The following is a 55190-nucleotide window of genomic DNA, read 5'->3' on the forward strand; positions in this document are numbered from 1 at the left end:
GTCTCACTCCGCTGGAACACCCCTCATCCGTCTCGGCGCTATCGCGCCGATCCACCTTCTCCCACAAGGGGAGAAGGTAAGAGCGCTCATTCCTCGTCTTCGTTCTTGTCCTTCGACTTGAGCGCCGAAAGCTTGGCGAAGACGGCGTTGGCATCGAGCTCCTGGTCCTCGTCCTTCGGCTTCTCCGGCGCGGGCACCAGCCGTTCGGTGAGCGCGGCGGGCAGCAGTGTGTCGCCGACGGGCTGCGCCGGCTCGCGGCCGCGCGAGGCGCGGTTGACTTCGAGGTCCAGGTCGATCTGCGAGGTGAGGCCGAGCGTCACCGGATCCATCGGCTGCAGATTGGCCGAGTTCCAGTGCTTGCGCTCGCGGATCTGCTCGATCGTCGACTTGGTGGTGCCTACGAGACGGGCAATCTGCGCATCCTTGAGCTCGGGATGGTTGCGCACCAGCCACAAGATGGCGTTCGGCCGGTCCTGGCGCTTCGACAAAGGCGTGTAGCGCGGGCCCTTGCGCTTCGATTCCGGCACCCGCACCTTCGGCTCCGACAGCTTCAGCCGGTGGTTGATGTCCTTCTCGCCGCGCGCGATCTCGTCGCGCGTCAACTGGCCGGTAATGATCGGGTCCATGCCCTTGATGCCCTGGGCCGACTCGCCGTCGGCGATCGCCTTGACCTCCAGCGGATGCAGCCCGCAGAACTGCGCGATCTGCTCGAAGGAAAGCGCGGTGTTGTCGACCAGCCAGACGGCGGTCGCCTTGGGCATCAGCAGCGAATTGGCCATATCAAAAATCCTTCTCGTTCGCCCGCGTTCCCGCGCGGGCGGTGGTTTTAGAGCCACCAAAATGGGAAATTCGCGGCCTGTATAAACGCTCCCTCCAATTTTCGCAATGTTTTTGGGAAGGGCCGATTCAAGGCCCTAAAAAGACAAAACCCGCTGGACGAGGTCCAGCGGGCTTGGAACCGGAAACAAAGCAAGCGTCTCGACGGCTCTGGCTTGCATGTCGCAGCCCGACCGCGAGGCCGGGCTGCGTCTGATTACACCGCCTGGCGGGCGATACGCTCGATGTCGGCCCGGTTGATGCCGAGGTCGCTCAGCTGGCGGGCATTGAGCTTGTTCAATTCGCGCACGGTCTCGTTGTACATGCGCCACTTACGGAAAGCACTGATCGGGTTCATGATGGTTTCTCCAGTCGTTGGTTAAATCGTTTGATGCCGCGTAAATAGGCATGTCTGCCCACAAATTGAACGGACGCTTTTGCATGGCCGCAATGCGTTTTGTGCATTGCACCATTAAGCCTTTATTCAGCTACCCAAAAGGCACGCGGGCGCCGCAGGATGTGCGGAGATTCAGGTCAGGCCGAGACGAAAATGGCAGCTTCCGAGAACCGGAGCGGAGCGTACTTGAGTACGTGAGCACCGGAAGCTCAGGAAGCTGCCATTTGCAGGCCGGCCTCACCTGAATGTGCGCACATCCTAGCCGACGTCGAGGACGATCTTGCCGATATGCTCGCCCTCTTCCATCCGCTCGTGCGCCCGCCAGGCTTCGGTCAGCGGAAAGATCATGTCCATCACAGGAGCCACCTTGCGCGTGCCGAGCAGTGGCCACACCTGGGCCTCGAGCACGGCTGCGATCGCCGCCTTGAACTCGACGGTACGCGGGCGAAGCGTCGAGCCGGTATGGGTCAGCCGCTTCACCATGATCTTGGAGAAGTCGGCGCTGGCCACGGCCCCGGCCTGCACCGCGATCTGTACGATGCGCCCTTCGACGGCCGCGGCATCGTAATTGTGCCCGACATAATCGCCGCCGACCATGTCGAGGATGACGTCGGCGCCCTTGCCATCGGTCGCATCCTTCACGGCGGCGACGAAATCCTCCTCGCGGTAGTTGACTGCCCGGTCGGCGCCGAGCTTCAGGCAGGCGTCGCATTTCTCCTTGCTGCCGGCGGTGGTGATCACAGTGGCGCCGAAGGCCGAGGCGAGCTGGATGGCGGTGGTGCCAATGCCGGACGAACCGCCATGGACAAGCAGCGTCTCGCCTTTCTTCAGGCCGCCGCGCTCGAATACATTGTGCCAGACGGTGAAGTAGTTTTCCGGAACCGCGGCGGCTTCCGAATGCGTGAAACCCGCCGGCAGCGGCAGCACGCTGCCGGTATGAACCTTGACATATTCGGCATAGCCGCCGCCCGGCGTCAGCGCGCAGACCCGGTCGCCGATGCGCCAGCGCGATATCTCGTCGCCGAGCGCCGCGATTTCGCCCGACGCTTCGAGGCCCGGCAAGTCGGATGCACCGGGCGGCGGCGGATAGGCGCCCTTGCGCTGCTGGACGTCCGGCCGGTTGACGCCGGCCGCGTGCACCCGGATCAGCACTTCGCCGGGGCCGGGCACCGGCACGTCGCGCGTTTCCGGCTTGAGCACCTTTGGCCCACCCGGTTGCGAGATCGCGATGGCCGTCATCTTCGCCGGAATCTTCTGTCCGTTTGCCATGATATCGTGTTCTCCCTGTATCCCGGTCTATCGCCGCCCGTTTGCATCGGCGCCCCCGCCTGGAGCAGTTCGGCGCTTGAAGAAGCGCCAACCTGCTCCAACTCTTTGTTCCTACGCTATTCCGGGCGGAAAATCGCTACGCATTTTTCCCGGAATTGCTCTATGTATGCCGATTGCCAAATCAGGCAAATGGCCGAGTAAGAGAGGAGCGACGGATGGCGATCTTCGACGACGAACCCAGGAAAAAGCAGCGCCCGCACGAGATCGGCCAGGACCTGTCTTTGTTGTCCGTCGACGAATTGTCCGAGCGCATCGCATTGCTGCGCGACGAGATCGCCAGGCTGGAAGCCGAGCGCACCGCCAAAGGCGCCACCAAATCTGCCGCCGAGTCGCTGTTCCGCCGCGGATAAATTGTTCGGCGTGCTCTCTCGCCGCCGAAAAGCCCGAATACATCTGTCTTCAGGCCCTGCGTCTCGAACCCGGATCAAGCGATGTTTGCAACCTACAGACCGATCCTCTCGCTGCTGCGCGGCACCGCGTTCCTGCTCGCCGCATCCGGCCTGCACGGGCTGCTCCTGCCGCTGCGCGGCCAGGTGGAAGGCTTTTCGACCGCATCGCTCGGCCTGATGGGCACGGCCTGGGCCGGCGGCTTCGTCGCCGGCTGCTTCTTCGCGCCGCGTCTCGTGCGCCGCGCCGGCCATGTCAGGGCTTTCGGCGCCTTCGCCGCGTCGGGCGCGATCATCGCGCTGCTCACCGGCCTCATCATCGACGAATATTTCTGGATCCTTTTGCGCGCCTTCACCGGCTTCACCATGGCCGGGGCTTTCATGGTGATCGAGAGCTGGCTGAACGAGAAGGCCACCAACGAGAACCGCGGCACCGTCTTCGGCCTCTATATGATGGTCACCTATGCCTCGATCATGGGCGGCCAGATGATCGTCGCCGGCGGCGATGTTCGGTCGGCCTCGCTGTTCATGATCACCGGCATCCTGTTTTGCCTATCGCTCATTCCGACGGCCGTGTCGACGCAGTCGCATCCCAAGCCCCTGCAGGACGTCAAGCTCGACGTCAAAGGCCTTTACGCCAACTCGCCGGTGTCGGCGGTGGCCTGCCTCCTGATCGGCATCGCCAACGGTGCCTGGGGCACGCTGGGCGCCGTCTATGGCGCGCGCGTCGGCATATCGACCGCCGAGATCGCACTGATGATGAGCCTGGTCGTCATTTCCGGTGCCGCCATGCAGCTACCGGCCGGGCGGCTGTCGGATACAACCGACCGGCGCTTCGTACTGGCCGGCGCAGCCTTCGGCGCAGCCCTGGTCGCGATGCTGATCTTCCTGATCGCGCCGCGTTCGGGCGTTTTCATCATCGTGATGACCGCCGCCTATGGCGCCTTCGCCTATACGCTCTACTCGATCGCCGTCGCTCATGCCAACGACCACGCCCGCTCCGAGGACTTCGTCAAGGTTTCGGGCGGTCTGCTCTTGCTCTACGGCTTTGGCACGATGATCGGCCCGCTTTTGGCCGCGGCCTTGATGGGCTCGGTGCGTCCGGAGGGGCTTTTCCTGGCAACCGCGCTCGCCCATCTCAGCCTCGCCGGCTACACGCTGCTGCGCATCCGCGCCCGCGCGCCGGTGCCGATCGAAGACCGCGATGCCTTCAAGACGCAGCCCGCGGACCGCGCCGTCACGCCCGAGGCCACGCGGCTCGATCCGCGCAGAAAGGTTGAAACCGATAGTTGAGATTCGCGAGACTTTGCCTCACAAATAAAGGCATGATGTTTTCTGACGCCTTTATGGCGATAGCCGATCCCAACCGGCGCTATCTCTTGGAAGAACTCCGGCGCGGCCCAAAGACGGTGAACGAATTGGCCGCCGGATTGCCCGTCTCACGCCCGGCGGTTTCCCAGCATTTGAAGGTCCTGCTGGACGCCGGCCTGGTCAACGCCAAGCCCGAAGGCACGAGGCGCGTCTATACCGTCAGCAGCGCCGGCTTCCTCAGGCTCAACATCTGGCTCGACCAGTTCTGGGAAACGGCGCCTGGGGAATAGTCTTTGGCGTTTGATGCATGTCGCTCAGAAGTGTGCAGCGGTTCTGAGACAATGACAGGCGTCAAGACCCAAAGCGCGATGCGCTTTGGCCGGAGCCCTCAGCTCCCAGTGCCGTCCCGAGCGCGTCGAGCAATTCGCCGGTGCCGTGCTCGCGGGTGGCCGGTGAGTCGATGCCGTCGAAAAAGGCGCCCTGTTCCGTCAGGATGAGCCGCGTTCCCTTGCCTTCGGCGATGAGCTCGATCGTCGCAAGCGACACGGAGACTCGGGTTTCGCCGAACAGAAGCTCATAGCTGTAGACGATGCGCCGGTTGGGCACGATATCGTGATAGATCGCGTTGTAGCAATGCATCTGTCCGTCGCTGGGACAGCCGGCATTCACTTCCTTGCCGCCGACCCGAAAATCCATCTCATGCCGGCTGGGCATGGGGTTGTCGGGGTCAAAGAACCAGCGCTTCTTCGCCGTCGGATCGCTCAGCGCGAAATAGACCTTCTCCGGCGCCGCCGGATAGACGCGCTCGATGACGAAGGTGGAATGGACGACGGATCGTTCGCTCATGACGGGACCCTTCAGGTTTCATCTTTCGTTTCAGCGAGGAAATCGCCGAGGCGGTCGAGCCGACGCTCCCAGGCAAGCCGCCGCTCGTTGATCCAGTGCTCGGCGGCCCGAAGCGCCTGCGGCTCGATCCGGCAGGTCCGCACCCGGCCAAGCTTTTCGGTCCGCACCAGGCCGCTTGCCTCAAGCACGTTGAGATGCTGGACGACGGCCGACAACGACATCGCTAACGGTTCAGCAAGCTGGCTGACCGAAGCCGGCCCGCGCGACAGACGGTCCACCATCTGCCGCCGCGCCGGGTCGGCGAGCGCCTGGAACATCAGGTCGAGCTGGGCGGGATCGTGGAGCATCTAGCCGTTATTGTACGGAAAGAGCTTGAAGTAAGGTCCCGCTTCCTCGATCACCCGGGCGAAGGACGGGCGCGCGAGCAGCCGGTCGTGGTAGCGTTTCAAGGCCGGGAATTTTTCGCCGAAGGGCTCGACCTTGTTGGCGTAGAACAGCGCCGGCGAGGCGGCGCAGTCGGCCATGGTGAAGCTTTCGCCTACGGCCCAGGTCCTTGCCGCCATCTCCTCGTCGACAATGGCGTAGGAGTTGCGCAGCTGCGCGCGGGCCTCCTCGACCCCGAACGGATCGGTCTTGTCCGTCGGCCGCAGCCTGTCGCCGACGATCTTCTGCATCGGATGCTGCACGTAGAAATCGTAGAAGCGGTCTGCCTGGCGGACCTGCAGGGCGAGATCGATATCGGCGGGAATGAGCTCGACCGGCCCGGGGTAATGCGCGGCGAGATATTCGACGACGATGGTCGATTCCAGCACCGTGCGGTCCCGCGCATCGTCACGCAGCGCCGGCATCTTGCCGGTCGGCGACACTTTCAGGAATGCGGCGCGGGAAGCCTCGTCGCCGAGGTCGACAATGACCGGCTCGAATGGCGTGTCGTTCTCGTAAAGCGCGATTAGCGGCTTCCAGCAGAACGAGGCCAGCGGGTGGAAATGCAGCGTCAGGGACATTCCGGCTCTCTTTCGCTTTCGGATAATCGATACTGAAGTAATTACTTCACTATTGTCGCGGACGGCTCGAGTCAAGCCGGCGTCTTGCCGGCGCTAGCCGTGTGCGGCGATGGCCTCGATGATCTGCGACCAGTCGTTGCGATGCAGTTCGTGGCCGCCCCCTTCGACCTTGACCAGCTTTGCGCCGAGAACCGCCTTGGCGAGCGCCTCGCCATGCTCGACAGGGAAGAGCGGGTCGGCGGTGCCGTGGATGACGAGCAGCGGCACGCGAAGATCCCGCACCGTGCGTTGCGGGCCTCCGCCCTTGAGCAGGAAATGATTGGTCGCGCTGGCCAGCCCGCCGGAACGGCCGTAATCCTCCTCGATCATCTTGCGCGTCTGCCCCTCGTCGAACGGATGGCGAGTGCTGGCAATCGCACGGGCGTCCTTGACCATGAAGTCGATCACCTGCTCCCGCTTCGACCAGTCGACATTGCCGCCTTCGGCCGAGTGCTGCTTGTAGGCTTCGGTCGTTCCGGGCAGGCCGGATGTATCGACGCCGAGCGGCGAACAGGAGATCACGGTGAGCACGCTGACGCGTTCGGGATATTTCAGCGCCATGCTCTGCGCGAGCATGCCGCCCATCGACATGCCGGCGACATGCGCCTTGGCGACGCCATGGTCGTCGAGCACGCGCATGGCGTCGTCCACCATATCCTCGAATGTGTAGGGCGGCGCGCCCGGCGGAAATTTGGTCGACAGGCCCGTGTCGCGGTTGTCGTAGCGGATGACGAAGCGGCCGCGCCCGGCAAGTTGCCGGCAGAAGGCTTCCGGCCACCACAGCATCGAAGCCATGGCGCCCATGACCAAAAGGATCGGCGGATCTTTCGGACTGCCGAAGCTTTCCGAAATGATGTCGGGAAGCTGCGCCGCGTTGGTCATCTGCTCCTCCTATCCGATTGCAATTTGCAATCAGTTGCACGATAATCAAACCGATATCATAATGCAACTGGTTTTCTGGAGAGTGCCATGAGCATCGACCGTCGGTCCGGCTGCCCGATCAATCTGTCGCTCGAGGTCTTTGGCGACCGCTGGAGTCTGATCATCCTACGCGACATGATCTTCGGCGGCAGGCGCCATTTTCGCGAGTTGCTCAACGGCTCGCTGGAAGGCATCGCCTCCAACATCCTGGCCGACCGGCTGAAGCGGCTGATGGAGCTCGGTCTGCTGACCAAGGCCGACGACCCCAGCCACAAGCAGAAGGCGATCTACAGCCTCACGGAGATGGCGATCACGCTGGTGCCGATCATGGCGCAGCTCGGGGCCTGGGGACGCGTCTGGCTGCCGGTCACGGAAGAATTGTCGATCCGAGCCGAGCTGCTCGAAAAGGGCGGCCCGCCGCTATGGGCCCAATTCATGGACGAACTGCGTCACGAGCATCTCGGAGCGCCATCGAAGACGCCGCCGGGCACGCCAACCGTGCGCCAGCAACTGCGCGCTGCCTATGAGGCAGTGGTCGCGCGAAAGGCTGAGGCAACATCAATTTAAGTTTATATCCCGGCTGGCCGACCGCATCGACACCGAGAAGCCGGCCAGCACGTCGAACAGCGCGATGACCATCAGCGTGAAGAACACCGAATGCGCCGCGCCTTTCACCAGCAGGAATTCGACCAGGAAGGCGATGAAGACCAGCGTCGACAAAAGGTGATCGAGGATCGAGGCATTGGTGGTGCGCACTGATTTTGAGATCTCGACGAACAGGAAGATCAGCCCGATCAGCACCATCAGACCACCGAGCGTCATCGAGAACACGCCGCCCGACATCATGCGGAAGGAGAACATCTCGGTCGTCCAGGGATCGTCGCCGCCGCCGAACAATCCCAGCAGGCCGAGATTGTAGAGGACGAAGGGCACGATCAGCAGCGGGATGGCACCGAACATCTGGGCGACTCCATGGGCACCCCTTTTGTAAAATCCGCGGCAGGCGCGCCGTCAAGGCTTTTCGCCGGCGGCGGCGAACACGCTCTAAGACCTAATGAAATAACAATGTCAGCCGGTTGACCGGCTTTTCTGCAGCCTGCGAGGCCCAGGTCTCCCTCAACCAAGGGCCGCACGCAAAAAGACCGGCCAGAGGCCGGTCTTTTGAAACGTCACGAACCGCGGAAGCTTCTCAGCTTTCCTTCGGCTCAAGAACCTGGCGGCCGCGATACATGCCGGTCTTCAGGTCGATGTGATGCGGGCGGCGCATTTCGCCGGAATTCTTGTCCTCGACATAGGTCGGGGCCTTGAGCGCGTCGGCCGAGCGGCGCATGCCGCGCTTCGACGGAGAGGTTTTTCTTTTTGGAACGGCCATGGATATGCTCCACTACATGGTCAAAATGCCCCGGCAACCCTCGCGAAAGGGCCGCATCGAGGCCATAATCTGAGAAAGTCGGGTGCCTATACACGCCTTGCGCCGTTTTGGCCAGCGCCGGCGCGAATTTTTTTGCCGCAGGAGGACAGGAACTAGGTGTGTCGAGATTCAAATCAGGCCGAGCCGAGAACGGTGGCCACCGAGAACCGGAGCGGAGCGTACTTAAAGTACGTGAGCACCGGAAGCGCAGGTAGCCGCCGTTCGCAGGCCGGGCCCACTTGAATATCGATGCACCTAGTCAAGGCAGCCGACATAGGCGCCTGACCTGCTCGCGCGCCGCTCGATCAGCGAGGCCAGCCGCCGCAGGCCCGGCCCCGGCCTGGCGGGATTGCGCGCGATCGGGTTGGGCAGGCTGACGGCAAGCAGCGCCGCCTGCCGGCGCGACAATTGCTTGGCAGAGACGCCGAAATGATGCCTGGCGGCGGCCTCGATGCCGTAGATGCCCGGCCCCCATTCGGCGATGTTGAGATAGATTTCCATGATCCGCCGCTTCGACATCACAGCATCGAAATAGACGGCCAGGGGCAGCTCGACCACCTTGCGCACGCTGCCCAATGGGCGCGACCACAGAAAAAGGTTCTTCACCGTCTGCATGGTGATGGTGGAGGCGCCGCGCGTCGCCTCGCCGGCCAGCGCGTCGTCGACCACGCCGCGCAACTCGCCCAGATCGACGCCGCGATGAAAGCAGAACTGCCCGTCCTCCGACATGATCACCGAATGCGCCAGCACCGGCGCCACGTCGTCGATCGACACCCAGCGCCGGTCGTAGCCGGAAAAAGTCACGAGGTCCTTCAGCATTAGCGTCGAGACCGGATGCACGAAAGATGGCAGATAAAGGAAGGTGAGCACGACCGGTATGACTGCCAGCACGAGCGCCACGACCAGGCAACGCCGACCTAGCCGCTTGAGACCGGCGCGGTTCAGGCGCCGACGTCGCGCCATGTCCAGCCCTTCGCTTTCATAGTCGACGATCGGTTCCGTCAAGCCGTCCACCCGTGCCTCGCCTCCTCCGGCATAAAGGCGCGAGCCTGCTTGCGCAATGTCTGAGTGTCGGCTACCGGTCCCGGCCATGGGCAAAGACGACCAGATCGCCTTCGAATCCGCGCTTTTCATGCGCGCCGCCGCGGTCGAGACCGAGCTGCGGCGGATCCTCGACGCGCGTCCGCTCACCAGTGAGATCGTGCGGCCGGAGCGCCTGATGGCGGCCATGCGCCATGGCGTGCTCAATGGCGGCAAGCGGCTGCGGCCATTTCTGGTCATGGAAAGTGCCGCGCTGTTTTCGGCCGATAGCGAGGCGGCGCTGCGCGTCGCCGCGGCGCTCGAATGCGTGCATTGCTACTCGCTCATCCATGACGACCTGCCTTCCATGGACGACGACGATTTGAGGCGCGGCCAGCCGACGGTGCACAGGGCCTTCGACGAGGCGACCGCGGTCCTCGCCGGCGACGCGTTGCTGACCTTGGCCTTCGACGTCGTCGCCGACGACGCGACGTTGCTGGCGGCGGAGCGCCGCGCCACCCTGGTCCTCGCCCTTGCCCGTGCGGCCGGTGCCGGCGGCATGGTCGGCGGCCAGATGCTGGACCTGGAAGCGGAGCGCGAACGGCCGGACGAGGCGGGGATCATCACGCTGCAGGCGATGAAGACCGGCGCGCTGATCCGCTTCGCCTGCGAGGCCGGCGCGATCGTCGCCGGCGCGCCTCCTGCCGAGCGCGAGCGGCTGGCGGAGTTCGGCTCGGCGATCGGCCTTGCCTTCCAGCTCGCCGACGACCTGCTCGACCTGACCGCCGACGCAAAGCAGATGGGCAAAGCGACGAACAAGGATGCGGCCGCCGGCAAGGCGACGCTCGCAGCACTGCACGGACCAGACTGGGCGCGCGGCCAGCTCCACGGCCTCATCGACCAGGCGCATGCCCTGCTTGAGCCCTATGGCGAGCGGGCTGAGCTGCTCAAGCAAGCGGCGACCTTCGTGGCGACGCGCAGCAGCTGAACGGTGGCGCGGCGGGCGGCAATTGCCGAAGCCGACAACAGCTCCGATTGTTCGCTATGTTCGAATACTGCTGTCGATGGCCGGGTGATTATCCGGCATCCGCAGCAGTCTATATCCGCTCCAGGACAACGAACGGACATCATCGATCCGGTCGCTGACGCCTCCCCGGCCCTCCATCCAGAGCCGTGAAATCCACCGGAAGGAACCTGGAAATGCCCTTTGCCAACTTCAAGATGCCCGAGGCCGCCCTCACAAAGGCGCAGAAGGAAGACCTCGTCCACAAGACCACGCAGATGTTCGTCGACTATTTCGGCGAAGGTGTACGCCCCCACACCATGGTGCTGATCGAGGAAGTTCCCGACGGAGGCTATGGCCGCGCCGACGAGGTCTTCATTCTTCCCGACGCCCACCGGGCCGAGGATGGTGCCTGACTTGAGCCGGGCGAGTCGCTTGCCGAGCGACACGCCCAACTTTCCGTGTCGGAGCCGACACTCGCTTTCCCTTGGATCAGCCCCGGTTCGGCAAGCTCCGCAGGAAATCGATCATCGCGGCGTTGACCTCGTCCGGGCGCTCCTGCTGGGTCCAATGCCCGCAGCCGGGCAGCATCAGCGTATCGCGGATTTGCGGGACGAAGTTCCTGAGATTGGCCAACAGTTGATCCATGCCGGGGAAGGCGACCACAAGGTCACGGTCGCCCGCTGCGTAGAGAGCGGGAACCTTGATCCGCGCGCCGGCAAAGGGCGCCATCAGTTCCCAGTTCCGGTCGATGTTGCGGTACCAGTTGAGACCTCCGGCAAAGCCGGTGCGCTGGAACTCGCCGGCGTAGAAATCGCTGTCGCTTTCGCTGAGCCAGTGCGGCAGACTTGCAGGAACCTCGGCGGCTTGCAGGAGACCTCCGCCGTGCGGGACCATGGCAATTCTGGCGCCGCCGTCCGAAGCGTCTCCCGACACCGCGTAAAGCATGGCGCGCACCGTGGCCCGCGGGTCCCGTTCCAGCTCCGCCTCGGCAATACCGGGTTGCTGGAAATAGAGCTGGTAGAACTGGGACTCCGCCGTTCGCGGCATGAGGCTGGTCGGACGCGCATTGCCGCGCGGCCGGAACGGCACGCTGAGGCCGACGACGGCATGGAAGCGGTCCGGCCGTAGCAGCGCGGCATGCCAGGCCACCACCGCACCCCAGTCGTGGCCGACGATGACGGCACTGGGGACCTCGAGGGCGTCGAGAAGACCCACCATGTCGCCGACCAGATGAAAGAGCGTGTATTGGTCGATCGCTTCCGGCCGGTCGCTCTTGCCGTAGCCTCGCATGTCGGGGGCGACGGCACGGAAGCCCGCCGCTGCGAGCGCGCCCAGCTGATGCCGCCAGGAATACCAGGATTCAGGGAAGCCATGGCACAAAAGCACCACCGGCCCTTCGCCCTGCTCCGCGACATTGAGGCGGATGCCGTTGGTCTCAACTATCCGCTGTATAGGTTCGCTCACGGCCGCCTCTCATGCTCGCGTTCCACCTCTGATCAATGGCGAAAGGCCAGACGCCGCAACGGGTGGCCGAGCCAGCGGAGTGCCAAGTTTTTGGAGGCGCGCATCTTCCATTGACTGTCTCAGGGGCGGTCGCGGCAGTCAATATCCGACATGGTCACGTAGCGCCACGGCGTCCACGCACTTGAATAGTTCTGGCGATGCGCGTCCATTCGTGCAGGATCGCTGACTGGGGAGGCGGGGAACCAATGCTTAAGCTGCAAGCCTGGCTGGCCGATTATTGGGTCATCGGTGCAGGGTTCATGGCAGCATCGCTCATAGCGGCCGCGCCGGTCTTATCGCTTCCGCTGCCGGTGTTCCTGATCTTCCTGCACAGCCCGTTTTACATGATCCATCAGGTCGAAGAGCACGCCGGCGACCGATTCCGCAAATTCGCGAACGAAAATGTTTTCGGCGGCCGTGACGCCCTTACCGTCGCCTCGGTTCTCGTCATCAACCTGCCGTTTGTCTGGGGCATCAACCTGCTGGCTCTTTATGCGGCATTCCTGTGGGGACCCGCCTGGGGCCTGGTTGCCCCGTATGTCATGATCGTGAACGCGCTCGCGCACCTCGTCACATCGGCGCGGCTCGGCAAATACAATCCCGGCCTCGTCACCAGCGTCATTTTGTTTTTGCCGCTGAGCGTCGTCACGATCTGGATGATCGGCCGGACGGGAGGTCTTGTCCCGCAATTGATCGGCGCAGCTCTCGCGATCCTGCTTCACCTGGCGATCATTGCGGTCGTGGCCGCCCGATACCGCTCTCTCGTCGTCACCTCACAGCATCGGCGGCGACGTCATCAGTCTTGATCATCGGCAAAACGGCCCTTTGTCCTCAACGGCACCACATTCGCGCTGGCCGGCTGTTCCGGCTCGGCGCTCTGCGCGGCGACTGCCATATCGGCCCGGGGCAGATAGATCGTCACCGTCGTGCCCTTGCCGACTTCGCTGTCAATTGTGACCGCGCCGCCGGACTGCTGCGCCAAGCCGTAGACCTGGGCGAGGCCGAGACCTGTACCCTTCTCGGGCCCTTTGGTCGTGAAGAACGGTTCGAAAACCTGCGGAAGCACGTCTGCCGCAATGCCGATGCCTGTGTCGGTCACCCGCAACGCGACGAATTCACCTTGCAGGCCGGCTGCGTTATCCTCGCTCGACAACAGCGCGTTCTCCGCCGTTATCGTTACCAGGCCACCGTCTGGCATGGCGTCCCGCGCGTTAAAGGCAATGTTGACGAGACCAAGCTCCAGTTCGCCGGGGTCGACCTTGACTGGCCAGGTTTCGGGTCCGACAGCGGCGACCAATTTCACCGATTTGCGCATGGAGCCCGCTATCATTGCGCGGACGGCTTCCACGCGCTCTGCCAGCGAGACGACCTCGGCGCGGGCAGCCTGCTTGCGCGAGAAGGCCAGCAGCTGGCGTGTCAATGCGGCGCCGCGCTGGAGCGCAAGCTCCACGGATTCGGTCGCCCGCTTCATTTCGGGATCGGCGCCGACTTTCTTGCCCAGGCGAACATAGCTTTCGACCACCGTCAGGAGGTTGTTGAAATCATGCACGATGCTGCCGGTCAGTTGGCCGAGCGCATCCATTTTCTGCGTATGAACGCGTTGCGCTTGCGCCTGCCGCAGTGCGATCTCAGCGTCGCGTCGGTCGGTGATGTCGCGCGTAATCTTGGCGAAACCGATCAGCTCTCCTCGCTCGTCGCGGATCGGATCGATCACGACATTCGCCCAGAACAGCGTCCCGTCCTTACGGACGCGATGGCCCTCGGTCTCGAAGCGTCCATCCCGTGTTGCCGTATAGAGCGCGCGGCCAGGTAAACCGGCGGCACGGTCATGCTCGGTATAAAAACGTGAGAAGTGCTGACCGATGATTTCTTCGGCCGCATAGCCCTTGATGCGCTCCGCGCCGGCGTTCCAACTGGTCACCAGCCCGTTGGGGTCAAGCATGAAGAGCGCATAGTCGGTCACGCCGCTCACCAGAAGGCGGAACTGGCGCTCGCTTTGGCGCAAAGCTTCGTGCGCCGCACGGCGTTCGGTGATGTCGCGCGTGACCTTGGCGAATCCTTCGAGTCGGCCTGCGTCGTTGTGGATCGGGGTAACGACAACCGATGCCCAGAAACGGCTGCCATCCTTGCGTACGCGCCAACCCTCGCCTTCATATCGCCCGTTCTGCACGGCTGCTTCGAGAACCCGGAGCGGCGCGCCTTTTGCGCGTTCTTCACGAGTATAGAATTTGGAAAAATGCTGGCCCACGATTTCCTCGGCAGCGTAGCCTTTCAGCCGCTCGGCGCCGGCGTTCCAATTGGTGATCACGCCGCTTGGATCGAGCATGTAGATGGCATAGTCGGTCACGCCGTCGACAAGGATGCGGAAGCGCCGCTCGCTCTGCAGCAGCGACTCATGCGCGGCGACGCGCTCCGTGATGTCTCGCGTGATCTTCGCGTAACCCAAAAGAACGCCGTTGCGGTCCAGTACCCGTTGAACAAGGCCGCTCGACCAGAACCTGGTTCCGTCCTTGCGCACCCGCCATCCTTCGGCCTCGTATCTTCCCTCCGCCTTTGCCGCGGCAAGCATCCTGCTCGGAACCCCATTCGCCTGATCTTCGACTGTGAAAAATCGGGAAAAATGCTGCCCCAGGATTTCCGAAGCCGCGTAGCCCTTTATCTTCTCGGCGCCGGCATTCCAGCTGGTGATGAAGCCATCTGCATCAAGGGTGTAGATCGCGTAGTCGGCGACAGCGTCGATGAAGAGTTCGAGGCGGCGGCTGTCGGAAAGGTGTTGCGCGTCGGCTGTGGTCAATGGCATTGTCGAACCCGCATTACGCTCGCATCAGGCAGTTCGTCCGGTGACGCGTCTGCGACATAAGCGTGCCTATCCTGCATAGCAACGAGCTTGGATCAATGGCGACATATTCATCCGCTCTCGCAGCCAATCTCAGAAACCCAGGTTATTTGTACAGCTTTGCTCCGGAAAACGAGCCTGGAGATGACGAGGAAAATCCCGTCTCTCACGAACTCGGCTCTGCCGAGCACGACGAACTCCCGTATAGGGTCGAGTTGTGGAACGCCACCAAGAACGGTGTCGAACAAGTCCTCGCCGTCACGGCAAATGCCAGCATCGGCTACGCTGCCTATTACGCAGCGACGCGTGAGCACCCGGACCGCTACGTCACCTTGCGGCACAAGAACAATTTCGTTTCGAGATGGAACGGTCCGGCGAATTAGGCAGGGGCCTGTCTATGACACGGAGCGCCAACTCTACCCGTTCGGCCGAAGCGCTGCCCTATCGTATCGAACTCTGGCACGCCGACAGCCATGAGGTCATCGAACGGGTTCTCGCACGCGCCGTTACAGCCCAGCTTGCCCGCGCCATTTTTCAAGCCGCAAGGGACGAGCATCCTCGACGGCGGATCACGCTGCGCAAGGGAAACCGTATCCTCTCCGATACGACGGATTGACGATCTGCCGTCCGGTTTCAAAGCGCTGTCCGGAGGTCCAGTGCGCTAGGCCTGTCTGTCGCGGACAGCGATACGTCGCCCCTGCATCAAAAGCAGCGACAAGACCACCCTCCCTCCAACGAAATCTTAATGTAAATCAAGCGTAATCCCGACCATTAAAATTGTGCGTATGTGTTGGGGTTGCGCATGCCGGAATATTCTTCCTTCCTCCGGTCGATCCGGATCCGCTACATTTCGGGATTGCTTGTCTTCGCACTGGCCTCGGCCGCCGTCATGTTCGCGCTCAACCGTGTGAATTCGTACCGCCACGAGGTCGATGCTCTCAGCGGCAATTTCGTCATCTTCGCCCGCGACCTGCGCAACGCCACCAATTTCGCCGAGACCACCGGCACCGCCTGGCGCAGCGAGACGCGCGATGCGTTGGCGACCGCCGCGCGCGGCCATTCCGAACGCCTGATGGGCGAGATCGGGATCCTGAACGCCCAGCTTGCCGCGATCAGGCCGCGCCTGTCGAACAACACCGTCAACGCGCTGGACGCCGCTTCGGTCAATGACGACCTGTTCTGGTCGGCGCGCGATATGGTGCGCAACTTCAACTTGATGGCAGTCGCCCAGAAGGTCGACGAGTGGAGCTATCGCGAGATCCGTAACCAGAATGACCTTTTCGCCCAGCCGATGCTGGTGAAGGTGCGCACCGCGCTCGACGAGGAGCGCCGCCTCGCCGATGCTTCCAGCGACCGGCTGCTCCTGTGGGCGAGCGGCCTGCTGTTCGCCGTGCTCGCCATCGCGGCGTTTCTGATATTCCGGCCGATGGAGAATGCGATCCGCCGCGCCTTCGCCGAGACCGCCGCATCTTTGTTCAAGGCCGAGGCCGCCGACCGCGCCAAATCCGAATTCCTTGCCAATATGAGCCATGAGATCCGCACGCCGATGAACGGCGTTCTCGGCATGGCCGAGTTGCTTGCCAAGACGGAGCTGACGCCGCGCCAGAAGACCTTCACCGACGTCATCGTCAAATCCGGCAACGCGCTGCTCACCATCATCAACGACATCCTCGATTTCTCGAAGATCAATGCCGGCCAGCTGACGCTCGACCCCGCCCCTTTCCGCCTCGCGGAGGCGGTCGAGGATGTGGCGACGCTGGTGTCGGCGCGCGTTGCCGAAAAGAACCTCGAGCTCATCGTGCGCGTCGACCCGCGCCTGCCGGCCTTCGTCGTCGGCGATGCCGGGCGCTTCCGCCAGATCGTCACCAACCTGCTCGGCAACGCCGTGAAGTTTACCGAGAAGGGCCATGTCCTGATCGATGTCGGCGGCGATGTCGTCGACGGTGTGGTCCAGCTCAAGGTCCGCGTCGAGGACACCGGCATCGGCATTCCAGCCGAAAAACTGCAAAGCGTGTTCGAGAAATTCGCCCAGGTCGACGGCTCCTCGACCCGCCGCCATGAAGGCACCGGCCTTGGCCTCGCGATCGGCGCGCGGCTTGTCGACCTGATGGGCGGCAAGATCGGCGTCGAAAGCGAGATCGGCCGCGGCTCCGTGTTCTGGTTCGCCGTGCCGCTGCCGGCGCATAGCCAGCAGGCGCGTGACGAGCTGGTGCCGGTCGATGTCACCGGCGCCCGTGTGCTGGTCATCGACGACAATCCGGTCAACCGCGAGATCCTGCTGGAGCAGCTCAGAAGCTGGAGCTTCGACTGCGCGGCCGCCGAAAGCGGCGCGGTCGGCCTCGCTTTCCTCGACCGCGCCTGCCAGCTCGGCGCCTCGGTCGACTGCATCATCCTCGATTACCAGATGCCCGGCATGAACGGCGCCGATGTCGCCAGAGCCATCGCCGCCGACAGCCGCCTCTCTTCCATCCCCGTCGTGCTGCTCACCTCGGTAGACCAGGTCGATTTCGGCCGCATGGTGATCGATTTCGGCATCGTCGCGCATCTTACCAAGCCGGCGCGTTCGGCGGTGCTGCTGGGCACCGTGATTGCCGCCATCCAGAAGGCGCGCACGCAAGGCGCCAAGGCGCATTTCGTGCGCGAGCCGGTCGCGGCCCAGGCGGCCCCGCCGGCCTTCACCGTCATCCGCGGCCCGTCGGTGTCCGTGCCGGCGGCGCCGGAATCGACGGCAGCGCCGAGCGGCCCGATCGATATCCTGATCGCCGAGGACAATGACGTGAATCAGCTGGTCTTCGGCCAGATCCTCAACGGTTTCGGTCTCAGCTACCGCATTGCCGGCAATGGTCGGACGGCTGTCGAGATGTACCGCTCGCTGCGCCCGCGCCTGGTGCTGATGGACGTCTCCATGCCGGAGATGAACGGCTATGAGGCGACGCGCGCCATCCGCGCCATCGAAGCGCAGAACGGCGATCACACGCCGGTCATCGGCGTCACCGCGCATGCGCTAAAGGGCGACCGTGAAAAATGCATCGAGGCCGGCATGGACGACTATCTGCCGAAGCCGGTCTCGCCCGACCGCCTCGGCGCCAAGATCGGCACCTGGCTCAGCGAGACCGTGGCGGCGAAGACGGCTTAAGCGTCAGGCGCCAGGTGCGTTCGGCGGCCACCGCCGAGTTCCTTCGCGCCCCCCTCTGCCCTGCCGGGCATCTCCCTCACTTGGGGGAGATCGGCAGTTCCGGCGCTTCGCCCATCCCTTGGAGATTGGCGAAAGCAAACGTGGCGGCCAATCTCCCCCCTTGTGGGGCAGATGTCCGGCAGGACAGAGGGGGCGCTGTCCCGCCGACTCTGAACCAGCTCTTTTCGAGCCTTCAGCCCCGCCGGAACGGATACAGGAATTGCCGCCAATATCCTTTCGGCACCGGATGGCCGTGAATGCCATAGCCCTTCGGCCAGCGTCCCTCGGGCAGATGATAGGTGCCGAATAGCCGGTCGAGCAGCGGGAAATGGATGGCGAAGTTGACGTCGATCGCCTCTTTCTCGAGGCCGTGATGCCAATGATGGAAGCGCGGTGACACCAGCACCTTTTCCGCCGGACCGAAGCTCGTTCCGATGTTGGAATGGATGAAGGACGAATAAACGTAGACGATCAGGATATAGGCTTGGATCGCCGATTCATCGAAGCCGAGCACGAACATCGGCGTCGCCGTCAGGCTGCGAAGAACGATGATTTCCAGGAAATGCATCCGCGCGCCGGCAATCCAGTCCATCGACTTGGCCGAATGATGCACGGCATGAAAATTCCACAGGAACGGGATGCGATGGAAGGCCCGGTGTACCCAATATTGGGCAAGATCGGTCAGGAACATCACCGCCAGCAGTTGCACGACCCAGGGCAGATCGTGGACCCAGGCGCGCACCGAACCGAGGCCGGCTTGCGCGTTGACGAAATTGGACGGCGCGAGCGTCAGGTAGGTCAATATCTGAACCAGCAGCGACGAGACCAGGTAATAGAACAGGTCCTCGCGCCATTCGTCGCGGAACACGGTCTGGCTCTTGTTGCGGGCAAAGATGCGTTCGAGCGGGACGAACAGCACGCCCATGAACAGGACATTGAGAATGAAGAAATCAAGGCCGAAGAACACGCCGTCGACATGCAACTCGTGACGCACCGGGAGCATGCCGATGAGCGAGGCCAACAGCACGGTGACCATAGCCGCCACGCCGAGCGTCTTTTCCCGGCGCAGCATCATGCTCAGGATGGCCAGGACGTAGCCCGAGATAAGCACGAAATAGAGGACCGGCTTGAAGAACAGCATCTGGTGGATCGGAGCAAGGTCCGGCATCGAGGTCAGCGTCGGATAGCGCAATACGATGACCATCAGGAGGCCGGTGATCCCGGCAAGCAATGCGATCGAGCCGGACAGCCAGCCGGACCCGAACGGCCGCTTGGTGCGCGGTGTTTCGAGCTCACCGATCACCCTTTTAAGGAAATTCCCCTCCGGCATGATGCTCCCCCCTATGTGATCCGAATAAAAACGCGCCCTGGAAAACACTGTGCCCGCTCTTACTATGGCAAAGCGCAATAAGATTTGAACGCCACCGCCCTGACAAGCGGATTCTCGTCGCAACATTAGCAATTGGCTATCGGCGTTGTTGACGGCCGGGAAGCTCGCGTCCCCGCCAGGAATGCAAGTCGCTACAATTTAAATCGCTGCTGGATGAGGCGGGCGCATTCGCCGGCATCAGCCGGCTGGTGTCGAGCTCAAGGTCGTAGGCGACACCCCGGTGCACGCGTTCGAATTGCCAGCGTGCAAGTCCGGGCAGTCGGTCTGCACGCCGGCTTTCGCGCGTTTCGAGCACCTCTTGCGGCCCACTGTCCTGGCGTTGCGTCACCGATTGCGCAGCACCACGCAGGCGCCGCCGACGCTTTGCAGCTTGTCGCAGATGCCGTTGGCCTCGCCGCGCGTATCGGCGCCGATCCTGACCGCGTAGATGCCGCGCCGGCCGATCGGCGTGCGAACCCGGCTCACCACCGGGTCACGGCTGGCGAGCAAAGCCGGGAACCGGCCCCTGACCCGCAGCCACTGGCCGATCGCCGCCGAGCGGCGGAAATTGCCCGCCACCTGCACGCCCCACGGCTTCACGTTGATCGAAGCCATGGCGACGGTCCGCGACATGATCACCGGCAGCCTGCGGCAGGCAACCGCGAAGCTCATCTTCGGGTCGAGCGGCTGGACGGTGCCGGCATAGGACTTGTCCGAGAACTTGTCGACGGGCTCGCCCATGACGTCGAAGACATAGCTTTCCGTTTCCATCGGCAGGAAGCCGCCCGAGGCGAGCCAGCGCGACACGCGGTTCTCGCCGGCATTGTAGGCCGCGGCCGCGAGCCCGAGATTGCCATAGCTGACCTTCATCTCGGCGAGATATTTCGCCGAGGCCGGGATGGCCTGCCCGATGTCGAAGGGATCGGCGAGCCCGCGCATCTTCGCGGTGCCCGGCATGAATTGCGCGATGCCTTCGGCGCCGACCGGGCTCACCGCGCCCGGATCGAAGCGGCTCTCCTTCCAGATCAGCCGGGCGAAGAAATCCTTGGGCAGCCCGTTCTGTTGGGCCTGGGTCTCGATCAGATCGCAGACGCGGGAAATCAGGCGCTTGGCGGCCGACTTCGACTGCGGCGGATCGGCGAATGCGTGTGTCGCCGGGATCAGCACGAAAAACAAGAGCAGCGTTGCCTTCAGGAAACGCCGCATCGGTTCATTCCGCGGCGGCTTTGCCGTGCCCGTACCGCTGCTCGATATAGTCGCCGACCATCTTCTCGAAATCCTGCGCGATCGAGGGCCCGCGCAGCGTAGCAGCCTTCTTGCCGTCGATGAAGACAGGCGCCGTCGGCGTCTCGCCAGTGCCGGGCAGCGATATGCCGATATCGGCGTGCTTGGATTCGCCGGGACCGTTGACGATGCAGCCCATCACCGCGACCTTGAGATTCTCGACGCCGGGATATTTCTCGCGCCACACTGGCATGTTCTTGCGGATATCGGCCTGGATGCTCTGGGCAAGTTCCTGGAACACGGTGGATGTGGTGCGGCCGCAGCCGGGGCAGGCCGCGACGATAGGCACGAACTGCCGGAAGCCCATGGTCTGCAGAAGTTCTTGCGACACCTGCACCTCGCGCGTGCGGTCGCCATTCGGCTCCGGCGTCAGCGAGATGCGGATCGTGTCGCCGATGCCCTGCTGCAAGAGGATGCCCATCGCGGCGGAAGAAGCGACGATGCCCTTGGTGCCCATGCCGGCTTCGGTGAGGCCCAGATGCAGCGCATGATCGGAGCGGGTGGCAAGCTCGGTGTAGACGGCGATCAGGTCCTGCACACCGCTGACCTTGGCCGACAGGATGATCTTTTCGCGGCCAAGCCCGATCTCTTCCGCCATCTCGGCCGACAGGATCGCCGACTGCACGATCGCCTCGCGCGTGACTTCCTGCGCGGTGAGCGGCGAGCCCTTCGCCTGGTTGTCGTCCATCAGCCGGGTCAAAAGCTCCTGGTCGAGCGATCCCCAATTGACGCCGATGCGTACCGGTTTGTCATATCTGATCGCCATCTCGACGATCGCGGCGAACTGGCGGTCCTTCTTGTCCTTGAAGCCGACATTGCCCGGATTGATGCGGTATTTGGCCAGCGCTTCGGCGCAGGCCGGATGATCGGCGAGCAGCTTGTGCCCGATATAGTGGAAGTCGCCGACCAGCGGCACGTCGATGCCGAGCCGCAACAGCCGCTCATGGATGCGCGGAACCGCCGCCGCGCTCTCGTCGCGGTCGACCGTGATGCGCACGATCTCCGAGCCGGCACGATGCAGCGCCGCGACCTGGGCGACGGTCTGGTCGACATCGGCGGTGTCGGTGTTGGTCATCGATTGCACGACGACCGGAGCGCCGCCGCCGACCATCACGCCGCCGACCGATACGCCGACCGACCGGCGACGCGGGAAGGGAGAAGAAAAATATCCGGTCATGCCGGCCGCCTTCATTTGGGAGTTTCGGCATGAGGTGGCGGAGCAAAGATGGCTTGTCAATGGCAAGCGGCGGGCCAGCCTGCAAATCGGCTAGAGCCGTGCGGGAAATAACAACCGGTCCGACCGCAAGATTTGCGGCCAGCTTTCCGTCAATTTCAGTTAAAAGCACCGGCCCGGTGGCATTTCTTGCCACCGGAAATTCACCGCGGCGGGTTGCGATGATGGTGCCTGGAAGAGCTTCAGTGTGTCGTCGGACTAGCTTTCAGCTTTTCAATCTCGTCCTTGATTGCCAGCTTGCGTCGCTTGAGATTCACGATTTCGAGGTCGTCGACCGAAGGATGGTTCATCGCATCGGTGAGCTCGCGCTCGATATCACCGTGTTTCCGCTGCAACTCGTCAAGATGGGATGCAAGAGACATGAATGGTTCTCCCTTTCATGGTTTCCTCGATTGCAGCCGTCGCAGGAGCCTCCACCGCAGGTTGCGACTGTGACGGCACCATGACAGTTTGCCACCAACCGATCTCGATGTCGAATGCCACGTGGTAGCATTCCACGACAAAGTGAAATGTGGTAAGGGCTGCGCGCCGGTCACAAACCCGCAAGTCACGGCCCCGCCCAAACAGCCCGATTGGGCGATGCATACGCAGACGGTAGATAATGTCCGAACAGGAACAGGCTGAAATACGCCTCGAATATTCCCGGCTCAAACAAGAACACGCCGATTTCGACGCCGCCATCAACGCGATGATCGCCACCGGCTGCGACCCGCTTCAGATCCAGCGCATGAAGAAGAAGAAGCTGATGCTGAAAGACCGGCTGTCGGTGCTGGAAGACCGCATCATTCCCGACATCATTGCCTGAGCGGATCGCCCCGCGCCGTCAAGAGATCGATAGCCGTGCCGCGCGTTCGCGCAGCAGCGCGAGAAGTTCGCCGGTCCGTTCTTCGGACGTGTCGATCGGCACCACAAGGCACATAGTCGCTTCGACCTTGCCTGGCGCAGAGAACACCGGCGCCGCAAGGCATTTGGTGTAGGCATCGACCAGGCCTGACGTGACGCAATAGCCGGTGATGCGCGCCCGCGCGATATCGTCGATGAAATCGTCGAGTTCGAGCTTGCGGCCGTCCGGCAGCACGAGGTCGTCTCGCGTGACCATCGCTTCGATCCCGCCGCGGTCGAGGCCGGCAAGCAGCAGCCGGCCGGAAGCAGTCCAGGGCAGCGGGATCTGCAGGCCGGTGGCCGAACTGATGCGGAATGGCCTGGTGCCCGGGCTCGAATGGACGATCGTGTAGCGGCCGCTCTGCAGCATGCAGAGTTCGGAGGTCTCGCCGGTCTCGCGCGACAGCGTGTCGACCTCCTGGCGGCCGCGCCTGAGCAGGTCGTTGCCGCGCATATAAGCCATTCCATAGAGATAGAGCTTCTTGCCGAAATAGACGCGGTTGCCGTCGCCAGCCATTTCCAGCAGCCCGGCTTCGACCAACTCGCGCACCAGCGTATAGGTCGTCGAGCGCGGCGCGTTGAGCCCTTTGGCCAGGTCGCCGATGCCGATCGCACGCTGGTTGGCGTGCAGGAATTCCAGGATGTTCAAGGCCCTGTTGAGCCCCTTCTCGCGCGAGCCCGCCGGCCGCTCTTCATCCGCACCGTCGCTTGGCCACTCGGTCAGGGTTTCACGCTCTTGCATTGTCGATTCCTAGTGCTAGTATCTGTCTTGTACAGGATACACACGTCTCTTGTAAGAGACAATCGCTGATTGCGACGCGTATCTCTGCTGCATTGGGGAACACACCATCAAAGGAGGTCGCCGTGAACGACACATCCGGCAGACGTAATTTTCTGAAACTGGGAATGGCGGGCCTGGCCACCGCCGGCGCGCTCACCGCCATCAGCGCCGAGAAGGCGGCGGCGCAAGCCGCGTCCGACAGCGTGCTGCGCACTGCGCTCGATCGCGGCAAGCTGATCGTCGGCACCGGCAGCACCAACGCGCCGTGGCATTTCGAGAACGATGCCGGCGAGCTGGTCGGTATGGACATCACCATGGGCCGCATCCTTGCCAAGGGCCTCTTTGACGACCCGACCAAGGTCGAGTTCGTCATGCAGGATCCGGCGCAGCGCATTCCGAACGTGACGACCAACAAGGTCGACATCACCATCCAGTTCATGACCATGACGGCGCAGCGCTCGCAGCTGATCCACTTCTCGCGGCCATATTACGTTGAAGGCGTCGCGCTGCTGACGCTGCCTGGCTCCGAGAACAAGACCTTCGACAAGCTCCTGGCGAACGGCTCCGCCACGCGCATCTCGATCCTGCAGAATGTCGACGCCGAAAGCTCGGTGCATTTTGCCTTGCCGCAGGCGCAGGTGCTGCAGATCGATACCCAGGCGAACGTTCTGCAGGCGTTGGAATCCAAGCGCGCCGATGCCGCCGCTGTCGATCTGTCGACGGTGCGCTGGCTCGCCTCGCGCAATCCCGACAAATATTTCGACGCCGGCAAGAGCTGGTACTCGATGCTTTACGGCGCTGCGGTCCGGCAAGGCGACCTCGACTGGCTGACCTTCGTCAACCAGACCTTCACCATCGCCATGTTCGGCCATGAGACGGCGCTCTACGATGCCGCCTTCAAGGAATATTTCGGTCAGGAGCCGCCGCCGCGCCATCCGGGCTTCCCGGTCATCTGACGCGCCACACGACCAACCGGCGGAAGGGCGAGGCAACCGTTCTTCCGCCTGTTCTCCTCACACCGGCCCATGCGAATATGAATGCTATGTTCGCCGCGGGCCATTGAGACGGACGCATGGGCTATACGCTCAATTTCAACCTGATCTGGCGGCATTTCGACAAGCTGTGGGGTGGCTTACTGCTCAGCCTCGAGCTTGCCGTCATCTCGATCGCCATCGGCATCGTCATCGGCTTGGTGTTGGCCGTCTGGTATGTCTCGGCCGGACGCGTGGTGCGCGCCATCATCGCCGCCTATGTCGAATTCATCCGCAACGTTCCGCTGATCCTGCTGGTCTATCTGGTCTTCTACGGCCTGCCGACAGTCGTCGACCTTGCCTACAGCGCCCCTACATCGTTTGTCCTGACGCTATCGGTCTATAGCGGCGCCTATCTTGTCGAGGTGTTCCGCTCGGGCCTGGAAGCGGTGCCGCGCGGTCAGCTCGACGCCGGCAAGGCGATCGGCCTTACTCCATGGCAGCGCCTGATCCACGTACGCCTGCCGACGATGCTGCGCATCACGCTGCCCGCACTGTCCAACACCTTCATCTCGCTGTTCAAGGACACCTCGATCGCCTCGGTGATCTCGGTCCCCGAGCTCACCTACGGCGCCCAGTGGATCAACTTCAACACGTTCCGCATCGTCGAGGTCTATCTGGTGACGACGGCGATGTATCTGGTGACCGGCTACACCTTGCTGTTTGCGCTGCGGCTGGTCGAACGCCGATTCAGGGCGGCGCGCTGAGATGCTGAGCCAGATCCTCTACGCCCTGCCGTTCCTTGCCGAAGGCTTCGCCGTGACCTTATGGGTCTCGCTGCTGGTCGTGGTCCTGTCCTTGGTCGCAGGGGTCCTGCTGGGCGTCGGCCTGGTCTATGGGCCAGCGCCGCTGCGTTGGGCAGTGCGCATCTTCTCGGACACCATCCGCGGCATCCCGATCCTCGTGCTGATGTTCTTCGTCTATTACGGCCTGCCCGCGGTCGGCGTGCACCTTCAGTCCTTCTGGGCGGCGGTGCTGGCGCTGACCTTGTTCAAGACGGCGCAGGTCGTCGAATATCTGCGCGGCGCCGTCGCCTCGATCCCGAAAGGCCAGTCGGAAGCGGCGATGGCGATCGGCCTCACCTTCCGCCAGCGCCTCACCTCGGTGATCTTCCCGCAGGCTTTCCGCCGCTTCCTGCCACCCTGGATCAACGGCGTCACCGATGCCGTGAAGGGTAGCGCGCTGGTTTCGCTGCTCGGCATCACCGATCTGATGCAGGCGATCAACCAGGTCATCGGCCGCACCTATGAGGCGATGCCGCTCTATATCCTCGGCGCTCTCATCTATTTCGCCGTCAATTATGCGCTTTCCTATGCCAGCCGCCGGCTGGAACGGCGCTTCGCTTTCATCCGGGATTAATGCGATGGCCAGTTCGAACGACAACGCAGCGCTTCTCGATATTGCCGAGGTCTCGAAATCCTTCGGCTCGGTCAGCGTGCTGCGCTCGGTCAGCTTGCAGGTGGCCAAGGGCGAGGTCGTCACCATCATCGGCCCTTCGGGCAGCGGCAAGACCACCCTGCTGCGCTGCGTCAACTTCCTCGAAAGCTACGATAGCGGCTCGATCCGCATCGACGGCAAGGAGGTCGGCTTTCGCGACGGCGGCGCGCGCCAGCGGCGTAGCGAACGCGATTTGGCCGCCATGCGCGCCGAGACCGGCATGGTGTTCCAGAGCTTCAACCTCTTTCCGCATCTGACCGCCGCCGGCAACATCATGCTCGGCCTGACCAAGGTGCGCGGCAAGAGCAAGACGGAGGCGCGCTCGATTGCCGAGCATTGGCTGGGCCGCGTCGGCCTCGCCCACAAGGCAGACAGCCTGCCCGCCGAATTGTCGGGTGGCCAGCAGCAACGCGTCGGCATTGCCCGCGCAGTCGCCATGGAGCCCAAAATCCTGCTGCTCGACGAGATCACCTCGGCGCTCGACCCGGAGCTCGTCGGAGAGGTGCTGGCGGTGGTCCGCAGCCTCGCCGAGGATGGCATGACCATGGTGATGGTCACGCATGAGATGGCCTTCGCCCGCGATGCCTCCAGCCGCATCGTCTTCATGGCCGATGGCGGTGTCTCGGCCGTCGGTCCGCCGAAAGAAGTGCTCGCGGCGGAAACGACCAACGAGCGCCTCCGCGCATTTCTGGCGCGTTTCCGCGCCTCGCATTTTTGAAAGCGGATGGCCTCGGCCATCCAGGGAGTACCCTTCCATGTCGCCTTACATACGGCTCGCCGAGCTTGGCCTTACGTTGCCGGAGCCGCCGACGCCCATCGCCAATTTCGTCACCCATGCCGAGAGCGGCCGGCTGATCTTTCTTTCGGGACAGGGGCCGCTGCGTGCCGACGGCACGCTTTGCACCGGCAAGGTCGGCGATGACGTGACCGTGGATCAGGCCTATGAGCATGCCCGCCTCACCGGCCTCAATTTGCTCGCCGTCATGCATGCCGCGGCGGGCGATCTCGGCCGCATTGTGCGGGTCGTGAAGCTGCTCGGCTTCGTCAACGCTACGCCGACCTTCAGCGACCACCCCAAAGTGGTCAATGGCTGCTCGGACCTCTTCGCCGATGTTTTCGACAAGCTTGGCGGCCATGCTCGCTCGGCCATCGGCGTTGGCTCGCTGCCGCGAAACATCACTGTCGAAATCGAAGCGGTCGTCGAGATCGCCGCCTGACTTAACGGAGTCCACTCACATGAAGACCTATTCCGACGCCGGCTCCAACACCACCATCCGCGAGCGGCTGGGCTTGAGGCCAATCATCAATGTCTCGGGCACGATGACGGCGCTGGGTGCCTCGATCATCGTTCCCGAAGCGATCAGCGCCATGGCCGAGATCGCCTCGCAATGGGTGGAGATGGATGATTTGCAGCGCGCCGCGAGCGCGGTGGTCGCGCGCCTCACCGGCGGCGAGGCCGGCTTCATCACCGCCTGCTGCGCCTCGGGCATCACCATGGCCATCGCCGGCGCGATGACAGGCACCAACCTTCTCGCGATCGAACGCCTGCCGGACGACACCGAAGGGCTGAAGTCCGAGGTCGTCATCCAGCTCGGCCACATCGTCAACTATGGCGCGCCCATCGACCAGTCGATCCGCGTCGCCGGCGCCAAGGTCATTCCGGCGGGCACCGTCAGCGTCACCCAGGACTACCATGTGCGCGAGGCGATCAATGAGCGGACGGCCGCGGCTCTCTACGTCGTCGCCCACCACACCGTGCAATACGGCATGCTTTCCCTGGAGGAATTCTGCGAGATTTGTCATGCCAAGAACATTCCAGTGATCGTTGACGCCGCGTCCGAATATGACCTGCGCAGCTTCCTGGCGCGCGGCGCCGACATCGTCGTTTATAGCGGCCACAAATTCCTTTCGGGCCCGACCAGCGGCATCGTCACCGGCCGCAAGGACCTGGTCCGCGCCGCCTACCTGCAGAACCGCGGCGTTGCGCGCGCCATGAAGGTCGGCAAGGAAAGCATCGCCGGCACAATGGCGGCGCTCGACGCCTGGGAAAAGCGCGACCATGTCGGCATCCGCCGGCGCGAGGAGGCGGCGCTCAATCTGTGGAAGGATTCACTTCAAGGCATTCCCGGCATCGGCGCTGAGATCATTCCCGACCCGACCAACAATCCTCTCGACCGCCTGCAGGTGTTCGTGCGTCCGGAAAGTCGCTTCACCGCCGCCGGCCTGGCTTCCGCTTTGGCTGCCGGCTCGCCGCCGGTGATCGTCCGCAACCACGAGGTCGAGCGCGGCCACTTCTTCCTCGACCCCTGCAATTTGCATCCCGGCCAGGCGGAGATCGTCGCCGAGCAGCTGCGCGCCGTGTTGACGGCGAAGGAGCGTCCGTCCGATGCGATGAAAATCGCGCGCAAGGACTCTTCGGGCTCCCTGCGTTGGCCGGATTAGCGCTGCCGTAGCGTCGGGTCGTGTGTCTCAGTTGGCGGTATTACGGAGCACAACCATAAGGCGGTGATGTATGGCATCACATGGAAATGAGTACGGGCTACAACTTCTGTATTGGTTGCCGCAAAATTGGTGAGGAAGTTGCGATGCGGTACGGGCATACATATATCGAAGAACGTCGAATTGACGTCCTTACGGCGTCCGCGTACGATGTTGCGCATACGAAGCAGCGATAACTAATTCGGAACGATTTCGTGCGCAGGCTGTTAATCGCATGCGCCATTCATAGGAGAATCGCGAAATGAACACGTTCATTCGTCGCGATAAAATCGTCAATGAATTGAGGCGAGAATCAAAGGGTTCGTTCGTCACCCTTTATCGCGCGCTTGTCGAGGCGGCAGGCGACCCGTCCACCAAGCATAACGGCGACACTACTCTAAGCGAAGACGCAGTCAAGAACCGCATCCGGGCGATTGTAAAAGCGCGCAACTCGGCTAAGGAAGCCGGCTGATCTGTGTCGCTTAGCGCATCGACACTTGCGCTTTTCATATTGTTGGTGCCGGGATTGATATTTCGGTACGCCGTTTATGAAGGGTCTCCGGTTAGGAGGCCCTTTTTCGCGGGCAGCACGATCTACTCGTCCATCGCCGTACTGCTGTACTCCATACTGGTTTTCATCGTTTTTTGGTTCGTAATCGCACTGGCTGTTGGGTTCTTAAATCTCTTTCACGCCTACCACATTCCCTTTGGAATCGTCGAATTTGGCGGGAATATGTACGTCTTCGACCATTCCATCTCGCCTCCTCAGAGTAGGCGTTTCGAACTAACCAATTTCCTTTTCAGCTACCCTATCTGCTCAGCATTAGTATTTCTGGGGGTTAGCGTGACTGCCTTGATAGCCGCTTATTGCGTACAGTGGCTATCCCGTAGGTCCAAGGTGGTAGGACGCCTGATGTATGGCTCTCTCGCGCCGTTCATATCCAAAAATAAGGAGCCCCTGCTCACATGCTTTGTGCTGACAAAGGTAATCAGCGACAACCAACGGCTTATGTACGCCGGACTGCCAAAGGAGATCAGCCTCGGCGATGGAAACAACATCGACCATTTGATCCTGGAAGACCCGGTTAAATTCTATCTGCGCCTGAACAAAGAAATTCCGACAACAACTTTCGGCAAAGCGCGACCTATGTCCACTCAAGAGTTTAGCCAAGGGCACATATTCTTGCGTTCATCAGAGATCGAGAACATCCATTTCGAGGCGTTTTATTTTCCAGATGAACCCGGTTCGCTGCGAAAACGAGTATTCTTTATTATGGCCGCGATCGCCTTCCTAGCTGGAGGCGTGCTGGGTATGCTATTGTCTTAAGCTTGGACTTCCGCCTGATGCTCGCTGATCACGTTTATGCAAATCATGAAGAAAGCGGCGATGAAGCTGCCCTGCTCATCTTGTTTGCCAGATTACGCTCCGAATTATGCATACATTGTACCCCGGCGCTTTAGCTCGCCTTTCAGTATGTTTTTGGGCTGCTCCTCATGGCGTGCGATCGGAGAACTATACGCCATCATTGTTTCTCCTATCCGGCTTCGATCAACGGCATCCATCTTCTCGCAAAGGCTGGGAGACTAACCTAACGGCGACAATCCTTGCGGCTCCTGACGTTTTCCGCTAAGGCGCGCCTTTGCCGCCGCGGAGCCACACCTTGACCGATCAGCGTGCCGACGTCGCCATTATCATGGGCAGCCAGTCCGACTGGGCGACGATGCGCCAGGCGGCGGAAACGCTGGAGGCGCTGGGCATCCCGCACAAGCGGCTGATCGTCTCTGCGCACCGGACCCCTGACCGCCTCTATGAGTTCGCCAAGGGCGCCAAGGCGGCCGGCTACAAGGTGATTATCGCCGGCGCCGGCGGCGCGGCGCATCTGCCCGGCATGACGGCGGCGATGACGCCGCTGCCCGTCTTCGGCGTTCCGGTGGAATCCAAGGCGCTTTCGGGCCAGGACTCGCTGCTTTCCATCGTGCAGATGCCGGCCGGCATCCCGGTCGGCACTTTGGCGATCGGCAAGGCGGGCGCCGCCAATGCAGCGCTTCTCGCAGCGGCGGTGCTGGCGCTGAACGACGATAAGCTCGCTGCCCGGCTCGACGCCTGGCGCGCGGCGCAGACCGCCAAGGTCGCCGCCGAGCCGACGGACACGCCGTGAGCCTGGCGCCCGGATCGACCATCGGCATCATCGGCGGCGGCCAGCTCGGCCGCATGCTGGCGATGGCCGCGGCGCGCCTCGGTTATCGCATCGTCGTGTTGGAGCCCCAGCCCAACTGCCCAGCCGCCCAGGTCGCCACCCGGCAGATCGTCGCCGCCTATGACGATCCGGCGGCGCTCGCCGATCTGGCCCGCGCCAGCGCGGTCGTCACCTACGAGTTCGAGAACGTCCCGGTCGCCGCGGCGCAAACACTGGCTGCAACGGTCCCGGTCTATCCGCCGGCCCGCGCGCTCGAAGTCGCGCAGGATCGCCTCACCGAAAAAAGCTTTCTCAATGGCATCGGCATCCCGACGGCGGAGTTCTGCTCGGTCGACAATGACGATCAACTGACCGAGGCCCTCAAAACGTTCAACGGCAGCGGCGTGCTGAAGACCCGCCGCATGGGCTATGACGGCAAGGGCCAGCGCGTCTTCCGCAACATGCAGACCGGCGGCTTTGCCGGCACCTGCGAGGCGATGGGCAATGTGCCGCTGATCCTGGAATCGCTGGTCGCCTTCGAGCGCGAGATTTCGGTGATCGCCGCGCGTGGGCTCGACGGCTCGGTCGCCGTCTTCGATCCGACCGAAAACGTCCACCGGGAAGGCATATTGCGCAGCTCCACTTTGCCGGCGGCCATTCGTCCGGAGACGGAAGCCGCCGCCAAGGATGCCGCTTCGAAAATTCTTTCCGCGCTCGGCTATGTCGGCGTCATCGGCGTCGAGTTCTTCGTGCTGGCCGACGGCGCGCTTCTGGCCAACGAGCTGGCGCCGCGCGTGCACAATTCCGGCCACTGGACCGAGGCCGCCTGCGTCGTCTCGCAGTTCGAGCAGCATATCCGCGCCGTCGCCGGCCTGCCGCTGGGTTCGCCCGCCCGGCATTTTGACTGCGTGATGGAAAACCTGATCGGCGACGACATGCTGAAAGTGCCGGCGCTGCTTAACGAGCCCGGTCTGTTGCTGCATCTCTACGGCAAGGCCGAGTCGCGACCCGGCCGCAAGATGGGCCATTTTACGCGCCTCATCAGGTCGCGATAACGCCCTATTGCATATTCTGGTCGTCGCCCGCGTCCGAGCCGGCGCAGCTCGGATCGCTCAGCTTGCAGTTGGCGTCGGAGGTCAACTGCTTGATGCGATCATTGGTCAGCGTCGTCAGGCACTCCGAAACCTCCATCGGATGGATGGATCCGCCCTCGCTGTCGGCAGTCGAATAGGCGCATTCGGCGTCGCGAAAGGCGATCCAGGCGCGTTGCGCCGTCTGCAGCAGCTTGTTCGAGGCCTGATCGTTGCTGCCGATGATGTTCTTGTAGGCAGCGTTGAGCTTGGCATCGGCCGCGTGGTAGTCGGCATCGGCGCAAATGTTCAGCATCGACTGGCTGTCGTCATTGCGGTCGCAGTCCTCGGCAAAAGCTGCCGGGGCCGTCGCGAGCAAGGCAAGACAGGCAAGCAAAAGCAGGCGGCGCATGTGCAATCTCCGGTCGTTTCGGCGAGACCGCACCATCCCAGCCGCCCTTGAGTCGCGCAATGCCGTGCTGCCGGATGGCGAATATTTGATCTGCCGGCCCACTTGTGGCATTCGGGGCGCGCACACGTGGTTGACACGGGCAAGGCACCTCGTTTATGAGCCACGCAAGTTCCAAGGCGCGCTTTTTCCGGGCGCGCCTTTTAAAATTCGGCCCGGGACGGGCCCTGACCGAACAGGCAAGACCATGAAGATCAAGAATTCGCTCAAGGCGCTCAAGGCGCGTCACCGCGACAACCGGCTGGTTCGCCGCAAGGGACGCATCTACATCATCAACAAGACCGCTCCGCGCTACAAGGCGCGCCAGGGCTGAGACTTGAGCGCAGCGTGGTGCATGTCGCCCAAGGAAGCGACATGCGAAAGCCGCGTTGATGTCGAACGCCGGTTTGCCGGCGCTCTCACGTTAAAATCACTTTGACGATCCGCCGTCGGGGTCTAGATTCCGGCGATGCGGATTCTTTTTACATCTCTCACCGCCTTCTTGCTTTCCGTCGCGGCTTTGCCCGCGGGAGCAGAAACGGTGCCGGGGGCGCTGCCTCCGGATACCTCGCCGCCAGCCGCCACGCCGCCGCCGGCCGCCCCGACCAAGCAGGGCCGCCTCGACCAGCTCTTCACCGAGCTGAAGCGCGAGCGCAACGAGAAGGCGGCCGAGCGCATCGCCGGCCGCATCTGGAACGAATGGAACCAGTCAGGCAGCGCCTCGATCGACCTGATGATGCAATGGGCGCAGAAGGCGACGGAAGACCAGAAATTCGACGTCGCCCTCGACTTCCTCGACCAGGTCGTGACGTTGCAGCCCGACTACGCCGAAGGCTGGAACCGCCGCGCCACCGTGCATTTTCTGATGAAGAATTACGGGAAGTCGATGGCCGACATCGACCGCACCTTGCAGCTCGAGCCGCGCCATTTCGGCGCGCTCTCTGGCCTCGCCCAGATCATGGCCGAAACCGGCCACAAGCAGTCGGCGCTGGAGGCCTGGCAAAAGGTGCTGGCGATCTACCCGATGATGCGCAGCGCCCAGAACCAGGTCTCGACGCTCTCGGAAGAGCTGGCCGGCGAGGGGATTTAGGCAGTAGGAATTGGGCAGTAGGCAATAGAAAAGAGACCAACCTACTGCCTACTGCCTACTGCCTACTGCCTAAACTGATTCCGCCCTACCACCGTATCCCTCCGCATGAACCTCATCTGCGCCGCCCTCCTCTTCCTCGTTGCTCTCCTCTTTGCCTTCGCCGGCGTCACCCGCGCCGGCGTCTGGCTGGTCGAGCGACGCAGCCCGCCTGCCGGCGCGTTCGCCGAGATCGATGGCGCGCGCATCCATTATGTCCATATCCCGGCGCCCGCCGGCGCCGAGCTGCCGCCGGTCGTCTTCATCCATGGCGCCAGCGCCAATCTCAAGGACCAGATGCTGCCGCTGAGGCCCCTGCTCGAGGGTCGCGCCGAAATGCTGTTCCTGGACCGCCCGGGGCTCGGCTGGTCGGAGCGCGGAGGCAATGAGACGTTGGCGAAGCAGGCGGATACCATTGCCGCGCTGATGGACCGGCTGGGAATCCGCGACGCAGTCATCGTCGCCCATTCCTTCGGCGGCGCGATCACCACGGCCTTCGCCCGTCAGCATCCGGAAAAAACGCTTGGCCTCGTCTTCCTTTCGCCCGCCACGCATCCCTGGCCGGGTGGCGCGACCGCCTGGTACTACAAGCTCACGGCCACGCCGGCGATCGGCTGGCTGTTTTCCGAAACGCTCGCCTACCCGGCCGGCATGCTGCAGATCGGCGGCGCGACGTCTTGCGTCTTCTCGCCGAACGCTGTGCCGGACTCCTATGTCGACAATGCCTCGATCCCACTGGTGCTGCGGCCGTCCGCCTTCCGCGCCAACGCCCGCGATGTCGCCCAGCTCTACGACTATGTCCGCGCCGCCTCGCCTGGCTATCGCGAGATCAAGGCGCCGACGGTCGTCATCTCGGGCGATCGCGACGAGGTGGTCTATGCCACAATCCATTCCGTCGGCCTGGAACGCGACATTCCCGGCGCCGAGCTGGTCTGGATCCACAATCTCGGCCACAAGCCGGACTGGGTCGCGCCCGACCTCGTGGTCGGTGCCATTGCGAACGTGGCCGGCGCGCCGGTCGATCTCCAATGCTGGCGAAAACCGTGGAAGGCCGGATCGCCGGCGATGCGCAAGGTGCCGGTAGATGTCCTGAGCTCCGGGTGCCAGACGCAGAACTCGCGCCGGGCTGAACTCGGAGGTTCAAGCACCAAGGGCGTGTTGAGATTCGGGTCAGGCCGGCCTCACCCGAATATCGACTACGCCCTAGTGAGTCTCCGACCCCACGTAGGCAATCCGCAGCATATTGGTCGAGCCGGGCGTCCTCAGCGGCACGCCGGCCGTGATGATGACGCGGTCGCCCGGCTTGCCGAAGCCTTCTTCCAGCGCGATGCGGCAGGCCCGGTCGACCATGTCGTCGAGGTCGGTCGCGTCTGGCGAGACGACGCAATGCGTGCCCCACAAGAGCGACAGCCGGCGCGCCGTGTTGACGATCGGCGACAACGCCACGATCGGCACCTGCGGGCGCTCGCGCGCGGCGCGCAGACCGGTGGTGCCCGACGCGGTGTAGGAGATGATCGCCGACAGTTTCAGCGTCTCGGCGATCTCGCGCGCGGCCAGCGAGATGGCGTCTGCGCCGGTGGCTTCCGGCTCCGAGCGCTGCGCATTGATGATGCCGGCATAGGTCGGGTCGGTTTCGACCTTGGTGGCAATGCGGTTCATCATGGCGACCGCCTCGACCGGATAGGCGCCGGCCGCAGATTCGGCCGAAAGCATGATCGCGTCCGCGCCTTCGAAGACGGCGATCGACACGTCGGAGACCTCGGCGCGGGTCGGCACGGGCGCGGTGATCATCGATTCCAGCATCTGCGTGGCGATCACCACCGGCTTGCCGGCGCGGCGCGCCGCGCGCGTGATCTGCTTCTGGATGCCAGGCACGGCTTCGAGCGGCATCTCGACGCCGAGATCGCCGCGGGCGACCATCAGCGCGTCGGAGAGCTCGATGATCTCAGGAAGTCGGGCCACCGCCTGCGGCTTCTCGATCTTGGCCATGATCAGCGCGCGGCCGCGCGCGATCTTGCGGGCCTCCGCCAGGTCCTCCGGCCGCTGCACGAAGGACAGCGCCACCCAGTCGACGCCGGTGGCAAGAACCGCGTCGAGATCGGCACGGTCCTTCTCGGTCAGCGCGCCGACCGGCAGGTCGGTGTCGGGCAGGCTGACGCCCTTCTTGTCGGAAATGCCCGAGCCGGCGACGACCGTGCAGGTGATCGACTTGCCGTCGCTCTTCAGCGCCTTCAGCTCCAGCTTGCCGTCGTCGATCAAAAGACGGTGACCGGCCTCGACCGAACTCAGGATTTCGGGATGCGGCAGATATACCCGCTTCGATGTGCCGGCTTCGGGATTGTCGTCGAGCGTGAAAGTCTGGCCGACAGCTAGCGCTTCCTTGACGTTGGCGAACTTGCCGACCCTGAGCTTCGGGCCCTGCAGGTCGGCCAGGATGCCGATCGGTCGGCCGACGGCCGCCTCGACGGCGCGGATGCGGCCGACCAGCGTGCGCATCAGCTCGTGGTCGGTATGGCTCATATTGATGCGGAAGACATCTGCGCCCGCTTCGAAGAGCTTTCTCAGCATCTCCTCGGAGGAGGAAGCCGGACCGATGGTGGCGAGGATCTTGACCTTGCGGCTACGTCTCATTGACTGTTTGTTCCCGGAGCGGGGGTCGCTGGCGCGCCTCCCGTTGCGGGCTCGTCGGTCAGCTGGACCATCCAGCTGGCCTGCTCGCCCGTGTCATATTCCTGAAATCCGGCGCGTTGGAAGCCCCGGGCGACGCAATCATTCACGCCGGCTATCTTGAACTCTTTTTCGGCGACGCACATGTTGATCGGGCCGTCCCAGCGCCCGCCACGTTCGGCGTCTTCTGCATAAAGATAGTAAAACCTTGATGACAGCGGACCCTCGATCAGCGTCTTGCAGGTCGATCCTTCGATGTGCCACCAGCCCTCGGTGATCCAGCCGGCCTTGGCGCGATAGCCGATGCCGACGCCCACCAGATTTTGCGTCGCGTTGCAAACGCGGAAGTCGGCCCGGGCCGGCGAGGTCGCGGCTATCGCGAAAAAACCCGCGCCGACGATCAGCAACGGCACGGCCAGGCGCTTGCGCAACCGACCGGCAAAACCCATCGCAGATCCCCTTGCGAACCACATTTGCATCTCTCGAAGCCCTTTTCAGCAAACTCCGGGCGCATGTCAACGCGCCGTTTTGTTCAATTCCAATCGATTTAGAAGGGCCCGTCGCGCAAATTCTCCCTCGGTCGGGGATTTTTTGCGGAAACCTTGGCCAAACAACGGCATTGCGCCGGCGTCCTCTTCGTGGAATGACGATAGCACATCGCAGCCGCCATCCCCTTTTCAGCCGATGACCCGATCCACAGTTTTCACGCCGTTCGACATAGTCGAGGGCGACCGCAAGAGAGGCGTCGTGCTTCTCGCCGACCACGCCCGCCGCGATCTCCCCGACGAATACGGCAGTCTCGGCTTGCCGGCGTCCGAATTCGACCGTCACATCGCCTATGACATCGGCGTCGAGACGGTGACGCGCGAGCTCGCCGCTGCGCTTGACGTGCCGGCGGTGCTTGCCGGCTTCTCGCGGCTGCTGATCGACCCCAACCGGGGCGAGGACGACCCAACCATGATCCGCCAGCTCTATGACGGGACCGTGGTGCCGGGAAACTATCCGATTGCCCGGGAGGAGCGCGAGCGGCGGCTCGACCGTTTCTACCAGCCCTATCACGACGCCGTCGGGGCGATGATCGCCTCCGTCGCCCATGCTTCGGGCAAGGCGCCGTTCATCCTCTCCGTGCATTCCTTCACGCCGGCGATGCAGGGTTTTGTCCGCCCCTGGCATGTCGGCGTCCTGTGGGACCGAGACGACCGCGTGGCGCGGCCGCTGATCGACATGCTGGCCGAGGACAAGTCCCTCGTCGTCGGCGACAACGAACCCTATGACGGCGCGCTGCGCGGCGACACCATGTTCCGCCATGCCATCGTCAACGGCTACGCACATGCTCTGATCGAAATCCGTCAGGACCTGATCGCCGACCGCGCCGGCGCCTTGGCCTGGGCCGAACGCTTGGCGCCGATCGTTGACGCCATCGACCGGCGCCCCGATATTCATCAGGTGAAAATGTTCGGCTCGCGCACCGGACCTGTGTGACGAGACCGACGGCGGAGTTCCCCATGACCGAGCTCAACGACGACCAGAAACGCGATTTCGAGGCAGCCGCGTTTCGCCGGCTGGTGGCGCATCTGCGCGAGCGCGGCGATGTCCAGAACATCGACCTGATGAACCTCGCCGGCTTCTGCCGCAACTGCCTGTCCAACTGGTATCGCGAAGCCGCCGAAGCCGAAGGTGTGGCATTGTCGAAAGACGCTGCGCGCGAGATCATCTACGGCATGCCCTATGCCGAATGGCAGGCGCTCAACCAGACCGAGGCGTCGGAAGCCAAGAAGGCCGAGTTCGAGGCGCGACGGCCAAAGGATCACTAAGCAGCGACGACGCACGCTTTCGCGACTTCGTCATTCCAGGGCGGAGCGTAGCGGAGACCCTGGAATCCATTCCGTGACGACTGCCGAAGAGCACGGCGATCCAGAATATCGTCGCATCGGCGCCGCCCGGGAACATTCTGCATGGTAGCGGCGCTCCTAAGTCACGGAATGGATCCTCGGGTCCACGCGCGTCGCTTCGCTCCTTGCTCCGCCCGTGGATGACGAACGGAGAGGCGTCGCAGCAATCGTCAAAGCAGCAGCCTGCCGCGAACGACGCCGACCCCCGATCGCGCCCTTGGTCCAAGCACTTCCCCGCTGCGGTCCTTGACTACGAATTGAATCGATCTAATTTGCCGCGCGAATCCTTTGCATGGCGGATTTCAGACGATGAGCGTGCAAACCACGATGCAGGCCGCGGCGCGCGGCCGCTGGGCCGTCGCCGGTATTTTCCTCGCCAATGGTTTCTTGACCGGCAGCTGGGCGCCGCAGATCCCGGTGTTCCTCACCCGGCTCGACATCACCCGATTCACCCTCGGCCTGCTGATCCTCCTGTTCGGCGTCGGCGCGGTCATCGCCATGACCTGGTGCGGCCATCTGATCTCCCGGCACGGCTCGCGCAGCGTGACGCGCTGGTTCGGTGTTTGCGGCAGCTTCGGCCTGCTGATCGTGGCGCTCGCCCCTAACGTTCCGCTGGCGGCGATTGCCATGCTCGTCTTCGGCGGCTCAATCGGCGGCATGGATGTCGCGATGAACTCGAATGCCGTCGTGGTGGAAAGGCGGCTTTCGCGCGCGATCATGTCGTCGTCGCACGGCTTCTGGAGCCTCGGCGGCTTCGCCGGTGGCGCGCTCGGCGGCTACTCGATCCAGAATTACGGCTATCTTGCCCATGCCGTCGCGGTGACGGTGATCGCCTTTGCCATCATCGCGTTTGCCGTTCGTTATCTCATCGCCGAGGGCCGGCCGCAGGCGGTCGAGCACCAGAAGTTCACGCTGCCGCGGCACATGGCCGTCTATCTGGTCGGGCTGATGGCGCTGCTCACCATGATCTCGGAGGGCGCGGTGCTCGACTGGGCGGCGCTCTTCCTGCACCAGGAGCTGGGTGCCGATCTCGCGGTCGCCGGGCTGGCCTATGCCGCCTTCTCCGGGGTCATGGCGCTGATGCGTTTCCTGGGCGACGGCGTGCGCAACCGCTTCGGCGCGGTGTCGACCTTGCGCGGCTCCGCGCTGGTCGCCGCCGCCGGCATGCTGGTCGCCGGCCTCTCGCCCTCGCCTTACCTTGCCATAACCGCCTTTGCTTTCTGCGGCTTCGGCATTGCCAACATGGTGCCGATCATCTTTTCGGCCGGCGGCAATCAGGAAGGCATGTCGTCCGGCACCGGCATGAGCGTCGTCACCACCATGGGCTATTCCGGCATATTGGTGGCGCCGTCGGCAATCGGCTTCGTCGCAGAGCATTCGAGCTTCGGCCCGATCTTCGTCGCGCTGTCCGCGCTGCTGGTCGTCGTGCTCTTGATGGCCGGCCTCGCTCACCGGGCCGAATTTGCACCTGAACCTGTCCCAGCCGAATAGCGCTTCAGTTCCTCGTGCAGGAAATCCGCCACGCGGCGGATGCGCATGCTGGTGCGCACGTCTCGATGCATGGCAAGCCAGACCGGCAGAACCGGCGGGGGCAAATAGGGCAACAGTTTTTCCAGGTTCGGATCGGCATGCCCTGGTGGGTGCTGCGCGCCGGCAGCCCGTTCGTGGCCATGTGGCGCGAGATCGTCTCGATGTCCTATCTGCGCTTCGAAGCGCACCGGCTGGTCTCGACGCGGCTGGAGGAGGTCATCGGCGAAATCCCGCACACCCCGCTCGACTAAGCGGTGAAGGAAGCATTGCAGGATATCGGCGTCGCCGCGGAGCCGTCGCGCCTCGCCGCCTGATCGCAGCATGCCAAAAAGCGGCCGATCCGGCAGCCCGGCTGCAAACTACAAGGATCGGTCGGGCATGTCTGCGTTGGCAGGCCGTATGCCTTGGAGACTGGCTGAGGCCTCCCAACCTCGTCATCCACGGGCGGAGCAAGGAGCGAAGCGACGCGCGCAGACCCGAGGATCCATTCCGTGACCTCGAAGCGTAGCAAGGGCGCAGAATTCTGCTTCGCCGCATCCCACGGCCCAGTTCACGGAATGGATTCCAGGGTCTCCGCGACGCCGCTTCGCGGCTGCTCCGCCCTGGAATGACAAGATTGGGCAAAGCTTCAGCTAGTTCCCAGCGTTTGCGCTGGCTGCAGCCTTTCAAATCCCTGGACCGAGGAACCGGTCAGATCCTGCCCATCAACAAGAGTATCAACAGCACGACCAGGATGACGCCGACGATGCCCGAGGGGCCGTAGCCCCAGGATCGCGAATGCGGCCATGCCGGCACGGCGCCGATCAGGATCAGGATAAGGATAATTACGAGAATTGTGCCGATCGTCATGAAAAACCCTCGCCGTCTGGTTGAACTTCGAGGGAACAATGCAAAAAGCCGCCCGGTTGTTCCCGGGCGGCTTTTTTCCTTGGAGTTGTGAAACGCTCTATTCCGCGGCTTTCGGGAAGGGCTCCGCCGACCCCGCGCCCGTCTCGCTGGGCGGCTCGTCGGTCATGACCTTGCCTTTGCCGCGCCGCAACAGGCGGCTGAACCAGCCGCGGCGCTGGCCGGGCTTCACCTTGGCGCGGGTGAACACCATCAGCATCGAGGGCGTCACCACCAGCGTCAGCAGGGTGGCGAAGGACAGGCCGAAGACGATCGCCGAGGACAGCGAGATCCACCATTGCGTCGACGGCGCGTTGATCGTCGTCTCGTGATGGAAGATTTCGAGACCGAGCCCGAAGGCGATCGGCAGCACGCCGAGGATGGCCGAGACCGCCGTCAGCACCACCGGACGGGCGCGCTCGCGGCAGGTCTGCAGCACCGCATCCATCTTGTCCCAGCCTTCGTCGCGCAACCGGTCGTAAGTGTCGATGAGCACGATGTTGTTGTTCACCACCACACCGGCCAGCGCGATGACGCCGATGCCCGACATGACGATGCCGAAGGCCTCGCCTGTCAGAAGCAATCCGAGGAACACGCCGATCGTCGCCATGACCACGCAGGACAGGACGAGCCACACGCTGGTGAATTTGTTGAACTGCGCAAGCAGCACCAGGAAGATCAGGAAGATCGCTGCGCCGAAAGCCTTGCCGAGGAAGGCGCTGGCTTCCGCGCTGTCCTCGTTTGAGCCGGCGAGCTTCCAGCGGATGCCGCTGCCGAGATCCATATCGCTGACGGCCTTGGTCACCTGCTCCTGCACCGCCGCGACCTGCGCGCCGGCGCTGACATTGGCCTGCACGACCACGGTGCGCGCGCCGTCGATGCGGTTCAGGATGCCGACGGTCGGCTCCGGCTTGCGCACGACGAAGTTCGAGATCGGCACCGACCCTTGCGAGGTCTGCACCCTGAGCTCGTCGAGCGTCGACAGCGTGCGCCGGTCCTCGGGCAGGCGGAGCCGGATGTCGACCGCGGCGTCGGCGCCGGCCGGCCGGTATTCCGACAGCTTGAGGCCGTTGGTCACCAGTTGCACCACCGTGCCGACCGAAGTCGGGCTGATGCCGTATTGCGCCGCCTTGGCGCGGTCGACCTCGATCGCCCAATCGACGCCGGGCGGCGGCAGGCCGTCCGAAATATCGATGACATTGGGGACCTTGGCGATGCGTGCCGCGACCGCGCGCGCCTTGTCGTCGAGCCCGGCCGGGTCGACGGCCGACAGCCTGATCTGGATCGGCTTGCCGGTCGGCGGGCCGGCTTCCGGCACGCGCACTTCGACATCGACGCCGGGAATGCCGGCCATCACGCCGCGTAGGTCGTCGAGGATCTGGTTGGCCGACTTGCGCTCGCGCCAATCGACGAACTCGTACTGGATGACGCCGACCACGTCTTCCGGGATGTCCTGGCCGCCGCCTTGCGTCTTGCCGACGCGGGTATAGACCGACTTCACGCCGGGCCAGCCGAGCAGGCGGTTTTCCGCCGTTTTCGTCGCGGCGTCCATTTCGGCCAGCGAAAGATTGCCGCGGGCATGCACATAGAGCAGGCCGTAATCCGGCTCGACGCTGGGGAAGAACTCGACGCCGGCGCCATATTTCGAATAGGCGAAGCCGACGCCGACCAGAAGTCCGACGGTGAGCAGGATCACCGTGATCGGGAAGCGCACCGCCTGCTTGACCACCGCCATGTACCAGCCGTCGCGGTTGCCTTCCTCGTGATGCTCCGGCGCCTTGGCGAAGATCGCGCCCAAAGTCGGCGCGAAGACCAGCGCGTAGAGCATCGAGGCCGACAGCGTCACGATCAGCGTGATCGGCATATATTTCATGAAGTCGCCGATGATGCCCGGCCAGAACAGCAGCGGCGAGAAGGCGGCGATGCGCGTCATCGTCGCCGCGATGACCGGGCCGGCCATGCGCTTGGCGGCCAGCGCGAAGGCGTCCGCCTTCGGCATGCCCTCGCTCATGCGCCGTTCCGCGAATTCGGTGACGATGATGGCGTCATCCACCAGCATGCCGACGGCCAGGATCAGGCTGAACAGCACGATCATGTTGATCGTGTAGCCCATCATGGCAAGCAGCAGGATGCCCATCAGGAACGATGACGGGATGGCAAGCCCGATGAGCAGCGAGGCCCGCCCCGACAGCGCGTAGAGGATGACGATGAACACCAGGATGACGGCGATCATCACGTGGTTCTGCAGGTCGCCCAGCAGCTGGTTGACGAAGACCGACTTGTCCTGCGTGTAGGTGACATGCATGCCCTCGGGCATGGTCTTGATAAAGGTGTCCGACACTTCCCTGACGTGGTTCAACGTGTCGATCAGGTTGGCGCCTATGCGCTTCTTGACTTCGATGGCGATCGCAGGCTTGCCATTGAGGCGAGTGACCGTCTCGGCGTCCTTGAAGGTCGAGCGTATGGTCGCGATGTCCTTGGCCTGGACCACGGCGTTCGGCGTGGCGACCACCGGCAGGTTGGCGACATCCTCGGGCGTCTCGATCAGCGACGGCACCTTGACCGCGTATTTGCCTTCCGAGCCTTCGAGATTGCCGGCCGCGACCAGGCTGTTGGAGGAGGCGACGCCCTGGATCACCTGGTCGAGCTGCAGTCCGTAGGAGGAAAGCTTCACCGGATCGACGACCACCTCGACGAGGTCGTCGCGAGCGCCCTGCAGCGAGCCTTCGAGCACGCCGGGCACCTCCTCGATGCGGTCGCGCAGCTCGCGCGCGGCCGACGTCAGCACGCGCTCCGGCACATCGCCGGAAAGCGTGACGACCAGAACCGGGAATTCCGAGACGTTGACCTCGTTGACGGTCGGCTCTTCCGCCGCCTGCGGCAGGTCGGCCTTGGCGTCCTGCACCTTGCTGCGCGTATCCTGCAGCGCTGTCGCGAGATCCGTCTGCGGCTGGAATTCGACCAGCACATAGCCGCCGCCCTGGAAGGCGGCTGAGCGCATCTCCTTGAGCCCCTTGAGGCTCTTGAGCTTGCTTTCCATCGGCCTGAGCAGCAGGCGCTCGGAATCCTCCGGCGAGATGCCCTGATAGATCAGGCTGACATACATCATCGGAATCGGAACGTCGGGCTCTGCTTCCTTCGGCGTGGACTGGTAGGCGACCCAGCCCGCGACGACCAGGAACAGCAGCGCCGATATGGTGAGGCGAGCGTTGTTGATGGCGAGTCTGACGATATCCATGACTTCGGCCTGTTATGCTTCGGGGGCTGCGGACTGCCATCGCCGGATTGGTCCGGCGACGGACGCGTCCTGCTTTACTGCGTGCCGGCGGTGGCTTCGCCGATCAGCTTGTTGATGGTCGCCTGGTCGGCCTCGACGGGCTTCACCGGGTCGCCCTCCTTCACCAGCTCCTGGCCGGCGACGATGATGCGCGCATCTTGCGGAATGCCGCCCAGCACCAGGCCGTGCGGCGTGTCGTCGACCAGGTCGATCGGAAAGAACGCCACCTTGTCGTCCTTGCCGACGGCGCGGATGCCGAGGTCGCCCTTGTCGCCCAGCGTCACCACCGAGCGCGGCAGCATGACCGCGTTGGTTGGCTCGGCGCTGAGCGTGATCTCGGCCGTCATGCCGGCAGGGATTGAGCCGTCGGCATTGGGGATCGCCACCTCGACGCGGAAGGTGCGGGTCTGCGCCGAGGCATCGCGGCTGATGTAGCGCACGGTGCCGGTGACCTTCTGGTCGTTGACGAGGCGGACATCGGCCTCGTCGCCGATCTTGACGTAGCGCAGGTCGCGCTCGCTGATCTCGCCGCGGGCGATGACCGGATCGAGCTTCAGGACTGTCGCCACCTCGCCGCCCTGCATCACCGAGCTGCCGAGCTCCACCGGGATGCGGTCGATGACGCCGTCGAACGGCGCTTTGACCTCGTTGCGGTCGAGCTCCGCCTGCGCGGTGTCGAGCTGCGATTGCGCCAGCGTCAGGTTGGAGCGGGCGGTATCGAGCTGCAGCTTCGGCAGATTGCCGGTCTTGGCCAGCCGCTCGGCGGCATCGAGCTCGGCTTTGCGCTGCGCCAGCAATTGCTTGGCATTGTCGACGTTGGAGATCTTCTCCTCGGCCGCGAGCATCAGCACGAGGTCGCCGGTCTTGACGCGGTCGCCCTGCTTGACCGGCAACTTCTCGATGACGCCGGCGACGCGCGTCGCCAGCACGGCCCGCTTGTCGGCCTCGGTCAGGCCGGAGATGCGGATGGCGCGCGCATAGGTTTTGCGCGGCGGCGTCACCACGGCGACCGTGCGCAACGCGGCCTTGGGCTCGGCGGCCTCCGGCTGAGCGGGCTTGCCGGCGTCGGCGTGTTTGTCCGTGGCGACCGACTTGTCGGCGGCGCTACCGACGGACGAAAACTCACCCGTGCCCATCCAGGCCGCGAATCCGATGAGCACGACAATGGCAGCAAGCTTGTGAAACCTGATTTTCGGCATCGTCATTTTTTCCGTTGCAGGACCTGGCGAGGTCGGCGCTTCCGACTTCGGGCGCGCGGCCGATATGGGTGTGCGCGGGGCCTAGTTCAATTTGCCGTGATCGGCGAAGCGCAGCTTCTACCTGAAAGTTGCGGCGCAATATAGTCGGAAAAGTTGCGGTAGCATTGCGAAGTGGAACGTGGTTCCTCGACAAATCCAAGCTTTTCTGCCAGACGGCTGCGCTTTTTTCCGGCGCGCCAATAGTTTTCCATGGCTTCCCTAACGTTAGTGGCAACAGCCGTCAGGATGATGCGGAAAGCTCCCATATGAAGCGGCGATCATCCGCGTTGACCGCGGTTCCGTCCCCGCCATTCCCGGGCTGAAGCTGTCAAGTGATGAGCTTCAGCAGCCGGAAAAGACGCTCGAATGTCTTGCCATAGGGCGGGCGCAGCAGGCCGCCGGCGCTGAGCTTCGACTGGATGAAGATCGGCTTTTCCTTGCTGAAGGTGCGAAAACCCCACTCGCCGTGATAGGCGCCCATGCCGCTGTCGCCGACGCCGCCGAAGGGCTGCCGCTCCTGCGCCAGATGCATCATGCAGTCATTGACCGTGACGCCGCCGGCCACGGTTTCGCGCATGACCCTACGGCGATTGGCGCTGTCGCTGCCGAACCAGTAAAGCGCCAGTGGACGCTCGCCCCGGTTCACATGATCGATAGCCTCGTCCACGCTGCCATATTCGACGATCGGCAGCACCGGTCCGAAAATCTCCTCGCGCATCAGCCGCAGAGTCTCGCCGGCATTGCGCACCAGCACCGGCGCCATCTTGCGGTCGCTGATGCCGAGCTTCTCGTTCGCAGGATTGATCTCGGTAATGTCGGCGCCGCTGTCGCGCGCCTCGGCGACCATGTCGCTCAGCCGCCGGTGATGCCGCTCGCTGACGATCGCCGTATAGTCGGGATTGTCGCCGAGGCGCGGATAGAGCTTCGCGATTGCCGCCGCGAACTTGGCCGCGACCGCCGCGCCCTGGCCTTGCGGGACCATCAGATAGTCGGGCGCGATGCAGGTTTGGCCGGCATTGAGCAATTTGCCATAGGCAACGCTGGCGACCGCCGCATCGAGATCGCAGGATGGATCAAAGATCGCCGGCGACTTGCCGCCGAGCTCGAGCGTCACCGGCGTCAGATTGGCAGCGGCAGCCAGCGCAACCTGGCGGCCAACGGCGGTCGAGCCCGTGAACAGGAGGTGGTCGAACGGCAGGGATACGAACGCCTTGCCGGCCTCCGCGTCGCCGACCGCCACGCTGACCTCGTCGGCGGCGAAATATTTTTCGACCAGGCTGGCGAGCAGGTCCGAAAATTTCGGCGTCAGCTCCGAAGGCTTGATCAGCACGCGGTTGCCGGCGGCCAGAGCGGCGGTCGCCGGCGCGATGGCGAGCTGGAAAGGATAGTTCCAGGGCGAGACGATGCCGACGACGCCGAGCGGCTGCGGCAAGAGGCGGTTGCGGCCGGGCAGGAAGGGAAGGCTGGTGGCGACGCGGCGCTCGCGCATCCAGACGCCGAGATGCGACAGCGCATGCCCGATGCCCGCGCGCACGACGAACAGTTCGGCAAGCCGCGTCTCCTGAGCCGAGCGGGCGGAAAAATCGCTGTCGATCGCCGCGCAGATCTCGGCTTCGTGCTTTTCAGTGAGCGCCAGCAGGCGCTTCAGCCGATCCTTGCGCACGTTCAGCGTCGGGAACGGCTCCTTCTCGAAGGCCCTGCACTGCGCCTCGAACCTGACCCCGAGAGCGTTTTGTCTGGTTTGCAGCATCGCGACCTCCCCTTTACGTTCAGGTAAGCTATATCGCCCCGACAACCGAATCCAGCATTGCCCCGGTTCCGCTGGGGAAGATGCTGACAGCCGGAGCGGACTTGCTAACAGGTATGGAAGACATCAGGCCCGCCGCCGCGCGGATTCTGGCTTAATGTGCGCTGCCAGGAACTCCTTGACGCGACGCCCGGGTGCCGGGCCGCGCAGCGGCTTGAAGCCGTCGTCGAGCTCGCCTGAAAGATCGAGCGTGGCGTGCTGGCCGACGGCGTCGTAATTCTCTTCCAGCCAGTCGCTGGCGGCGCTGCGGCCGAGGTCGCGCAGATAGGCGATGAAAGCCCATTCGGCATTGACCTTGGACGACGCGGAGAGGTCCTTGAAGGCCTCGTCGGCATCGATGCGGTGCATGCGGATGTCGCGATATTCGCCATGCGGCAGGCGTCCGGCCGCGATCAGTTCCTTGACGAAGGCGATCGAGCGGAATTCACGCAGCAGCCCGGCGTTGAAGGTAATCTCGTCGATGCGGTTCTGGATCTCATTGGCGCTCTTCGGCGTGCCTTCGCGCACCACCGGATTGATCTGCACCAGAAGCACGTCCTCGGTCGCCGCCGTCTTGAAGAACGGATAGAGCGCCGGATTGCCGCCATAGCCGCCATCCCAATAGGGCACGCCCTTGATCTCGACGGCTCGGAACAATTGCGGCAGGCAGGCCGAGGCCATCACCGTGTCGAGGTCGATCTCGCCGTCGGAGAAGACGCGCAGCTGTCCGGTCTCGACATTGGTCGCCGAGATGAACAGCTCAATCGACTTGCAGGCGCGCACATTGTCGAAGTCGATCTCCTTCGCCACCACATCGCGCAGCGGGTTGAGGCCGAGCGGATTGGCGACATAGGGCGAGAACACCCGCGACATCGTGTCGAAGAAGACATAACCGGGCGTGTTCTCGATCGACCAATTGCCCCAGACCACGTCCCACGGCATGCGCTGCACGGGGCTAAAACGGCCCTTCGAGGCCACCGCCCGCCAGAAGTCCTCGAGCTTCTTGCGCGCGCCTTCCACGCCGCCCCGGACAAAGCCGTCGGCCAGCGCCACCGCGTTCATGGCGCCGGCGCTGGTGCCGGACACCGCCGCGATCTCCAGCCGCCCGTCCTCCAGCAGCCGGTCGAGCACGCCCCAGGAAAAGGCGCCATGCGAACCGCCGCCCTGCAGCGCGATGTTGATCTTCTTCTTTTCCTCCGCCTTGCCGTTCTTCGCCATGGCGTTCCTTGTCTCGATGCGCCGGCCTACCGCAGCGTTGTTTGCACGGAGACGACGCAGTCAGCCTATGTTGCAGCGCAGCATATAAGGGCGAACCAAGGCAAGAACACGAACACACAAGCGTGATCATGGGATTTTCCTCGCCCCACGAAGTGGGCTACAGCATGCTGTGACTGGCGCGACTGATCAGGGGGAAGCTTGATTGCCAGGTGGTTCCCCCAATCCGTCGCTGCTTCGCAGCGCCACCTTTCCCCCCTCCGGAGGGAAAGGAAGGAGCGTTGCTGGACGAGCATTGACGGCAAAAAGCTTGGCGCCTTCCTCTACCCCGTCGATCGGGGGAGAGGTGGCTCGGCGCAGCCGAGACGGAGTGGGGGTCGACCAGCGCTGCATAAGACAAGGCATGCGCCAAGCTGCATGCACGCTATCGCCAAAGGCCAGCCGCTTGGAAAGGTGTGCATGCCGTAGCCGAGGTGGGGCGAGGAACCGAACCTCTCAAGCCACGAGATCGGGCACCGGCCCGACATAATGCGACTGTGGCCGGATGAGCCGCCCGGTCGCCTGCTGCTCGCGCGCGTGCGCAATCCAGCCGGCAACGCGGCCGGCGGCGAACACGTTGGAGAAGGCCTCCTTCGGGAAGCCGACCGCGTCCAGGAGGAGCGCTGTGTAGAATTCGACATTGGTCTGGATCGAGCGCTGCGGCTTGGCGATGCTGAGCACCTCGAGCGCCGCCTGCTCCACGGTTTCGGCGAAGGCCAACCTGCTGCCCATCTCCTTGCTGCTCGTCTTGTTGCGCGAACCGAGCTGCCGCACGACCGTCTTCAGCGCATCGGCTCGCGGGTCGCGCACGCGGTAGATGCGATGGCCGAAACCCATGATGCGCTGGCCATGAGCGATCTCGTTGCGCAGCCATGCCGTGGCGTCGCCGCTGGCCTTGATGGCGTCCAGCATCTCGATCACCGGCCCCGGCGCGCCGCCATGCAGCGGACCTTTCAGCGCGCCGAGCCCAGCCAGGATCGCCGAGGTCAGTCCGGCCTGGGTCGAGGCCACCACGCGGGTCGCGAAGGTCGAGGCGTTGAGCCCGTGGTCGCAGACCGTCACCAGATAGCTGTCGAGCGCCTTGGTAAGCGCGGGCGAGGCGGAGCCGGAAAGCATGCGCAGCATGTCGCCGGCATGATCGGCTTTTTCGTCGGGAGCAATAGGCGTCTTACCCCGGCCAAGGCGCAGCAAGGCCGGCGTCAGCACCGCAGGCGCCGCGACCAGCCGCAGCGCATCGGCAAGCCTGTCGCCGTCCGGCAGGACGGCCATGCCGGCGCGCATGCCGCTGTAGACGTCGAGCGGCGCAAGCTGGGCAAGCATCGGCTGGACGCGATCGAACACTTCCACCCGAGCCTTGCCGATCGCCTCCTCCAGTTCGGCATCGCTCGGAAGGTCGTCGAAGAAGCCGTCGAACAGCAGATGCACCACCTGCGCGTAGCGCCGGCGGCCGGCCAGTTCCATCAGCGAATGGCCTCGGATGGTGAGGTGCCCGCCCGCACCATCGACATCGGAAAGCACCGTGTCTGCCGCCACAACATCATCGAGCCCATTTGCCATGATCGTCTCCTTGACCTTTGGTGCATGACAATTAATGCTGCGCAATCAATGCATCAATCTTGATCAAGATAATCAATGTAAGGTGTCGAATGACGGAATGGCTGACGCGAGATGAGGCGCTGGAGCGGCTCAACGTCCGTCCGCAGACGCTTTATGCCTATGTCAGCCGCGGCCGCATCGGCATGAAGCCGGACGACGCAGACCCGCGCCGCAGCCGGTACCGCGCCGACGACATCGCCGCGCTCGCCACGCGCCGCGACCGCGGAAGGAGCCCGCAGGCAATCGCCGAAAGCGCCATCGCCTGGGGCGAGCCGGCGATTCCCACGTCAATCTCCACGGTGCTGCATGGTCGTCTCATCTATCGCGGCAGGGACGCGGTGGAGCTTTCGGCGACGGCGACGCTCGAGGAGACCGCCGAACTGCTATGGGCTTCCGCCCGTCCGGTATCGTTCGCCTCGCTGACCCCTTCGACCGCCCGGCAAAGCGGCACGCCCACCGCCTTCGCCAGGCTTTCGGCGCTCGCCGCCGGAGGCTGGTCCTCGCTCGGACGCAGGCCGGCGATGCTGCAGCAGGATGGCGCCGCCGCGACCAGCGCACTGGCAACCGCGCTCGGCGCGTCGCCGGGCTCCGAACCTGTGCATATCAGGCTGGCGCAGGGCTGGTCGGTGGAAGCCGCCGGCGCCGATCTCATCCGCAAGGCGCTGGTGCTTTTGGCCGACCATGAGCTCAACGCCTCGACCTTCGCCGCCCGCGTCGCGGCCTCCACCGGCGCGCCGATCGCCGCCTGCCTGCTCGCAGGCCTTGCGACGCTGACCGGCCCGCGCCATGGCGGCGCCGGCGCGGCGGCGATCACGCTTGTCGAGGATGCCGAGCGGCTGGGTCCGGACGAGGCAATTGCACGCTGGCTCGCTCATGACCGGCCGCTGCCAAGCTTCGGCCACCCGCTCTACCTTGAAGGCGATCCGCGCGCGCAAGCACTGCTGCCTGACCTGGAGATCGATGACGGGATCGTACATCTTCGCGACGCCGTGCTCGCCGCGACCGGGCTGCATCCGAACATCGATTTTGCGCTGGCCGCGATGACGCGCAGCCTCAGCCTGCCGGCCGATGCGCCGTTCCGCCTGTTCGCGCTCGGCCGCAGCGTCGGCTGGACGGCCCATGCCGTCGAACAGGTGACCAGCAACAGGCCGATCAGGCCCCGCGCCCGTTACGACGGGCCAATTGGCGCGGGACGATGACTTGCAGATTAGCCGGAACGCGTTTGAGGTCGTCATTCTAGGGCGGAGCAAGGAGCGAAGCGACGCGCGCAGACCCTAGAATCCATTCCGTGACGCTAAGGCGTTGCAACGTATACAGAATTCTGCACCGCTGCGCCCTACAGCGTCGGGTCACGGAATGGATCCTCGGGTCAAGTCCGAGGATGACGAAGGGATGGGCCTTTGCGCCAATCTCCAGCGTTCGCGACCGCCGCCAAACGGCGGCACACCCGTCAGGACATCGTGTCCAGCTTGCGCTGCATCGCCGCAATCTGCGCCTTCAATTCCTGCAGATCGTCGCCCTTCTCTTCCTTCTTCGCTGGCTCGGCGGCCGGCGCTGAATTGCCGCCGGCGGGCGGGAACGGCGTGAACATGCGCATGGCGTTCTGGAACATCTCGACATTGCGTCGCGTCTGTTCCTCGAGCGCCTTGATCGGCGTCTTCATCATGTCGATCGGCGTTTTCCCGAAGGTACCCTTGAGCTGCTCGCGAAACCGCTCCTGCTCCTTGGAGAAGGCGATCATCGATTGTTCGAGGAAGCTCGGCACGATCATCTGCATCTGATCGCCGTAGAAGGAGATGAGCTGGCGCAGGAACGGGATCGGCAGCATGTTCTGCCCATCCTTGTTCTCCAGCTCGAAGATGATCTGCGTCAGCACCGGGTGCGTGATGTCGTCACCGGTCTTTGCGTCCTGGACCGTGAATTCCTCGCCCTTCTTGACCATCTCGGCCAAGTCCTCGAGCGTCACATAAGTGCTCGTGCCGGTATTGTAGAGCCGGCGATTGGCATACTTCTTGATGACGATCGGGTCGTCTTTTGCGGCCATCCGTATCCTCCCCAGGACACCGGCACCTCTAGGAGTAAGCGGCCGGTAACGATTGCGCCCTTTATCGAGGATACGCGCAAAAGCCTCACAATTCCAAGCGGTTTGTGCACTGCGGCATCAATTAATGCTGCAGGGCATGACAAAATTCGCCGCGCGGTCAACGTCATGTTGCCGCAGCCGGCGCGCGCTCTGCTTGCCACGCATGGCGGCCATGCCCATTTCCGGTTTGACTCGGCTGCCTGAACCGGCAAGAAAGTCTTCAAGGATAGCCTAGAACACGACACCTCGAAGTCTGGAGAAGAAAATGTCCGCTTCCAATTCCATCGTCGTCGCCAGCGCCGCTCGCACCGCGGTCGGATCCTTCAACGGCAGTTTCGCCGCCACGCCGGCACATGAGCTCGGCGCCGTCGTCATCAGGGAATTGCTGGCGCGCGCGAATGTCGAGGCGGCGGAAGTCGACGAGGTCATCCTCGGTCAGGTGCTGACCGCCGCGCAGGGACAGAACCCGGCCCGCCAGGCCTCGATCAATGCCGGCCTGCCGAAGGAGACCACGGCCTGGGGCCTCAATCAGGTTTGCGGCTCGGGCCTGCGCGCCATCGCGCTCGGCATGCAGCAGATCGCCACCGGCGACGCCAAGGTGATCGTCGCCGGCGGCCAGGAATCGATGTCGATGTCGCCGCATGCCGAGCACCTGCGCGCCGGCGTCAAGATGGGCGACTACAAGATGATCGACACCATGATCAAGGACGGCCTGTGGGATGCCTTCAATGGCTACCATATGGGCAACACCGCCGAGAACGTCGCCCGTCAGTTCCAGATCACCCGCGAAACCCAGGACGAGTTCGCGCTCGCCTCGCAAAACAAGGCGGAGGCTGCGCAGAAGGCCGGCAAGTTCAAGGACGAGATCGTCGCCTTCACCATTAAGGGCAAGAAGGGCGACACAACAGTCGATCAGGACGAGTACATCCGGCACGGCGCGACGCTCGACGCCATGACCAAGCTGAAGCCTGCTTTCGACAAGGACGGCACGGTCACCGCCGCCAACGCGTCGGGCATCAATGACGGCGCCGCCGGCGCGCTGCTGATGACCGAGGCCGAGGCCGTGCGGCGCGGCATCACCCCGCTGGTGCGCATCGCCTCCTGGGCGACCGCCGGCGTCGATCCGGCAATCATGGGCACGGGGCCTATTCCCGCTTCGAAGCGGGCGCTGGAGAAGGCCGGCTGGTCGGTCAAGGACCTCGACCTCGTCGAGGCCAACGAGGCGTTCGCCGCGCAGGCCTGCGCCGTCAACAAGGGCATGGGCTGGGATCCCTCGATCGTCAACGTCAACGGCGGCGCCATCGCCATCGGCCATCCGATCGGCGCTTCGGGCGCCCGCGTCTTCAACACGCTGGTCTACGAGATGCGTCGCCGCGGCGCCAGGAAGGGCCTTGCCACGCTGTGCATCGGCGGCGGCATGGGCGTTGCAATGTGCGTGGAAGCGCTGAACTGAGCGAATAGCGAATCCAGGGTAGGGAGTAGCGAATAGCGAATAGCGAATAGGGAAGAAAGCGTCGCGCGGCGGGATATCGGACCCCTACTCGCTATTCGCTACTCTCTATTCGCTCAGACTGTTTTAAAGGGAGGACCACATGAGCAAGGTAGCAATCGTCACGGGCGGAACACGCGGCATCGGCGCGGCGATATCGGTCGCCTTGAAGACCGCCGGCTATTCGGTCGCGGCGAACTATGCCGGCAATGACGAGGCGGCCCAGAAATTCAAGGCCGAGACAGGTATCCCCGTCTACAAATGGTCCGTCGCCGACTACGAGGCCTGCGCCGCAGGCATCGAGCAGGTGGAGGCCGATCTCGGCCCGGTCTCCGTGCTGGTCAACAATGCCGGCATTACTCGCGACACCATGTTCCACAAGATGACGCCCGCACAGTGGAAGGAAGTGATCGACACCAACCTGTCCGGCGTCTTCAACATGACGCATCCTTTGTGGAGCGGCATGCGCGACCGCAAGTTCGGCCGCGTCATCACCATTTCCTCGATCAACGGCCAGAAGGGTCAGATGGGCCAGGTCAATTATTCGGCCTCGAAAGCCGGCGATATCGGCTTCACCAAGGCGCTGGCTCAAGAGGGGGCTCGCGCCGGCATCACAGTCAATGTCGTCTGCCCCGGCTACATCGCCACCGACATGGTCATGGCCGTGCCGGAAAAAGTACGGGAGTCGATCATCGCTCAGATCCCGGTCGGTCGCCTCGGCGAGCCGGAAGAGATCGCGCGCTGCGTCGTCTTCCTGGCTTCCGACGAAGCCGGCTTCATCACCGGCTCGACCATCACCGCCAATGGCGGTCAGTATTTCGCCTGACACCCCAGTAGGTCGCCCGACACCATTTACCGCCAAAGGCGGCTCCGGCACCGGAGCCGCCTTTTTTGTTCGCCGGCAGGCCGGCGCGACACCTTGCCTCAATTCGGCACGCAAAAGTTAACGGCCGCAGCCACGCTCTGTGCATAACCGCTGCGACAAGCTGTGAATCCTCGGTGGGCAAGCTGTGGATAACACCATATCTAGGGGTGAACAAACCGGGAAAACCGCCGGATCGCTGATTCGTCGCCGATTCGTTCCGGCTTTGACCGGAAAGTTAACGGTGGACGGTGCAAACGTCACCGAACTCGTTAAAAGCGATTAAGAAAAATCAACAATTTCATGAACTTGAAGTCTGCCCTCAGGTCGGGCCTGACCATTGCCCGGCAAAGGTTAACGACGACCCAGGCCCGGCCAAGGCCAAGCAGGAATTGGGCCAGTTCAGCGATTCAGCATGTGGTGAGACTTACCGTCAAAAAATCCACATATAGCCGTGAACAAAACCTGAATCAGAACGAGTCACCGATTCGTCGCTGATTCGTTCCAGACTCGTTCCAGCTGTTAACAAGCGGCCGATTTTGGCTGCTCCCTCCGGCATAGCCAGTTCGCGAGGGAACATTCCGCTTTCGCTTCACGCCCGAAGTCCCTATGTGTCGCCTGTCACACGCGGCGGCAGCGCCGTGCTTCAGACTACGGGCGGCAGAAACCTTATTTCCGAGCCGATGAACATCCAGCCGAAACACTCCCACCCGCTGATCCTTTCGGGCCGCGACGTGACGGCCGTGCTGGGCCCGACCAACACCGGCAAGACGCATCTCGCCATCGAGCGCATGGTCGCGCATGAAACCGGTGTCATCGGCCTACCGCTGAGGCTGCTCGCCCGCGAAGTCTATGCGCGCGTCTGCGAGAAGGTCGGCGCCCATAAGGTGGCGCTGATCACCGGCGAGGAGAAGATCGTGCCTGCCGGCGCGAAATATTCGGTCTGCACCGTCGAGGCGATGCCGCGCGAGACCGACGCCGCCTTCGTCGCCATCGACGAGGTGCAGCTCGCCGGCGATCTCGAGCGCGGCCATATCTTCACCGATCGCATCCTGCATCTGCGCGGCCGCCAGGAGACGCTGCTCCTGGGCGCGGCCACCATGCATGGCATCCTGCAGCGCCTGTTGAAGGGCGTGTCGGTGGTGACGCGGCCGCGGCTATCGCACCTTGCCTATGCCGGCTCGAAGAAGCTTACCAGGTTGCCGCGACGCACGGCGATCGTCGCCTTCTCGGCCGACGAGGTCTATGCGATCGCCGAGCTGATCCGCCGCCAGCAGGGGGGTGCTGCCGTCGTGCTCGGCGCTCTTTCCCCGC

The 55190-nt window shown here is 63.6% G+C and carries 59 protein-coding genes and 3 pseudogenes (1 of these 62 running past the window's edge); 32 read left to right on the forward strand and 30 right to left on the reverse strand.

Annotation, left to right across the window (positions count from 1 at the left end):
• Window positions 1–86: 86 nt before the first annotated feature.
• The 3 genes from FJ423_RS10670 to FJ423_RS10680 all read right to left on the reverse strand — a co-directional run bounded on the left by FJ423_RS10670 (window position 87) and on the right by FJ423_RS10680 (window position 2482).
• Complete coding sequence (locus FJ423_RS10670) at window positions 87–779, reverse strand: DUF1013 domain-containing protein (protein WP_140841507.1); 693 nt, start codon at window positions 777–779, stop codon at window positions 87–89.
• A 254-nt stretch (window positions 780–1033) separates the two neighbouring features.
• Entirely contained in the window at window positions 1034–1174 is a 141-nt protein-coding gene (locus FJ423_RS10675; protein WP_095767350.1) for a DUF1127 domain-containing protein, read from the reverse strand.
• Between the two features lie 297 nt (window positions 1175–1471).
• Entirely contained in the window at window positions 1472–2482 is a 1011-nt protein-coding gene (locus FJ423_RS10680) for an NAD(P)H-quinone oxidoreductase (protein ID WP_140841509.1), read from the reverse strand.
• 215 nt (window positions 2483–2697) lie between these two features.
• Between FJ423_RS10680 and FJ423_RS10685 the strand changes: the two genes are divergently transcribed.
• The 3 genes from FJ423_RS10685 (at window position 2698) to FJ423_RS10695 (ending at window position 4529) form a co-directional block, all read left to right on the forward strand.
• The gene (locus FJ423_RS10685; protein ID WP_095767348.1) at window positions 2698–2892 is read left to right on the forward strand and encodes a DUF1192 domain-containing protein; all 195 of its coding nucleotides are present in this window, start codon (window positions 2698–2700) and stop codon (window positions 2890–2892) included.
• Window positions 2893–2973: 81 nt separating this feature from the next.
• Entirely contained in the window at window positions 2974–4221 is a 1248-nt protein-coding gene (locus FJ423_RS10690; RefSeq protein WP_140841511.1) for an MFS transporter, read from the forward strand.
• Window positions 4222–4253: 32 nt separating this feature from the next.
• Window positions 4254–4529, forward strand: a complete 276-nt coding sequence (locus FJ423_RS10695; protein WP_140841513.1) for a metalloregulator ArsR/SmtB family transcription factor — start codon at window positions 4254–4256, stop codon at window positions 4527–4529.
• A 61-nt stretch (window positions 4530–4590) separates the two neighbouring features.
• Here FJ423_RS10695 and FJ423_RS10700 read toward each other — a convergent pair whose 3' ends face one another.
• From FJ423_RS10700 to FJ423_RS10715, 4 genes are all read right to left on the reverse strand, one after another.
• Window positions 4591–5085, reverse strand: a complete 495-nt coding sequence (locus tag FJ423_RS10700; protein ID WP_140841515.1) for an SRPBCC family protein — start codon at window positions 5083–5085, stop codon at window positions 4591–4593.
• Window positions 5086–5096: 11 nt separating this feature from the next.
• Entirely contained in the window at window positions 5097–5432 is a 336-nt protein-coding gene (locus tag FJ423_RS10705) for a metalloregulator ArsR/SmtB family transcription factor (protein ID WP_095767344.1), read from the reverse strand.
• Entirely contained in the window at window positions 5433–6089 is a 657-nt protein-coding gene (locus FJ423_RS10710; protein ID WP_140841517.1) for a glutathione S-transferase family protein, read from the reverse strand. It abuts the gene before it with no gap.
• A 93-nt stretch (window positions 6090–6182) separates the two neighbouring features.
• Window positions 6183–7010: an alpha/beta hydrolase gene (locus FJ423_RS10715; RefSeq protein ID WP_140841519.1), complete on the reverse strand. Its 828-nt coding sequence runs from the start codon at window positions 7008–7010 to the stop codon at window positions 6183–6185.
• A gap of 87 nt (window positions 7011–7097) precedes the next feature.
• Here FJ423_RS10715 and FJ423_RS10720 point away from each other — a divergent pair, with 87 nt between their 5' ends.
• Window positions 7098–7616, forward strand: a complete 519-nt coding sequence (locus FJ423_RS10720) for a helix-turn-helix domain-containing protein (protein ID WP_140841521.1) — start codon at window positions 7098–7100, stop codon at window positions 7614–7616.
• Here the strand turns inward: FJ423_RS10720 and FJ423_RS10725 are convergent.
• From FJ423_RS10725 to FJ423_RS10735, 3 genes are all read right to left on the reverse strand, one after another.
• Complete coding sequence (locus tag FJ423_RS10725; protein WP_140545089.1) at window positions 7608–8009, reverse strand: hypothetical protein; 402 nt, start codon at window positions 8007–8009, stop codon at window positions 7608–7610. The two genes, FJ423_RS10720 and FJ423_RS10725, sit on opposite strands and share 9 nt — an antisense overlap.
• Before the next feature lie 229 nt (window positions 8010–8238).
• Window positions 8239–8421: a 50S ribosomal protein L32 gene (gene rpmF, locus FJ423_RS10730; protein WP_006203806.1), complete on the reverse strand. Its 183-nt coding sequence runs from the start codon at window positions 8419–8421 to the stop codon at window positions 8239–8241.
• 294 nt (window positions 8422–8715) lie between these two features.
• A complete protein-coding gene (locus FJ423_RS10735; RefSeq protein WP_140841523.1) occupies window positions 8716–9474 on the reverse strand; it encodes a transglycosylase domain-containing protein in 759 nt (252 codons plus the stop codon).
• A gap of 118 nt (window positions 9475–9592) precedes the next feature.
• Here FJ423_RS10735 and FJ423_RS10740 point away from each other — a divergent pair, with 118 nt between their 5' ends.
• Together FJ423_RS10740 and FJ423_RS10745 are read left to right on the forward strand one after the other, a co-directional pair.
• Complete coding sequence (locus FJ423_RS10740) at window positions 9593–10468, forward strand: polyprenyl synthetase family protein (RefSeq protein WP_246680147.1); 876 nt, start codon at window positions 9593–9595, stop codon at window positions 10466–10468.
• A 212-nt stretch (window positions 10469–10680) separates the two neighbouring features.
• A complete protein-coding gene (locus FJ423_RS10745) occupies window positions 10681–10899 on the forward strand; it encodes a 4-oxalocrotonate tautomerase family protein (protein ID WP_140841527.1) in 219 nt (72 codons plus the stop codon).
• Window positions 10900–10975: 76 nt separating this feature from the next.
• Here FJ423_RS10745 and FJ423_RS10750 read toward each other — a convergent pair whose 3' ends face one another.
• Complete coding sequence (locus tag FJ423_RS10750) at window positions 10976–11950, reverse strand: alpha/beta hydrolase (RefSeq protein ID WP_140841529.1); 975 nt, start codon at window positions 11948–11950, stop codon at window positions 10976–10978.
• A 245-nt stretch (window positions 11951–12195) separates the two neighbouring features.
• On the opposite strand from FJ423_RS10750, the gene FJ423_RS10755 reads away from it, so the two are divergent.
• On the forward strand, window positions 12196–12795 hold the full coding sequence (locus FJ423_RS10755; protein ID WP_140841531.1) for an HXXEE domain-containing protein: 600 nt from the start codon (window positions 12196–12198) through the stop codon (window positions 12793–12795).
• Here the strand turns inward: FJ423_RS10755 and FJ423_RS10760 are convergent.
• Window positions 12786–14783 carry a PAS domain-containing sensor histidine kinase gene (locus FJ423_RS10760; RefSeq protein WP_210239556.1) on the reverse strand — a complete coding sequence of 666 codons (1998 nt, stop codon included), beginning with the start codon at window positions 14781–14783 and terminating at the stop codon, window positions 12786–12788. The genes FJ423_RS10755 and FJ423_RS10760 overlap by 10 nt on opposite strands.
• A 101-nt stretch (window positions 14784–14884) precedes the next feature.
• Between FJ423_RS10760 and FJ423_RS10765 the strand changes: the two genes are divergently transcribed.
• From FJ423_RS10765 to FJ423_RS10775, 3 genes are all read left to right on the forward strand, one after another.
• Window positions 14885–15208, forward strand: a complete 324-nt coding sequence (locus FJ423_RS10765) for a hypothetical protein (protein WP_140841535.1) — start codon at window positions 14885–14887, stop codon at window positions 15206–15208.
• 14 nt (window positions 15209–15222) lie between these two features.
• On the forward strand, window positions 15223–15441 hold the full coding sequence (locus tag FJ423_RS10770; protein ID WP_140841537.1) for a hypothetical protein: 219 nt from the start codon (window positions 15223–15225) through the stop codon (window positions 15439–15441).
• A gap of 186 nt (window positions 15442–15627) precedes the next feature.
• Complete coding sequence (locus FJ423_RS10775) at window positions 15628–17961, forward strand: response regulator (RefSeq protein ID WP_140841539.1); 2334 nt, start codon at window positions 15628–15630, stop codon at window positions 17959–17961.
• Window positions 17962–18193: 232 nt separating this feature from the next.
• On the opposite strand, the gene FJ423_RS10785 is transcribed toward FJ423_RS10775, so the two are convergent.
• From FJ423_RS10785 to FJ423_RS10805, 5 genes are all read right to left on the reverse strand, one after another.
• Window positions 18194–19330: a sterol desaturase family protein gene (locus FJ423_RS10785; protein WP_140841541.1), complete on the reverse strand. Its 1137-nt coding sequence runs from the start codon at window positions 19328–19330 to the stop codon at window positions 18194–18196.
• A 136-nt stretch (window positions 19331–19466) separates the two neighbouring features.
• Entirely contained in the window at window positions 19467–19718 is a 252-nt protein-coding gene (locus FJ423_RS10790) for a hypothetical protein (protein ID WP_348642891.1), read from the reverse strand.
• Window positions 19715–20575 (reverse strand): lytic transglycosylase domain-containing protein, encoded by an 861-nt coding sequence (locus tag FJ423_RS10795; protein WP_140841543.1) that lies wholly within the window; start codon window positions 20573–20575, stop codon window positions 19715–19717. Before FJ423_RS10795 ends, FJ423_RS10790 begins: the two co-directional genes overlap by 4 nt.
• A gap of 4 nt (window positions 20576–20579) precedes the next feature.
• Complete coding sequence (ispG, locus tag FJ423_RS10800; protein WP_140841545.1) at window positions 20580–21830, reverse strand: flavodoxin-dependent (E)-4-hydroxy-3-methylbut-2-enyl-diphosphate synthase; 1251 nt, start codon at window positions 21828–21830, stop codon at window positions 20580–20582.
• A gap of 239 nt (window positions 21831–22069) precedes the next feature.
• Window positions 22070–22249 (reverse strand): YdcH family protein, encoded by a 180-nt coding sequence (locus FJ423_RS10805; protein WP_042641511.1) that lies wholly within the window; start codon window positions 22247–22249, stop codon window positions 22070–22072.
• Window positions 22250–22488: 239 nt separating this feature from the next.
• Here FJ423_RS10805 and FJ423_RS10810 point away from each other — a divergent pair, with 239 nt between their 5' ends.
• Window positions 22489–22692 carry a DUF465 domain-containing protein gene (locus tag FJ423_RS10810; protein WP_140841547.1) on the forward strand — a complete coding sequence of 68 codons (204 nt, stop codon included), beginning with the start codon at window positions 22489–22491 and terminating at the stop codon, window positions 22690–22692.
• A gap of 18 nt (window positions 22693–22710) precedes the next feature.
• Here FJ423_RS10810 and FJ423_RS10815 read toward each other — a convergent pair whose 3' ends face one another.
• Window positions 22711–23511 (reverse strand): IclR family transcriptional regulator, encoded by an 801-nt coding sequence (locus FJ423_RS10815; RefSeq protein ID WP_140841549.1) that lies wholly within the window; start codon window positions 23509–23511, stop codon window positions 22711–22713.
• 164 nt (window positions 23512–23675) lie between these two features.
• Between FJ423_RS10815 and FJ423_RS10820 the strand changes: the two genes are divergently transcribed.
• The 10 genes from FJ423_RS10820 to FJ423_RS10865 all read left to right on the forward strand — a co-directional run bounded on the left by FJ423_RS10820 (window position 23676) and on the right by FJ423_RS10865 (window position 31728).
• Entirely contained in the window at window positions 23676–24506 is an 831-nt protein-coding gene (locus FJ423_RS10820; protein ID WP_210200001.1) for a transporter substrate-binding domain-containing protein, read from the forward strand.
• Window positions 24507–24622: 116 nt separating this feature from the next.
• Entirely contained in the window at window positions 24623–25288 is a 666-nt protein-coding gene (locus FJ423_RS10825) for an amino acid ABC transporter permease (RefSeq protein ID WP_140841553.1), read from the forward strand.
• A 1-nt stretch (window position 25289) separates the two neighbouring features.
• On the forward strand, window positions 25290–25940 hold the full coding sequence (locus FJ423_RS10830) for an amino acid ABC transporter permease (protein ID WP_140841555.1): 651 nt from the start codon (window positions 25290–25292) through the stop codon (window positions 25938–25940).
• Between the two features lie 4 nt (window positions 25941–25944).
• On the forward strand, window positions 25945–26736 hold the full coding sequence (locus tag FJ423_RS10835; protein ID WP_140841557.1) for an amino acid ABC transporter ATP-binding protein: 792 nt from the start codon (window positions 25945–25947) through the stop codon (window positions 26734–26736).
• Between the two features lie 37 nt (window positions 26737–26773).
• Window positions 26774–27235: a RidA family protein gene (locus FJ423_RS10840; RefSeq protein ID WP_140841559.1), complete on the forward strand. Its 462-nt coding sequence runs from the start codon at window positions 26774–26776 to the stop codon at window positions 27233–27235.
• 19 nt (window positions 27236–27254) lie between these two features.
• Entirely contained in the window at window positions 27255–28460 is a 1206-nt protein-coding gene (locus FJ423_RS10845) for an aminotransferase class V-fold PLP-dependent enzyme (RefSeq protein WP_140841561.1), read from the forward strand.
• 298 nt (window positions 28461–28758) lie between these two features.
• Complete coding sequence (locus FJ423_RS10850) at window positions 28759–28968, forward strand: hypothetical protein (protein WP_140841563.1); 210 nt, start codon at window positions 28759–28761, stop codon at window positions 28966–28968.
• Between the two features lie 441 nt (window positions 28969–29409).
• The gene (locus tag FJ423_RS10855; protein ID WP_140841565.1) at window positions 29410–29823 is read left to right on the forward strand and encodes a hypothetical protein; all 414 of its coding nucleotides are present in this window, start codon (window positions 29410–29412) and stop codon (window positions 29821–29823) included.
• 334 nt (window positions 29824–30157) lie between these two features.
• A complete protein-coding gene (gene purE / locus FJ423_RS10860; RefSeq protein ID WP_140841567.1) occupies window positions 30158–30655 on the forward strand; it encodes a 5-(carboxyamino)imidazole ribonucleotide mutase in 498 nt (165 codons plus the stop codon).
• Complete coding sequence (locus FJ423_RS10865) at window positions 30652–31728, forward strand: 5-(carboxyamino)imidazole ribonucleotide synthase (RefSeq protein WP_140841569.1); 1077 nt, start codon at window positions 30652–30654, stop codon at window positions 31726–31728. The genes purE and FJ423_RS10865 overlap by 4 nt, the downstream gene beginning before the upstream one ends.
• 4 nt (window positions 31729–31732) lie before the next feature.
• Here the strand turns inward: FJ423_RS10865 and FJ423_RS10870 are convergent, their stop codons facing one another.
• A complete protein-coding gene (locus FJ423_RS10870; protein ID WP_140841571.1) occupies window positions 31733–32155 on the reverse strand; it encodes a lysozyme inhibitor LprI family protein in 423 nt (140 codons plus the stop codon).
• 244 nt (window positions 32156–32399) lie between these two features.
• Between FJ423_RS10870 and ykgO the strand changes: the two genes are divergently transcribed.
• The 3 genes and pseudogenes from ykgO to FJ423_RS34785 all read left to right on the forward strand — a co-directional run bounded on the left by ykgO (window position 32400) and on the right by FJ423_RS34785 (window position 34447).
• Window positions 32400–32525 carry a type B 50S ribosomal protein L36 gene (gene ykgO, locus FJ423_RS10875; protein ID WP_040974291.1) on the forward strand — a complete coding sequence of 42 codons (126 nt, stop codon included), beginning with the start codon at window positions 32400–32402 and terminating at the stop codon, window positions 32523–32525.
• Window positions 32526–32660: 135 nt separating this feature from the next.
• Complete coding sequence (locus tag FJ423_RS10880; protein WP_140841573.1) at window positions 32661–33281, forward strand: hypothetical protein; 621 nt, start codon at window positions 32661–32663, stop codon at window positions 33279–33281.
• Between the two features lie 105 nt (window positions 33282–33386).
• A pseudogene (locus tag FJ423_RS34785) lies at window positions 33387–34447 on the forward strand (alpha/beta hydrolase).
• Between the two features lie 73 nt (window positions 34448–34520).
• Here FJ423_RS34785 and pyk read toward each other — a convergent pair.
• A complete protein-coding gene (gene pyk / locus FJ423_RS10890) occupies window positions 34521–35948 on the reverse strand; it encodes a pyruvate kinase (RefSeq protein ID WP_095767318.1) in 1428 nt (475 codons plus the stop codon).
• A complete protein-coding gene (locus FJ423_RS10895) occupies window positions 35945–36433 on the reverse strand; it encodes a DUF1036 domain-containing protein (protein WP_095767317.1) in 489 nt (162 codons plus the stop codon). The genes pyk and FJ423_RS10895 overlap by 4 nt, the downstream gene beginning before the upstream one ends.
• A 235-nt stretch (window positions 36434–36668) precedes the next feature.
• Between FJ423_RS10895 and FJ423_RS10900 the strand changes: the two genes are divergently transcribed.
• The 3 genes from FJ423_RS10900 to FJ423_RS10910 all read left to right on the forward strand — a co-directional run bounded on the left by FJ423_RS10900 (window position 36669) and on the right by FJ423_RS10910 (window position 39367).
• On the forward strand, window positions 36669–37466 hold the full coding sequence (locus FJ423_RS10900; RefSeq protein WP_140841575.1) for an N-formylglutamate amidohydrolase: 798 nt from the start codon (window positions 36669–36671) through the stop codon (window positions 37464–37466).
• A gap of 23 nt (window positions 37467–37489) precedes the next feature.
• Window positions 37490–37798: a DUF1244 domain-containing protein gene (locus FJ423_RS10905; RefSeq protein ID WP_095767315.1), complete on the forward strand. Its 309-nt coding sequence runs from the start codon at window positions 37490–37492 to the stop codon at window positions 37796–37798.
• A 387-nt stretch (window positions 37799–38185) separates the two neighbouring features.
• Window positions 38186–39367: an MFS transporter gene (locus FJ423_RS10910; protein ID WP_140841577.1), complete on the forward strand. Its 1182-nt coding sequence runs from the start codon at window positions 38186–38188 to the stop codon at window positions 39365–39367.
• On the opposite strand, the pseudogene FJ423_RS34125 reads toward FJ423_RS10910, so the two are convergent.
• A pseudogene (locus FJ423_RS34125) lies at window positions 39325–39501 on the reverse strand (LysR family transcriptional regulator); the annotation flags it as partial. The gene FJ423_RS10910 and the pseudogene FJ423_RS34125 overlap by 43 nt on opposite strands.
• 3 nt (window positions 39502–39504) lie before the next feature.
• Between FJ423_RS34125 and FJ423_RS10920 the strand changes: the two are divergent.
• A pseudogene (locus FJ423_RS10920) lies at window positions 39505–39654 on the forward strand (oxidoreductase); the annotation flags it as partial.
• Window positions 39655–40096: 442 nt separating this feature from the next.
• Here the strand turns inward: FJ423_RS10920 and FJ423_RS10925 are convergent.
• From FJ423_RS10925 to FJ423_RS10960, 7 genes are all read right to left on the reverse strand, one after another.
• A complete protein-coding gene (locus tag FJ423_RS10925; protein ID WP_040991775.1) occupies window positions 40097–40255 on the reverse strand; it encodes a DUF3309 family protein in 159 nt (52 codons plus the stop codon).
• 97 nt (window positions 40256–40352) lie between these two features.
• Window positions 40353–43529, reverse strand: a complete 3177-nt coding sequence (locus FJ423_RS10930; RefSeq protein ID WP_140841579.1) for an efflux RND transporter permease subunit — start codon at window positions 43527–43529, stop codon at window positions 40353–40355.
• Window positions 43530–43603: 74 nt separating this feature from the next.
• Window positions 43604–44767: an efflux RND transporter periplasmic adaptor subunit gene (locus FJ423_RS10935; RefSeq protein WP_140841581.1), complete on the reverse strand. Its 1164-nt coding sequence runs from the start codon at window positions 44765–44767 to the stop codon at window positions 43604–43606.
• Window positions 44768–44853: 86 nt separating this feature from the next.
• On the reverse strand, window positions 44854–45072 hold the full coding sequence (locus FJ423_RS10940) for a hypothetical protein (RefSeq protein WP_140841583.1): 219 nt from the start codon (window positions 45070–45072) through the stop codon (window positions 44854–44856).
• 62 nt (window positions 45073–45134) lie between these two features.
• Window positions 45135–46556: a coniferyl aldehyde dehydrogenase gene (locus tag FJ423_RS10945; protein WP_140841585.1), complete on the reverse strand. Its 1422-nt coding sequence runs from the start codon at window positions 46554–46556 to the stop codon at window positions 45135–45137.
• 123 nt (window positions 46557–46679) lie between these two features.
• Entirely contained in the window at window positions 46680–47810 is a 1131-nt protein-coding gene (locus tag FJ423_RS10950; protein WP_140841588.1) for a patatin-like phospholipase family protein, read from the reverse strand.
• Between the two features lie 492 nt (window positions 47811–48302).
• Window positions 48303–49403: a citrate synthase/methylcitrate synthase gene (locus FJ423_RS10960; protein ID WP_140841590.1), complete on the reverse strand. Its 1101-nt coding sequence runs from the start codon at window positions 49401–49403 to the stop codon at window positions 48303–48305.
• Window positions 49404–49492: 89 nt separating this feature from the next.
• On the opposite strand from FJ423_RS10960, the gene FJ423_RS10965 reads away from it, so the two are divergent.
• On the forward strand, window positions 49493–50641 hold the full coding sequence (locus FJ423_RS10965; RefSeq protein WP_140841592.1) for a citrate synthase family protein: 1149 nt from the start codon (window positions 49493–49495) through the stop codon (window positions 50639–50641).
• 251 nt (window positions 50642–50892) lie between these two features.
• On the opposite strand, the gene phaR is transcribed toward FJ423_RS10965, so the two are convergent.
• The gene (phaR, locus tag FJ423_RS10970) at window positions 50893–51486 is read right to left on the reverse strand and encodes a polyhydroxyalkanoate synthesis repressor PhaR (RefSeq protein WP_095767308.1); all 594 of its coding nucleotides are present in this window, start codon (window positions 51484–51486) and stop codon (window positions 50893–50895) included.
• Between the two features lie 304 nt (window positions 51487–51790).
• Here phaR and FJ423_RS10975 point away from each other — a divergent pair, with 304 nt between their 5' ends.
• The 3 genes from FJ423_RS10975 to FJ423_RS10985 form a co-directional block, all read left to right on the forward strand.
• Window positions 51791–52978, forward strand: a complete 1188-nt coding sequence (locus tag FJ423_RS10975; RefSeq protein WP_140841594.1) for an acetyl-CoA C-acetyltransferase — start codon at window positions 51791–51793, stop codon at window positions 52976–52978.
• Between the two features lie 139 nt (window positions 52979–53117).
• Entirely contained in the window at window positions 53118–53840 is a 723-nt protein-coding gene (locus FJ423_RS10980; RefSeq protein ID WP_140841596.1) for a beta-ketoacyl-ACP reductase, read from the forward strand.
• 719 nt (window positions 53841–54559) lie between these two features.
• Window positions 54560–55190 carry the beginning of a helicase-related protein gene (locus FJ423_RS10985; RefSeq protein ID WP_140841925.1) on the forward strand. Its footprint extends 2669 nt past the window's final position, so 631 of the gene's 3300 nt are visible here — the first part of the coding sequence; its start codon is at window positions 54560–54562; its stop codon lies off the right edge, out of view.

The organism is Mesorhizobium sp. B2-8-9 (assembly GCF_006439475.1).
In the GTDB taxonomy this organism is placed as follows: domain Bacteria; phylum Pseudomonadota; class Alphaproteobacteria; order Rhizobiales; family Rhizobiaceae; genus Mesorhizobium.

Coding starts and splice junctions, on each gene's coding strand:
- FJ423_RS10910 (WP_140841577.1), top strand. CDS start 38,186: ATGAGCGTGCAAACCACGATGCAGGCCGCGGCGCGCGGCCGCTGGGCC.
- FJ423_RS10850 (WP_140841563.1), top strand. CDS start 28,759: ATGAACACGTTCATTCGTCGCGATAAAATCGTCAATGAATTGAGGCGA.
- FJ423_RS10855 (WP_140841565.1), top strand. CDS start 29,410: ATGTATGGCTCTCTCGCGCCGTTCATATCCAAAAATAAGGAGCCCCTG.
- FJ423_RS10960 (WP_140841590.1), bottom strand. CDS start 49,403: ATGGCAAATGGGCTCGATGATGTTGTGGCGGCAGACACGGTGCTTTCC.
- FJ423_RS10690 (WP_140841511.1), top strand. CDS start 2,974: ATGTTTGCAACCTACAGACCGATCCTCTCGCTGCTGCGCGGCACCGCG.
- FJ423_RS10755 (WP_140841531.1), top strand. CDS start 12,196: ATGCTTAAGCTGCAAGCCTGGCTGGCCGATTATTGGGTCATCGGTGCA.
- FJ423_RS10880 (WP_140841573.1), top strand. CDS start 32,661: ATGCGGATTCTTTTTACATCTCTCACCGCCTTCTTGCTTTCCGTCGCG.
- FJ423_RS10945 (WP_140841585.1), bottom strand. CDS start 46,556: ATGCTGCAAACCAGACAAAACGCTCTCGGGGTCAGGTTCGAGGCGCAG.
- FJ423_RS10805 (WP_042641511.1), bottom strand. CDS start 22,249: ATGTCTCTTGCATCCCATCTTGACGAGTTGCAGCGGAAACACGGTGAT.
- FJ423_RS10685 (WP_095767348.1), top strand. CDS start 2,698: ATGGCGATCTTCGACGACGAACCCAGGAAAAAGCAGCGCCCGCACGAG.
- FJ423_RS10765 (WP_140841535.1), top strand. CDS start 14,885: ATGGCGACATATTCATCCGCTCTCGCAGCCAATCTCAGAAACCCAGGT.
- FJ423_RS10930 (WP_140841579.1), bottom strand. CDS start 43,529: ATGGATATCGTCAGACTCGCCATCAACAACGCTCGCCTCACCATATCG.
- FJ423_RS10770 (WP_140841537.1), top strand. CDS start 15,223: ATGACACGGAGCGCCAACTCTACCCGTTCGGCCGAAGCGCTGCCCTAT.
- FJ423_RS10825 (WP_140841553.1), top strand. CDS start 24,623: ATGGGCTATACGCTCAATTTCAACCTGATCTGGCGGCATTTCGACAAG.
- FJ423_RS10725 (WP_140545089.1), bottom strand. CDS start 8,009: ATGTTCGGTGCCATCCCGCTGCTGATCGTGCCCTTCGTCCTCTACAAT.
- FJ423_RS10700 (WP_140841515.1), bottom strand. CDS start 5,085: ATGAGCGAACGATCCGTCGTCCATTCCACCTTCGTCATCGAGCGCGTC.
- FJ423_RS10775 (WP_140841539.1), top strand. CDS start 15,628: ATGCCGGAATATTCTTCCTTCCTCCGGTCGATCCGGATCCGCTACATT.
- FJ423_RS10845 (WP_140841561.1), top strand. CDS start 27,255: ATGAAGACCTATTCCGACGCCGGCTCCAACACCACCATCCGCGAGCGG.
- FJ423_RS10795 (WP_140841543.1), bottom strand. CDS start 20,575: ATGCGGCGTTTCCTGAAGGCAACGCTGCTCTTGTTTTTCGTGCTGATC.
- FJ423_RS10940 (WP_140841583.1), bottom strand. CDS start 45,072: ATGGGAGCTTTCCGCATCATCCTGACGGCTGTTGCCACTAACGTTAGG.
- FJ423_RS10820 (WP_210200001.1), top strand. CDS start 23,676: ATGGCGGGCCTGGCCACCGCCGGCGCGCTCACCGCCATCAGCGCCGAG.
- ispG (WP_140841545.1), bottom strand. CDS start 21,830: ATGACCGGATATTTTTCTTCTCCCTTCCCGCGTCGCCGGTCGGTCGGC.
- FJ423_RS10870 (WP_140841571.1), bottom strand. CDS start 32,155: ATGCGCCGCCTGCTTTTGCTTGCCTGTCTTGCCTTGCTCGCGACGGCC.
- FJ423_RS10680 (WP_140841509.1), bottom strand. CDS start 2,482: ATGGCAAACGGACAGAAGATTCCGGCGAAGATGACGGCCATCGCGATC.
- FJ423_RS10840 (WP_140841559.1), top strand. CDS start 26,774: ATGTCGCCTTACATACGGCTCGCCGAGCTTGGCCTTACGTTGCCGGAG.
- FJ423_RS10715 (WP_140841519.1), bottom strand. CDS start 7,010: ATGACCAACGCGGCGCAGCTTCCCGACATCATTTCGGAAAGCTTCGGC.
- FJ423_RS10785 (WP_140841541.1), bottom strand. CDS start 19,330: ATGCCGGAGGGGAATTTCCTTAAAAGGGTGATCGGTGAGCTCGAAACA.
- FJ423_RS10975 (WP_140841594.1), top strand. CDS start 51,791: ATGTCCGCTTCCAATTCCATCGTCGTCGCCAGCGCCGCTCGCACCGCG.
- FJ423_RS10675 (WP_095767350.1), bottom strand. CDS start 1,174: ATGAACCCGATCAGTGCTTTCCGTAAGTGGCGCATGTACAACGAGACC.
- FJ423_RS10835 (WP_140841557.1), top strand. CDS start 25,945: ATGGCCAGTTCGAACGACAACGCAGCGCTTCTCGATATTGCCGAGGTC.
- FJ423_RS10710 (WP_140841517.1), bottom strand. CDS start 6,089: ATGTCCCTGACGCTGCATTTCCACCCGCTGGCCTCGTTCTGCTGGAAG.
- FJ423_RS10900 (WP_140841575.1), top strand. CDS start 36,669: ATGACCCGATCCACAGTTTTCACGCCGTTCGACATAGTCGAGGGCGAC.
- FJ423_RS10670 (WP_140841507.1), bottom strand. CDS start 779: ATGGCCAATTCGCTGCTGATGCCCAAGGCGACCGCCGTCTGGCTGGTC.
- FJ423_RS10965 (WP_140841592.1), top strand. CDS start 49,493: ATGACGGAATGGCTGACGCGAGATGAGGCGCTGGAGCGGCTCAACGTC.
- FJ423_RS10980 (WP_140841596.1), top strand. CDS start 53,118: ATGAGCAAGGTAGCAATCGTCACGGGCGGAACACGCGGCATCGGCGCG.
- FJ423_RS10830 (WP_140841555.1), top strand. CDS start 25,290: ATGCTGAGCCAGATCCTCTACGCCCTGCCGTTCCTTGCCGAAGGCTTC.
- FJ423_RS10705 (WP_095767344.1), bottom strand. CDS start 5,432: ATGCTCCACGATCCCGCCCAGCTCGACCTGATGTTCCAGGCGCTCGCC.
- FJ423_RS10720 (WP_140841521.1), top strand. CDS start 7,098: ATGAGCATCGACCGTCGGTCCGGCTGCCCGATCAATCTGTCGCTCGAG.
- FJ423_RS10745 (WP_140841527.1), top strand. CDS start 10,681: ATGCCCTTTGCCAACTTCAAGATGCCCGAGGCCGCCCTCACAAAGGCG.
- FJ423_RS10925 (WP_040991775.1), bottom strand. CDS start 40,255: ATGACGATCGGCACAATTCTCGTAATTATCCTTATCCTGATCCTGATC.
- pyk (WP_095767318.1), bottom strand. CDS start 35,948: ATGAGACGTAGCCGCAAGGTCAAGATCCTCGCCACCATCGGTCCGGCT.
- FJ423_RS10695 (WP_140841513.1), top strand. CDS start 4,254: ATGATGTTTTCTGACGCCTTTATGGCGATAGCCGATCCCAACCGGCGC.
- FJ423_RS10740 (WP_246680147.1), top strand. CDS start 9,593: ATGCGCGCCGCCGCGGTCGAGACCGAGCTGCGGCGGATCCTCGACGCG.
- FJ423_RS10895 (WP_095767317.1), bottom strand. CDS start 36,433: ATGGGTTTTGCCGGTCGGTTGCGCAAGCGCCTGGCCGTGCCGTTGCTG.
- FJ423_RS10935 (WP_140841581.1), bottom strand. CDS start 44,767: ATGCCGAAAATCAGGTTTCACAAGCTTGCTGCCATTGTCGTGCTCATC.
- rpmF (WP_006203806.1), bottom strand. CDS start 8,421: ATGGCCGTTCCAAAAAGAAAAACCTCTCCGTCGAAGCGCGGCATGCGC.
- phaR (WP_095767308.1), bottom strand. CDS start 51,486: ATGGCCGCAAAAGACGACCCGATCGTCATCAAGAAGTATGCCAATCGC.
- FJ423_RS10810 (WP_140841547.1), top strand. CDS start 22,489: ATGTCCGAACAGGAACAGGCTGAAATACGCCTCGAATATTCCCGGCTC.
- FJ423_RS10815 (WP_140841549.1), bottom strand. CDS start 23,511: ATGCAAGAGCGTGAAACCCTGACCGAGTGGCCAAGCGACGGTGCGGAT.
- ykgO (WP_040974291.1), top strand. CDS start 32,400: ATGAAGATCAAGAATTCGCTCAAGGCGCTCAAGGCGCGTCACCGCGAC.
- FJ423_RS10905 (WP_095767315.1), top strand. CDS start 37,490: ATGACCGAGCTCAACGACGACCAGAAACGCGATTTCGAGGCAGCCGCG.
- FJ423_RS10950 (WP_140841588.1), bottom strand. CDS start 47,810: ATGGCGAAGAACGGCAAGGCGGAGGAAAAGAAGAAGATCAACATCGCG.